This window comes from Pseudoalteromonas aliena, assembly GCF_038155085.1.
GTDB lineage: Bacteria > Pseudomonadota > Gammaproteobacteria > Enterobacterales > Alteromonadaceae > Pseudoalteromonas > Pseudoalteromonas aliena_A.
On record NZ_JBAKAU010000025.1, the window covers coordinates 1 to 47,379 of the forward strand.

Genomic DNA, 47,379 nt, shown 5'->3' on the forward strand with positions numbered 1-47,379 from the left:
CGGGGGACCTGCGGATTAACAGTCCGTCGCTCTAACCAACTGAGCTAAGGGGGAATCGTTTATGGTTGAAAAACTTGGCTCCCCCTCCCCGACTCGAACGGGGGACCTGCGGATTAACAGTCCGTCGCTCTAACCAACTGAGCTAAGGGGGAATCGTTTATGGTTGAAAAACTTGGCTCCCCCTCCCCGACTCGAACGGGGGACCTGCGGATTAACAGTCCGTCGCTCTAACCAACTGAGCTAAGGGGGAATCGTTTATGGTTGAAAAACTTGGCTCCCCCTCCCCGACTCGAACGGGGGACCTGCGGATTAACAGTCCGTCGCTCTAACCAACTGAGCTAAGGGGGAAGCGTCTTGCCTTTCAACGGGGCGAAATATTAATGATGGAGCCGCAAAGTGTCAACATATAAAAGATATAAATTTAAAAAAGAGGTTTATTCGTTGTTTTTATGTTCGATCTGCGTGTTTTATAGCTTTATTTACAGTTATTTTTTTATGGATTTTATAACATCTACACGTTTTTATTCGCGTTTTGATGTTTTGGTTTATTAAATTAGTTAAATTAAACACGTAATTAAAGTGGCTTATATATGAAAAACAAATCAAAAACATAAAAACGCATTTTTGCTTTCAGATATTTTTATTTTTTATTTACTCTTACTAATTTTATTTTCTAAATCTATTTAAAGGCACATAGCTACAAAAAGATTGTTTGCTATGAGTAGTAACTTTAATTTTATTTATAAATAGAGAAGCAGCTAGTGTCGCTCAAAAATAGTACATTCAATAACTTGGCTTTTTTTTAGTGTTTTCACATAGGCTAGCGAAACGCTCCGCTGAGAAGAAAACCAGTGGGTGATTGTTTTTAGGTCGAGTCGCTAAAAATGTTATAAAACGAAAGTACGTAGTATGTAATAACTGATTGAAAATTACAGCTCTCTAAAAGCCTTTATAAATGCGGCTTTGAATGAGTTATCCACGGTTTCTGTGGATAACTCTGTTTATGAAACTTTAAGAACAGCATCGGCACCAATGTTTCCGAGTGCTACAACGATTTCAAGCTTTTAAATCATTATTTTTTAATTTATTAAAAACAGTACGTTGTGATTTGCAAACCAAAAGACGTAACTCGATGAAGGAATTTTTTCGTAACAATTAGTCAACTCCATACTTTGTGCAAAAAAACGCCAGATGTGACGGGTGATTTGTAATAAAAGTTATAAAAATGTAGTTTAATTGTTTTTTGGTGCACTTAGGCTCTATTTTGACAAAAAGATATAAAAGTTAAGCTTTACTATTTTTTAGCATCTTTACTTTTTTGATTATATCAATTGTATTGATAAATCCGTGGCTTGAACTGCTTTGATGCTTTAAAATGGTTATTCAGTAAAAGAGGCCTATTTATTTCATGCGCGCAATTTCAAAAAACCAGACTCGCCCAGATTTACTAAATGACCCCATATTGCCTACATTAAAGACCATGACCATTCCGATGATATTCGGCATGATTACGTTAATGATGTTCAATATTGTAGATACATTCTTTATTAGCTTGCTCGGTACTGAGCCACTTGCTGCGGTTAGCTTTACATTCCCGGTTACTTTCACCGTAATTAGCTTAGCAATAGGGTTAGGAATTGGCACTTCGGCAGTGATTGCTAAAGCACTAGGTAGTAATAAAATAGATGAAGCACGGTTTGATGCCAGTATATCTTTAATGGCTGGTGTGGTTTTGGTTCTTGTGTTGTCATCGATTGGGTACGTACTTATTGACCCAATATTTACTTTACTTGGCGCAGGTTCGCAGGTACTGCCGCTTATTCATGAATACATGAATATTTGGTTTATAGGTAGTGTGTTTTTAATTACCCCAATGATCGGAAACTCAGTGTTACGTGCCAGTGGTGATACAAAAACACCGAGTATTGTAATGGGTGGAGCAGGGCTTATAAATGCGGTGCTTGATCCTATACTTATATTTGGTTTTGGTCCTGTTCCGGCACTGGGTATTGAAGGCGCGGCCATTGCAAGTGTGGTTGCATGGTCGGTGGCTGTGGTTATTATTTTATACATTTTAGCCATTAAAAAACGTTTGCTTAGCTTAAAAGCAGGCAACCAAACGGTTATTGGTGCTATTCGTAAAATTTTGAAAATAGGCTTACCGGCTGCGGGCGCCAATATGCTAACACCTGTTGCAATGGCAGTGATGACCGCTATGGTTGCATACCATGGTCCAGAAGCCGTCGCTGCATTTGGAGTAGGAAGCCGGATAGAATCTATTGCGAGTATATTGGTGCTTGCGTTATCTATGACATTACCGCCATTTGTTAGCCAAAACTTTGGAGCGGGCAAATTGTGCCGGGTTAAAGAAGCCTACACAGGCACATTAAAATTTGTGCTGGTATGGCAATTTGCCATTTATGTATTACTAATTGCATTTTCAGGCGTTATAAGCCAGCTATTTGGTAAGGAACAAGCCGTTATAGATGTAATTAAACTATTTATTTATACAATCCCGCTAAGTTATGGCTTACAAGGGGTGATCATATTATCTAATTCATCGTTTAATGCATTACACAAGCCAATGAATGCGTTGGTACTAAGTGTTATTCGTTTATTTATATTTTATGTACCATTTGCTTATGTAGGCAACGAAATAGCCGGATTATTGGGGCTATTTATTGGCGCTGCATTAGGTAATTTATTTACAGCAATGGTCGCGTATAAATGGTTTATGAAAGAACTAGAAACGCTGAGCGGCAAATCGTTACAGGAGTGCAACAATTGAGCGATCATTTTCAACTAGTATCACAGTTTAAGCCCGCAGGTGATCAACCTACGGCTATCAAACAACTTGAAGAAGGTTTAGAAGCAGGGCTTGCGCATCAAACACTATTAGGCGCTACAGGTACTGGTAAAACGTTTACTATGGCCAATATTATTAGCGATTTAAATCGCCCAACAATAATAATGGCACATAACAAAACACTGGCTGCGCAGCTTTACGGAGAAATGAAAGAGTTTTTTCCTAATAACGCGGTTGAGTACTTTGTATCGTATTACGATTACTACCAGCCAGAGGCATATGTTGTTTCAAGCGATACGTTTATAGAAAAAGATGCATCAATCAATGAGCACATAGAGCAAATGCGTTTAAGTGCCACTAAAGCACTGCTTGAACGACGCGATACTATTATTGTTGCCTCGGTTTCGGCTATTTATGGCTTGGGCGATCCGCAGTCATACATGAAAATGATGCTGCTTTTAAAAGTGGGTGAAAAAGTAGACCAACGCGATATGCTCCGCCGCCTTGCAGAAATTCAGTATACCCGTAACGATATAGATTTTGGCCGTGGTACTTACCGAGTACGCGGTGAAGTCGTTGATATATTCCCCGCTGAATCAGATACATTTGCTGTACGGGTAGAAATGTTTGATGACGAAATAGAGCGCCTAAGTATTTTTGACCCTCTTACAGGCGCAATTGAAAAACACATAGTACGCGCTACTATTTACCCAAAAACACACTACGTGACCCCGCGGGATAAAATTCTTGGCGCCATAGAAAAAATAAAAGAAGAGCTAAAAGAGCGACGTGCACAGTTACTTAGTGTAAATAAATTAGTAGAAGAGCAGCGCGTAGCGCAGCGCACTCAATATGATATAGAAATGATGACCGAGCTTGGTTATTGCTCAGGTATAGAAAACTACAGCCGCTACTTATCAGGGCGCACACCGGGCGATCCGCCGCCAACACTACTTGATTACCTGCCTGATGATGCATTAATGATTATTGATGAATCACACGTTACCGTATCGCAAATTGGTGCCATGTATAAAGGCGATAGAAGCCGTAAAGAAAACTTGGTTGAATATGGCTTTAGAATGCCATCGGCTATGGATAACCGCCCACTAAGGTTTGAAGAGTTTGAAGCTATAGCACCGCAAACTATTTATGTATCGGCAACGCCTGGCGACTTTGAGCTTGAGCGCAGCGCAGGCGAAGTAGCAGAGCAAGTTATTCGTCCAACTGGATTATTAGACCCATTGATAGAAGTACGCCCTGTAGGCGATCAGGTTGATGATTTACTCTCAGAAATATACAAAAGTGTAGAAAAAGGTGAGCGCGTACTGGTAACAACACTTACCAAGCGTATGTCTGAGGATTTAACCGACTACTTAAGCGAGCATAATGTAAAAGTACGTTACCTTCATTCAGACATAGACACCGTTGAGCGCGTAGAAATAATACGCGATTTACGAGCGGGTGTGTTTGATGTGTTAGTAGGCATTAACTTATTACGAGAAGGCCTAGATATGCCAGAAGTAGCCTTAGTTGCCATACTTGATGCAGATAAAGAAGGCTTTTTACGCTCAGCGCGCTCACTTATTCAAACCATTGGCCGTGCTGCTCGTCACTTAGATGGACGTGCAATTTTATATGGCGATAAAGTAACTAAATCTATGGCCAAAGCCATTGAGGAAACAGAGCGTAGACGCGAAATACAGCACGCTTACAATATCGAGCACGGAATTGAGCCTCAAGCACTTATTAAAAAAATCACCGATATTATGGATGTTGGCGAGGAGGCTGAGCCTAAAGACAACCTTAAACTTATTCGTAAAGAGTCTAAGAAGGTACTTAGCGCGAAAGAAATTGCCGTACAAATTAAGCAGCTTGAAACCAAAATGCATGCCTATGCAAGCGATTTAGAATTTGAAAAAGCGGGCTCTGTTCGCGATGAAATACACGAACTACAACAACAGTTGATTAATTAAAAATGACAGCAAACTTTACTCCCCTTATCACAGCGCTTGAAGATGCGCCTATTTTAAATAATGAACTGTGTCGTGTTTTTCACGGGCGAGGTCACAGCGTAGAAGCGCTAAGCCATATTAATTTAGACTTTTACCCGCCTAGTTTATTTTTAGTATCGTACGACGAAATAGACGAAGTCACATTAAACCAGCTCACCAATACACTTTGGCAGTGGGCACAGCAGCATCAACCTGAGCTTATTACATCGCTTGTATATCAACAGCGAGCTGGCGTGCAAAGCCAAAATACGGTGGTTTATGGGCAATTGCCTAATCAGCATGTTGTAAGTGAAAACGGCATTAAGTTTTTAGTTGATTTACAAAGCCGTCAAAATACCGGGATATTTCCTGATATGCGCAGCGGCCGTGAATTTGTTGCTGCCAATAGTAAGCATGCAAAAGTACTTAATTTGTTTTCGTATACATGTGGGTTTTCGCTTGCGGCTATGCAAGGCGGGGCAGATCATGTGATGAACATGGATATGAGCAAAGGTGTACTTAAAGTCGGTAAGCAAAACCATCAATTAAATGGTTTTGAGCGCGGCGTTAGTTTTTTACCTCATGATATTTTAAAATCTTTTGGCAAATTAAAAAAAGCAGCCCCGTTTGATTTAATTATTGTTGATCCGCCAAGCTTTCAAAAAGGCAGCTTTATTCTTACTAAAGATTATCAAAAAGTATTGCGCAGATTACCTGAGCTACTTTGCGATACAACTCAACTTTTATTGTGCGCTAATAGCCCTGAACTTAGCGAAGAAGACTTTAAAGCATTAATAAACGAGCACACTCAAGGCGCAATAGAATTTGTAGAGCGCCTTGCCCCGACAGCACGTTTTATTGAAGTTGATAGCAATAAAAGCTTAAAAGCACTGATATACAAAACGTCACAATCAGCTGATTAAATGAAGCTCAGCAAACGCCTAACTGCCATTGATACTTTAATTTCGCAGCATCACGATATTATTTGGGATTGCTGCTGCGATCATGGTTATTTAGGCATGGCGTTATTAAAACGTGCAGCGGCAAAACAAGTCATATTTGTTGATATAGTCGCCACTTTAATGGACGATTTAAGTGCGCAATTATCATCTATTAATAAATTACAAAAAACCTGTGATAAAAAACCGCAGTGGCAGGTCTTATGTCAGGATGTAGGCAAAATTGAAATTGCCAAAAATAAAAGCCAAGTAGTTGTAATAGCAGGTGTTGGCGGTGAGTTGTTATTACGTTTAATGCAGCAAATTATTGCTAATAATGCGTTAGGTAATCTTGAGCATGTGCGCTTTATTTTATGCCCTGTGCATCATACTTATAAATTGCGAGTGGGTTTAAAAGTACTTGGTTTAGGCCTTATAAGTGAGCAAATAGTTTACGATAATAAGCGCTTTTACGAGGTTATTGAAGTTAGCGTTAATAGCCATAACGAAATTAGCAATACAGGGCAAAGCATGTGGCAACTTAATCATGCACAGCACCAAGCTTACAAGCAGCAACTAATAAATCATTATAATAAAATGCTTAATAAAGATGCAGTTTATTATCAAAAAGTTATAACAGACTATCAAAGGCTCAGTGATAGTTAAAAAAGCCTTAAAGTGGGGCGTACATGTGATCTAATTACGACATTGACGACGTAATATGTTCATAGTTTATATCGCAATGCGCGAGTTTATTTGGTTTATTTATGTCAGATAACAAGAGTCACATTAATCACTTACTCAGTGATGAGCAAAAATGGCAACACAGTTATGAGCAACCTATTTCATATGCTCCTTTAGTGCAATTAGCTAATAGTAATTGGATAGTACCCCAGCATTTTTTACGCTACAAGCATACGCTTAAAAGCGTAAATGAAGTACTTGAAAACATTGATTTTTCGGCTCACTTTAGAGTGCTTGCTGCACAAAAAGATGAACAAATTTATCTACAAGTGGCAGTGCTAAGCCCTGACAATTACAAAACAAGTAGCTACCCAGGTGATAGTAAATCTAAAAAACTATTATTTGGTAGACGCTGGCTTGTTGAAGAAAACTTACCTACTTCTGAGCTAATACAAACTGCTTTTTTAGCGCTTAAAATAGCGCGTGAGCACGAAGTAAGAGAGCTTTTTCAGTTAACGCAACACGATGCAACGAGTACACCTTTTAATAATCATCACGATTTACCTGTTATGGCGCAAAATCCAGAGCTTGTGAAAGGAAGCTGTTCAAACACATCGGTTAATGAGTTACTAAAACGTATTGTGTTTGCAGGTACAAACGTTACATTACAAGGTCATCAGCAAATAGCAGAGCAACACCTATACGCCGTTGAACTATTATGTAACGACTGCCAATTAAGTGAATTTAATAATAAAACGATTTCGTTTTTAACGGCTGACTCGTCAACTAATAGCTTTTTACATGGGTTTATTGCAGCCCTTGTTGCGACAAGCAATGAATACGTAAATGAGCAATTTAAATACAAAGGCTTTGCCCGATTTAGCAAACATGTAAATGTTGAGCAAATAGGTGAGCTTAGCATTGCTATGCGCTCGCCAAAGACCGTTGCACTGTGTTCGATGGGTAAGCAACATGCTAATCAGTTAAATTTTGAGATAGACAGCTCTCGTGCGCCACAAGGCTGCGGGCAAGCTATAGATGGCTTTTTAGCTGCTCATGGTATAGAGCAGCCAGAAAACGCCCATTTATATAGTTTTTAAAGGCGGTTAATCTCTTCTTTAGTGGTGTAGCTTGAGTCTGTTACTATGGCCTCAAGCGTTTGCACACGCTCTTTTAAAGCAACCATTTGTGCGCTTACTTCGGCAAGCTGTTTGTTTGCGTCTTGATTGTTATCTTGCATTTTATGCTTAAACTCTAAATGTTTTTTATACATATCGTAAATAACCCCAGAGCCAACCGAAATAAGCACAATAAGTACTATCATAGTAGTGCCTGACATAACCACTTCCTTTTATATTCATCGCTTTAGTTGTGTAAAGTATAACCGCATTTTAGAGTGGTTAAACCTGACAATTGTAACTTTATTTGTCTGAGCGTATCACCCCGTGTTCATCATTTATACACTTAAGCTGTTGTTAAATGGTTAAAGAGTCACCATTAAAGTAATTAACTTGAACGGTGAATAATAAATCTATTTCGAACAGTTATCTTAAGCGCTAATTGCATGGAGTTTACTTGCAATAGGCTAGTTATTGACGCGTAGATTCGCCTTGTTTTCACTGAAAACCTTTTAGCCTGCGTTAAGGTTAATTACATTTTTATAAATAATACAGTGAGTTGCTATGTTAAATAATAAAATCCCTCCGGTTATTGTTGTACTATTTTTTGCAGGCATTATGGCGTTAATTGCGCACTATAGTGTTATTGATTTTACAGCGTTTATTACCTATTTAGCAGCAAGCCTGCTAATCATTGGCTGTGTTTTTTGTATTGCAGGGGTGGTGAGTTTTAAACTTGCGCGCACTACGGTAAACCCCAATAAGCCTGAGCAAGCATCAAAACTCGTAACCAGTGGTATTTATAAAATTTCACGCAACCCTATGTATGTTGGCTTTGCGTTTATTTTAGCAGGGTGGGGTATATGGCTGAGTTCGCTGTGGGCGCTTTTATGTATTATTGGCTTTGTCGTGTATTTAACGCTTTTTCAAATAATTCCCGAGGAGCGGGCGCTTACTAAATTATTTGGTGCAGAATTTACTGAATATAAAAACAAAGTTAAACGTTGGCTTTAACTTTTAGCAATAACAAAAAAGGCTTTCGTGATGATAGCCTTTTTTCGTTTAGCGCTAAAGTGTTAATAAATTAGCGTTATTCGTATTCAAGTGGGTCGATAACGTTATTCAGTTTAAAAGCTTCTAAACGTTCTTGGCAAGCGCCACATTTACCACAGGCTTTTTCACGGCCGTTATAACATGTCCATGTTTGGCTGTAGTCTAAGCCCATTTTTATACCGTCAGTTAAAATATCAATTTTGGTATTATTTAAGTACGGGCTAAAAATCTCCACTGCATCGTAGTTTGCAATACGACATACATCATCCATTTTTTGCACAAATTCAGGACGGCAATCGGGGTAAATAGCATGATCACCAGAATGAGCACCATAATAAACCTGGCTTGCTTTTAGTGATACCGCGTAACCAACTGCAAGCGAGAGCAAAATCATATTACGATTTGGCACAATCGTGCTCTTCATGCTCTCTTCTTCGTAATGGCCTTCAGGGACTTCAATATCATCAGTCAATGATGAGCCACCGATAAGTTGGTTAATTGCCGAAATATCCACAATTTTATGCGGAACGTTAAGCTTTTCACATACTTGCGCAGCCACTTTAAGCTCTTTTACATGACGCTGACCATAGTCAAATGAAAGGGCATATACATCATGGCCTTGTTGCAGGGCTTTATTTAATACGGTAAATGAGTCCATACCGCCGGAATAAATAACAACTACTTTTTGCGTCATATCTGTTTTGCTCTTAGTTTTAATAGAGGTTTATATCAGGGCGCGATATACTACACGGCCGCAGCTTAAATAACAATTTTTGCACAGCGCTTTTTCGTCTTTAATAGTAGCAATTTGGCTACTAGGTAGTAAGTGAGATCTCTTTTGTACAAAATTAATGAAGTGTTTGAAACCATTCAAGGTGAAGCAAGTTTTACTGGCACACCCTCAATATTTTTGCGCCTGCAAGGCTGCCCTGTAGGCTGTTCTTGGTGCGACACTAAGCAAACGTGGGATGTTGATAATGTATATAAAGTATCGCTGGATGAAACCGTAGAAAAAAAAGCCGACTCAGATCACTGGGCCGATGCCAGCGCAGAGCAAGTGCTCGAACTATTTAAATCACGTGGTTATACCGCAAAGCATGTTGTAATTACCGGCGGCGAGCCATGCATGTTCGATTTAAACCCAGTATGTAACTTATTACACGAGCACGGTTTTAGCACACAAATAGAAACCAGCGGCACGTTTGAAATACTCGCCCCAGAGCAAACCTGGGTCACGGTATCGCCAAAAATCAATATGCGGGGCGGTTATGAAGTACTTACCAGCGCCATGAAGCGCGCAAACGAAATAAAGCACCCAATAGCCATGCAAAAGCACGTAGAAGAGCTAGAAGCGTTATTTGCTAAAACAGGTGTTAATCCAAAGCTTGTTTACTTACAGCCAATTAGCCAAAAAGTATCAGCAACCAAACTTGCAATCGACACCTGTATTGCCAAAAACTGGCGCCTATCAATACAAGTACATAAGTATTTAGGAATTAGTTAAAGCGTAGCTTAAAGTTATAGTACGTATGTTGGGTAGAGCGAAGCTAAACCCAACAAATCTCCAATTCCACACCGTTTTACAACAACGCTCTATAATATTTAAATACGTAGGTCGTGTACTTAGCTCGGATAAGCGAAGCACCATCCGACAACCCTAAAACTCATATCTTCTTCGCTAATAGCCATAACTAGTTTACTATGCGCGACTTAAAAATATTCTATTACTTACCACTAGGCTTATATGTCCGCAAACGCGCTTTACACCGACCTTTCTGATTACTACGACTTAATGTGTGCAGATATTAATTATCAAGCCCAAAGTAATTCTATTCACAGGTTGCACCAAATTTTTGGTAATGGCGCAAACACCCATCTCGATTTAGCGTGTGGCACCGGCCCGCATGTACGCCACTTTATTGATAACGGCTATAAAAGTAGTGGGCTTGATTTAAACCAGCCAATGCTAGATAAAGCAAAAACTCGCTGCCCAGAAGCGCAATTTTCATTGCAAAACATGAGTGAATTTAAGGTAACCGAGCACTTGGATTTAATTACCTGCTTTTTGTATTCAATCCATTACTGCGACGGCATTAATAAGTTAAAAGAATGCCTTGCCAGTGTACACAGCGCATTAAACGTGGGTGGAATATTTTGCTTTAACACAGTTGATAAAAACAAAATCGACAGCGATTCATTTGTAGAGCACACAGCAACAAGCGAAAATAGCTTCTTCACATTTCGCTCTGGCTGGCACTACAGTGGCAGTGGTAGCAAACAGTTATTAAAACTCAGCATAGAAAAGACCACCGCAGATAAAACACTCGTATGGCACGACGAGCACCCAATGGTTGCTTTTAGTTATACCGAGCTTAAAGAAGCCTTAAAGCCGTACTTCGAAATCCACATATTTGAACATGACTACGACAAAATAACCCCATGGGCAGAGCGCTCAGGCAACGCCATTTTTGTCTGCGTAAAAATTTAAGTTAAACACTCATAAAGAAGAGATAAAAGTTTGGGTAGAGCGTAGCTAAACCCAACGAGCTCCAACGAACCTCCAATACCCACGGCCCAATAACCCCGCATTATATATTTGAAAACGTAGGTCGGATAAACGAAGCGCCATCCGACAATGTGGTTTCTGCGATAGAAATAATCATATTTATTAATTCAACATATTAACTAACCAGTTTATAGTTAAAAAAATATATTATTTATGTGGGATAAGTAAGAAATGTCAGTTGAGCTAGTTAAAGAGCAAATTCTAAGGTTCCTTTCTACTAACACTCCAGAAGTTTTAGCCATTAAAGGTGGTTGGGGAGTTGGAAAAACTTATAGCTGGCAACAGTATATCAAAGAATTTAAAACTGACTGTGTTTTACAATCATATTCCTATGTTTCGTTGTTCGGAATTAACTCTATCGATGAGCTAAAACAAGCGACCTTCTTAAATACTATTGACACTAAAAGAATTGGGGAAGCACCTAATATTAAAGGTTACTCTAAAAAGATCGCAGATTTGATAAAAGATACAAAAATTCCATACGTTAGTAAGTACGTGGGTGGTATTGGGAGTCTTATTAACTCAGTTTCCCAGTTAGCAATGAGTAACACTATAATTTGCTTTGATGACTTAGAACGCCATAGTCAGGGAATTACGATTAAAGATTTTATGGGGTTAGTCTCTTATTTAAAGGAGCAAAAAAGATGTAAAGTAGTTTTGCTCCTTAATGAAGATGCAGGGGATAGTACATTCGAAGATTACAGGAAGTACAAAGAGAAAATTGTAGACAAACAACTACATTTTGAGCCAACCGCCGAGCAGTGTTTCGATATAATGTTTACTGAAAATTTCGAGCTTAGAAATTATGTTCGTGACCGTTGCATTGAGTTAAATATTAAAAATAAAAGAGTGATTAAAAAGATAGTAGAGCACACAAAAGAGCTTTTAGTTCTGGTAAATGACTTTGATGAAAGTATCAAGAAGCAAATTATTCACTCTACTATAGTTCTTTGTTGGTCTTATTACTGCCATGGCTCTGATGAGGAACGCATTCCTGAGTTCTCCTTTGTAAACCGAAAGGGGATCAGAGATAAAAATGAAAGCATTGGCTGGACTAAAGAAAAAACAGCTAAATGGAATGTTTTTTTGAGTGCTTACAGGTATCAATACACGGATGAAATAGATTTAGCTGTGGCAAGAGGCATTGAGCAAGGCTTTGTAGACAAGGATAAGTTAATTTCTTTTTGTAAAGTGAAGCAAAAAGAGGTTGAAGTTGAAAAAGCTAGTGTTAAGTGGGATAAGGCTTGGAAGCTTTTCCACAATTCTTTTGATAATAATGAAAAAGATATTGCTTTAGCATTTGAAGAAGGAATGCGAGACATAGCCGCTAGCACTTCAGCTTCACAGTATAGCTCTGGTCTAAAAGTACTGCGTACGATTGGTGAAGATGATAAAGCCGACGAATTGATAGACTTATTTATTGATGTAAGAGGTGATGAACCCGAAGCATTCGATCCTGATAATATATTTCGCTTTGAAATAAAAGATGAGCTGTTCCTAGATAAATTGCGAGAAGCTCACCTAAAGCTTAAACCTGAACCGACGGTAGAAGACATATTAGAACTGAGGCGTGGTTCAAAATCCTACAATACGTCTGAAGTTAAGACTCTCTCGAAGCTAGATGTGGAAGAGATTTATGATTTATTTATGGGTTTTAAAGGTGAAGAGCTAACGAGTAATATTCGAGTATTCATTTTACTTGCTGGTAGCAGTAAAGAATTAAATGATAAGGTTAACGAAGCTCTAGCTAAAATTGCAAATATAAGTGAATTAAACAAGTATAGGATGGAAAAATTTAGAGTTTAATTTTTCAATGATTAATAAATTTATTTATAGGCTTTAAATCACAATCAATACTCACAAGGAAGAACACTTGCATATCCAAATTGCAGAACACATTAAATTAGCTCTTTTAGTGGAAAGCGATGCTGCGGATATTTTGAAGACTGTTAATTTAAGTCGGGCAAGTTTAGGAAAGTTTTTGCCTTGGGTAGAAGGGGTAAGCAATATTGAATCAGCTAAAAAGTACATACTCGACAGAGTAAACAGCGGGCTTGATGGTTCGCTGTGGTTTACAATTTATTATAAAGGTAATCTGAGTGGTATTTTTGCAGTTAAGTCTATTTGTCCTGAGTTGAATGTAGCGGAGCTTGGTTACTGGTTAAGTAGTGATGCACAAGGAAATGGTATTATCAGTCAAGTAATTACAAGAGTGCCAATCATACTCAAAAATACAAGCGCTAAAATAATTGAGTTTAGATGCTTAGAACAAAATGTAGCTAGCATTAAAATTGCTTTAAAATCAGGTGCAAGTTTAGTTGGTGCTATTCCAAACTTTGTATCGGTTGGTAATACACTACAACAACTTAATATATATCAAGTGGCTTTATAAATAACCCTGAATACCAGGCTCCCCAGTAATAACTTTGTCTATTTAATTACTTTTTTATCAATTTTTTCCCGCAATTATAACAATTGTTAGTTGGGAGCTTATAGCTAGAAATAGAGCACAAATGTATAGGCATAAAAAAAGCGTTGCTCTTGAGCAACGCTTTTCTGTAATTTGTCTAATAGCTGGTAGCTAATTTACCCAACCACTAGCTTATTTTGCTGTGAGCTTATTCTGCCGCTAAGTAATCCAACACCACTTGATGATGATCTTTGGTTTTAAACTTATCAAATAAGTGTTTAATTTTACCGTCTTGGCCTACTAAAAATGTAAGGCGGTGAATACCATCGTATTCTTTACCCATAAACTTTTTGTAGCCCCATACACCAAATGCTTCTGCAATGGCGTGGTCTTCATCGGCTAATAAATCGAAATTAAGCTCTTTTTTAGTTTCAAAGTTTTTAAGGCGCTTAATTGGATCTGGGCTAATACCTACAACGCGGGTGTTAAATTTAGCAAGCTGTGCTTGCTCATCGCGTAGGTTTTCGGCTTGTACAGTACAGCCCGGCGTTGACGCTCTAGGGTAAAAGTACACAAGCACCTGCTGCTCTTTTAAGAGCTCGCTTAATGTTATTGTTTCGTCGTTTTGGTTTTGTAGGCTAAAAGCGGGTGCTGTATCGCCGGCTTGCAAAGGGCTAATAATGTTCATGCTAGTATCCTTAACGAATTCGTTTATAAATATAATCTACGTTTAGTGTATGAGAAAGGTTTTCAAAACTTACTTTAAACTGGTCAATGTCGACATCTACAGGAATATTAAACTCAATTTCACAGCGCATTTTGGTCTGTTCTTGTTCATCGAATGTGTCTGACTTAAGCGAGCAAATACTAATATTGTTGTCGGCAAAGTAGCGAGTTACTTTACTTAGAGTGCCTGGGGTGTCTATACCTGTATATTCGAGCGTGTAACCGGCGCAAAATTCGCTTTGTGTATGGCTTGCAGTTCGCTTCATCATTGTTAGCAAACCGAGCTCCATGGCTTTAGTTGGCAGTATGTGCTCTATGCGGCTTATTGCCGACATATCGCCACTAAGTAGCATTATAAAGGTAAATTCGCAGCCTAAAATAGCAATGCGGCTGTCAATTATGTTGCAGTGGCAATCGCTAACCAGTTGGGTTAGTTCACTTACAATACCGGGTCTGTCTTCGCCAATCGCTGTTAAAACAATTTGATGATTTGAAAATGCAGTCATGAGTTCAAATACCTTGTTACTTGGATTATATCAACCGAGTTGGCAACACCAAAAATACACACGAGAAGTTGCACGGCGGCGAAGTTTAACACAAAAACGCCTCTAAACTACAGTGTGGGCTAATTAAGCGCTTTTAAAGTGCGGTGTTTCTTGTTTTTACTGGCACGGGAAAGTACCATAGCTAAAATTTGCTTATTTGCACTTAGTTTTATTGCTAAGTTGAGGTGCTGAACTTTATTGCATTTAGGCAGCCAAATAATAAATGTAAAGTTAATATTGATTTTACACTGAACCAAATCGGCATAACCCACTCATATATTTGTTAAAACAATTAAAGGGTATGCTAAGGAGAAATATCTGTGCAGTATTGGATCCCAAAAGCACTTGCAGTAAGTGTATTGGTAAGTTTATCAGGGTGTAGTGTATTTATTAATGAAGCACATGACGAGCGTAATTACCGTACGTATGAGCCTGTAAAAGCACCAGCGTCGTTATCACAACCAGCTCAAGACCCAGTTTATAAAATGGATGTAGGTCAGTACGACAATAATCCTGAAGCTACAAACTATCGTCCACCAGCACAAGTATTAACTATCGCTAAAGGCAGTTGGGTAGAAGAGGGTGATAAAGAAGCGCGTATTTATTTTGATAAAAACGATGGCATTGCTGATTTAGATGAGTTTCTTTGGGACACAATTCAATCGGTACTTACTGAGAATAACGCGGGCACAATTAAAGAAGATAAGCTTTTAGGGACAATTGAAACCGATTGGTACTCAATTATCAAAACAGAAGAAAGTTTTTGGTGGTGGGGCGATGAAGTAAACGATGACTTAGAAAAGTTTAGATTCACTATTGAAGAAAAATCACATCAGCGTACTGCGTCATTACGTGTAGAGCTGATTGATTTTAAGGGCGATAATGAGCTAACTGATTTATTAAAACAGCAGCTAGAAGTTCGTGCGCTTAATCAAGTAGTGAGCGAGTTTGATTACCGTTATCGTCAACTTGAAGTTGATATGCGTAAACGCCAAGGTATTATTTCTCTTGAAATGGGCTTTGATAATAAGGGAAATGCAGCACTCGTTACTGAGCAGTCTTATGATGCAGTATTTGATCGTTTTTCAGGGTTTTTAGAGCGTTTATCTTTCACAATTGTTGAAATTAACCAAGAAACGGGATTAATTACCGCTGATTATACTAAACCAGAATCAAGCGTATGGGATTCTATTTGGGGCGATGAAGTTGCTCAATTGCCTATCGATGAAGGCCAATACCAAATTTTAGTAAGTAAAACTAAAGAAGGCGGTACTAGCTTAACGTGGATGGATGACAAAGGCGAAACGCTTGAGCCAGGTACTATGAATGGTTTACAGCAAGCATTAGAAGCAGCACTCATTCAGCGCGGCATTAAAATTTAAATAATAATAAATTTTTTCTACAAAAAGAGCGCTAAGCTCTTTTTGTAGTTTTATAGGTTAAAAAATATGTCTCAGTTACCTCATCGTTCACACTATACGTGGAGCACTTGGTTTACTTTTTTAGTTCCCTCGTTAATAGGTGTGTTTTTATTTATGACACCCATTAGCACTTCGCAAGGGATGACGATTCCTATTGCCGTTATGGCAAAAACGGTTCAAGCAATGATGCTTGGCTCTGCTCAAGCAATTATTACCCTCATTATTTGTATTACAGGGGTTATTTCTGTAATCACAAAAGTTTTTAAACCCGCCGCTATATGTAACTCACCATTATTAAAACACTTATTTGATGTTAGTTGGATATGGTTAGCTGTGCGCTTATTTGGTATGGCGTTTGTATTAATGACGCATTTAAGCCTAGGCAGCGAGATGATTACCTCGGCCAATACTGGCGCGCTGGTATTAAATGACTTACTGCCTGTGTTGTTTTCGGTATTTATTTTAGCGGGCTTATTACTGCCGCTATTAATTAACTTTGGTCTATTAGAGCTTGCTGGTACTTTGATGACTAAAGTGATGCGACCTGTATTTGGTGTACCAGGTAGAAGCGCAGTTGACTGTACTGCATCATGGTTAGGTGATGGCAGTGTAGGTATTTTGATGACTGCAAGGCAGTACGATCAAAAGCATTATACACAACGTGAAGCCGCGATTATTGGTACTACGTTTTCAGCGGTGTCTATAACATTTAGTTTGGTGGTGCTAGGTCAAGTTAAACTTGAATACCTATTCGCCCCGTTTTATGCAACAGTATGTTTAGCTGGTATTGTGGCTGCTATTATTGTGCCGCGACTACCACCACTGTGCTTTAAAAAAGATTTACTGATTGATGGCAGCGAACCAGATAGAGATGCTGAAACAATCCCTGATCATAAAAGCTTATTTGGTCACTCCCTAGATGTTGCATTGGCTAAAGCCGATAACTCAACCGGTGTTAAAGGTACTATAAAAGAGGGCGTACACAACGCGCTTGATATGGTGTTTGGTGTATTGCCAGTGGTTATGGCGGTAGGTACATTTGCACTAATTATTGCAGAGCACACACCTATATTTCAGTATTTAGGTATGCCGTTTGTGCCATTTTTAGAGTTACTCCAAGTACCTGAGGCTGCTATCGCTTCACAGACAGTTATGGTTGGCTTTGCCGATATGTTTATTCCGTCAATATTGGCAGCAGGTACTATTGAAAGTGATATAACACGCTTTATTATTGCCGCAATGAGTGTAACTCAGCTTATTTATATGTCTGAAGTTGGTGCACTTTTACTTGGTAGTAAAATACCAGTAAATATTTTAGAGTTGTTTATTATATTTATTTTGCGAACGCTAATTACTTTACCTGTTATTGCGTTGATGGCGCATTGGTTAGTAGGCTAAATTAACGCAGAATATAATTAAGTGAATTAGTATTACTGAAAAAGCCTTGATTAATCAGGGCTTTTTTGTGTCTGTTGTATTTTTAATATTGGCGTTGGGCTTTTTAAACTCCGTTTTTGCAGAGAGTTTAATCAGCGCAATATTACCAATGATAATGGCAAAAACAACGGCGACAATAATTACAATATGCCAAGTTTGCATCGCAGTATCACTTAATTTTTAGTACCTTTAAGTGTGACTGTTTTACGCTAAAACAGCAATTAAATTACTCAAACATAATCAATAACGTTAAAAACGTCTAGCTACTGAAAGCGTTAAAAAGTTAAGCCCTGGGTTTGGCTCTTTAAAGCCTGCGTTTGAATAGTGAATTACTCTTAGGGCAACGTTAGTATGGCCAAAGTCGGCAACGAGCCCTATGCGGTCTTCAAATTGGTAGTGAGTGCTAATGTTTTTACCGGCAAACTGCGTCTCATCAATCAGTGATACACCAATTCCAGCCTCTACATAAAATGGGGTGTTGTTAAAACTAAAAGCAGGGAATTGTAACACTGGCGACATAGCGAGCACTATATTGGATTGTGTTTTATTGCCGTGGCGGTATTCCCACATGTTTACGCTGGTTTCAAAGTAAAAGCGTGCATCACCAACAAGGTTTTGCATTCTAGGTGCATGATACTGATAAGCAAGCTTAACGCCGTTTACGTTACCTTCGCCTTTGAGAAGGTCAACGGCATAACCGTGGTCCGATTGAGCAAAAGCAAGCTTGCCAAAAAATGAAACTACTAATACAAAAGAGATAATAAGTGTTTTAAGTGACGTTTTCATAGGAGCCAAATGTTTGTTTGATTCAAGTTGATAACTAAATGATAAGGGCGGCCTGTTAACAATTACAATGAGGACATAATGCCGGTTGTATATAAGCTGTTAATGGAGGTTTATAACCAATTGAATCTATTGTGGTTATTTTATTGGTGCCATTTGGGCATTAATAAGTTGCTTATTTGTGCCTTTTTTATTGCGTATGGTTCGCGTAAATTACAGCCATCTTAATCACACAGACATATACAATCATGAAACTCTTTAAACTATTCGTTTTAGCCACTACTTTTTTTAGTAGTTCGTTATTTGCACAAACTCAGCAATCACCAGATCTGTTACTTGAATCGGTAGCCGACAAGCTTTTTTCAGATATTGGTCAAGTAAACTCAAAAGGTACAGCCAGCAAAGATGAGATGGCTGCCATTGTTGAAAAGCATTTAATGCCACATATCGATGTTAAGTTTGTGTCGTTTAAATTATTAGGTAAGCATATTAAAGGCATTGAGCGCGAGCAAGCCGTTCAATTTATAGATGCAGTCGAGCATTACTTAACAGGCACATACGCTGGCGCACTAATGAAGTACACGGGCCAAAAAGTAGTATTTGAGCGTAATAACGCAAAAAGTGACTCTGAGTACGCAACAGTGAATACGCAAATTATTGAGCCAAATGCACCGACCATCGATTTAAGTTTTAAACTTCGCTTAGGTAAAAATAACGAGTGGAAAGTGTATGATATTGTTGCAGAAGGTATTTCATTGTTGAGTGCTAAGCAAAAGGAGATTATTCAACGTATTTCTGAAGTAGGCTTAGAGCAAGTTATTAGTGAATTAAAAAGCAAATAAGCTGTTTGTCTGGCTCTGATTAAGCCCAGCTCCAACCTCAAAAACGGCCAGTTATTTAAGTAGTTGGCCGTTTTTATATTTTCTTAATATTCATCTACTTTAAACTCGCAGCCAAATCAGGGTGTGCTAGAATATCCGTACTTTGATTAAGCGTGGTGTCAGCTAGAAACTGATATAACGTATCACCCTCAAACCACACTGGAGTTGTGTTGTTTTAATGGAAAATGTACTGATTTGGCCTAAGGAATACCCATTACTTATTAAAGGACTTGTAGAGCAAAACGGTGCCTTTATTTTAGATGCTTTGGAAGCTTGGCCTGCTTGTCGTTCTACAAATGAAGATGATGGTGTGTGTACAACTGTGTTACCACCTGTTTATTATTTGGCATGGCTAACCCCCTTGGAACCATTTGAAGAATGTTATTTTCAACATATTTCTGAATATGATGAAGACGCGCAAGCTTATATTAGTGCGGTTAAAAGCCATTTTTATGATAATGAATACACACCTGAGAGTTTAGTGCTGATGTTGTGTCAACGTCTTGAAAAATATGCAAGTGTTTCAGCGCAAAATGCAATAGACACACCTCTATCGTTAGTTGATTTATTATTTAGTAAACGTTACTTCACTTTAATTGAGCATGTGTTAAATCATGATAGTAAACTCAGTGCTAATGATGCACTAGCACTTTGGAAAGAGGTTGATTTTAGAGAGCGCCTAAGTGCGTTTATTCCAGGGTCTATTGCTGATTTAGATAAACTTTCAGAGCTTGCCAGCGAAAAAGTAGCATCTGGTAAAGACTACTTTACCTTGCTTACACAAGTATCTCCTGATGTTGACTCAGTGGTGTTACTTGAAAAAGCCTTGCTTACTCATTTACGCAAAAAAACAGCTAAACAAACAATGGCTATGCGTTTTATTGAACAGGGTGCTACAGGGGTGCTCGCTGATGAAAACAATAAAACAGCTTTTATGTGGGCCGCCGAAAAAGGTTTTGTAAATGTTGTTGAAACACTACTAGCAAAACAAGATAAAAAGGCGACAGATAATCTGGGTAATACGGCATTACATTACGCTGTTTTTGCTAAAAACGAATCTTTAATGGTACTGCTAATTAAAGCTGGATACGATTTTAGAGCGCGAAATAAGGAAGGATTAAGTTGTTACCGCCTTGCTGTAAGTATAAAAGCAAATAGTTTAGTTAAATGTTTGGAACGCGACTTTGGGATTAAAGAACTTTCGCCAGAAGGTCAGTTTGATCGTATTAAAAAAGTACATGTTTTGCATGCTATTGTTACTTTGCTATTTCCGTTACAGTTATTTTTCTTTTTTGACGAAACAATTTCGATTAAAAGCGAGCTAACATTAGGCTTAACTATGACTGCAGTAATTTGTTTTTTCTTTGCTGCAAGCTTAAAGCGCTGTGCCTTGTACCCTCATATTAAACACCCATGGGGGTTGTTTGTTTTGAGAGTTTTTTCGTTGTTGAGTTTGGTTGCTCAAATCGGATTGGCGAGTATTGTGGCAGTTGCAGCATTGAGCGAGTTGGTATAGTCACTTTTAAACCCCCCAGTAATTGGAATATTCAACTATTGGGGGCACTTCATAAAGCAATTTTTAAGCACGTTTTTGTATATAGTGTTTATGGTTAAGTATTATTTAACGTGCTCATTTGCAGCTTTTTCTTCTGCAAGTTCTTCTTTAAGCTTACGTATTTTCAAGCCAAGCTCTTGTCCGCGGTGCCTTGCATAGTAAGTACAGCCAATAAACATAGATGATGCAAATACCAGTTCTAACAACACCCACATTAACTCATCTGGCGCTGCCCACAGCATGGTAAGCCCGTGAATAAAATAAAGCATTACAATAAAGTTAGCCCACGCATAGGTGTAAGTGTTGTCTTTAATTATGCCTCTTAGTGGCAGTAGTAACGGAATAATGGGTAAAAATAAAGACACTAAGCTCGCATTACCGTTTAGTGGAGGTACAAAATACATCCACAATGGAATTAGAGCAAGTAAACCTACATAGCCAAATAGTGCGGCACGTTGAAATTTTACCGTAATCGGCTTTTTAGCTGGATTGTCAGCTGTATTCATTTAAGTTTTCTCGCAATGTGAGTAAGGCGTTTACCAACGCTTTGGCATATTTTAATTTCGTCTTTGCTTAGCTGTGCACAGTTAGCGCTGCCAGCGACGTGTGTTGCACCGTATGGTGTTCCACCGGTTTTTGTTGCAAGTAGTTCGGGAACATCGTATGGCACGCCCAGAAGCATCATGCCGTGGTGTAATAATGGCAGAGATAAGTTAAGTAGGGTTGCTTCATTTCCACCATGCATACTACTTGATGATGAAAATACACACGCTGGTTTATCGATTAATTGGCCTTTTAGCCACAGGTCGCTGGTGGTTTCCCAAAAGCTTTTTGCCTGAGAGGCCATCATACCAAATCGGGTTGGTGTACCAAATGCTAAACCATCGCAATTTATTAAATCATCTTTGGTGATCACAATGTCGTGCGCATTTTTAGCTACAAAGGTGCGAAGTAGTGCACTAGCACCTTGTTGCTCTATCGACTCAGCTATCTCGTGAGCCATTGCTTCAACTGAGCCATGGCTTGAGTGATAAAGCACCACTATGGTTGTACTCATTATAAAACGCTTAGTACGTTTTCTGGTGGACGGCCAATCGCTGCTTGATTGTTATTAACTACGATAGGGCGTTCAATCAATTTTGGGTATTTAACCATGGCGTTAATAAGTTCACTCTCATTTTTTTCATCTTTCAAATTAAGCGCTTTGTAGTCATCTTCTTTTGTGCGCATCATTTCACGTACGGATGAAAAACCAAGTTGGATTACAAGCGTTGTAATTTGCTCGTGGGTAAGAGGTGTTTTTAAATACTCTACAACACTTGGCTCTATCGCTTTACTTTGCAGTAGCGCTAGTGTTTCGCGTGATTTAGAACAACGTGGGTTGTGGTAAATAGTAACAGACATAAAATGATTCCAAAGTGTGAATTGCGTCTATTTTAAGGTAAGCGCTTGCAGACTTAAAGTCTTGCAAGCTCTTTTTGTAAAAGTCGATATTGGGTAAGTAATGCTTTTAGGCGCTGTTGCTTTACAAGTTCGGTAGGCTCTACAAAGTTAAGTGCTTTTTGTACTTCGTCTGCAGCTTTTAAATAAGCACCGTATTGAGCCAATACATCAGCGTTTGCTTCGTGATATGAGGCTAACTTATCTTGTTTTTTATACGCGTCAGCAAGAAGTTGTTTGCCTAAGTTATGATCTGGCTTTTCGAGTAGAAAACTCTTCAAAATATTTTCGGCTAGTTCATATTTATCAGCTTCTAGTGCTGCGTTGGCATAGTTGAGCGTAATTACCTGATTATTAGGGCGATACTGATTTAAATCAGCTAAAAACTTTACGGCTTCATCTGCCTTTTTTTGCGCGATGAGTAAATCGGTATGGGTATCTATATAAAATAAATTCTTAGGATCATTTTTTAACAGCTCATCTAATATTGGTGCTGCTTCATCAAGTTTTTTTTGATCAAGTAAGCTAATAGCTAAACCGTATTTTAGAGCGGTATTATCGTAGCTATTTTCGCGAAGTAGTTTTCTAAATAGATCTTCGGCATTTTCTGGTTTGTTGTCGTAGCGCGCAAGTACACGACTTTTAGCTAAATTAAACTCAAGGCTTGGGCTTATATGACGTACAGGAAATTGCTCAGCACGTAGACGCACATCTGAAACGCGGCTTTCAGGTAGTGGGTGAGTAAGTAAAAACGCAGGTGGCTTATACTTATAACGAATTTGCGCGGCAAGTTTAGTTAAAAAATCGCTCGATGCTCGTGCATCAAACCCAGCATTATTAAGGGTTTGCATACCAATACGGTCAGCTTCTTGTTCGGCTGAACGACTATGTGTTAGTTGGCTAAAAGCAGATTGAGTTTGGCTGGCTGAGATAATTGCGATACCGGCATCAGGTGCTACAACTGTTGCTAAAATACCGGCAATCATACCTGCAATAGTTAGTGCGCTGTTATCTTGTTGCTGCTGTATTCTTCGCGCTAAATGGCGCTGTGTAACGTGAGCAATTTCATGGCCTAATACTGAGGCAAACTGACTCTCGTTATCGGCTTGAGCTATCAACCCTGTATGCACGCCTACATGCCCTCCGTAAAAAGCGAAGGCATTTATTTCTGAGTTATTTATCCAAAAAAATGAAAACGGAAAGCGCACGTCATTAGCATTAGCAACAAGTTTGCGGCCAATAGTCGTGAGGTATTCATCTAGCACAGGGTCGTTTATAACTGGCGATGAACCTCGTATTTGCATCATCATTACTTCGCCAATGGCTTGTTCTTTTTCAAGAGGAAGCGCTTGTAATGCAGACGTTCCTAAATCAGGAAGTGTAAAGTTAGTTTGCGCCTTTAAAGGTTCGCTCACTAATAAGCTAAATGTTAGTGCTGCACTGCATAAAGTAATAAACGCTGATTTTAGCTGCATTTTATTCCTTGTTTAATGGTTCGCCAATGGCAATATCTATTTCGTCACTGTTTGTACGATTATTCTTTCGTACAATTGGTGGGGTTATCTTATTGTGACTCTATCGGGCTTTACAACGTTCAATTATGGTTGTAAAAATTTTTCCCTAAAACTAAACTGCCACGGTTTTATTAGATTTAAACATTTATAATATAAAAATAAATATGTTGGTGATTGGATTCCTACTTAGTCGCGTTTCATTATACGTGTCAGGCATTAATTAATCCTTACGGCTAATATTTATTTAAGGATAAACTATTGCATGAATTGTTTTAAGAGAAAGTTAGCACTGTTCACGCTTTATAAATATATTGACCGTAGATATGCGGCTTATTATTCATTTACCAAGCAGGTAAAGTATTTATGTTAGAGCGTGACTTAAAAGAGTTTAAATGCCCGCAACAGTTTGTGCAGTTTAAACTAGCACTTAGAAGCGCGCAGTCATCAAAACAGCATATTATTTTTAGTGTAAATAAAGGCGAAAGTACAAACGACATTGAACGTTTTTTGCAAAAACATGCTTATAGTTATAATTTTGATAAACAGCGAGGGTTATTATTAGTGGAGCCATTACATGTTTGAATACGTAAAAGCTTGGTACGAAAGGAAGTTTTCAGATCCTCATTCGGTTACCCTATTATTTTTATTACTGGCTTCTATTGCCCTATTTTATTTTTTTGGCTCTTTAATAGTTCCGGTACTTGTAGCATTGGTTATCGCCTATTTACTTGATTGGCCAGTTGTACATTTAGAGCGTTTTGGCTTAAAGCGATTTACGGCGACAATTGTTGTAATGCTTATTTTTACAGGAGTCATGTTGACACTTATTTTAGTTATCGGTCCTGTGCTTTGGAAACAAACTAGTAATTTAGTACAAGAAACTCCGCATATGGTTGAGCAGGGGAAGTCTTATTTAATGGCTTTGCCCGAGCAATACCCTAGTTTAATTAATACTGAGCAAGTATTGGCAATCGTTGCAACTGTTGAGGCTAAAGTGATTGAGTTTGGACAAGCGGTATTATCGTTTTCACTTACGTCTCTAAAAGATGTTGTTGCTTGGCTTATATATTTGGTACTTGTTCCTTTGCTTGTTTTTTTTATGCTTAAAGACAAGTCAGAGCTAACCGGAAGTGTTGCTAAGCTTATTCCTCAGCAACGTCGTTTGATTCTGCAGGTGTGGAATGAAATGAATCAACAAATTATGAATTACATTCGCGGTAAAGTATTTGAAATTTTAATTGTTGGTGGTGTGTCTTTCATTGCATTTACTGTTTTAGATTTACGATACGCAGCTTTACTTGGTGTGCTTGTTGGCTTTTCGGTATTAATTCCATTTATTGGCGCAGCACTCGTAACGATTCCGGTAGCGGCAGTTGCGCTGTTTCAGTTTGGACTAGAAACACAGTTTTGGACTATTTTAATTATTTACGGGATTATTCAAGCGCTTGACGGTAATGTACTTGTGCCGCTACTGTTTTCAGAAGCTGTTGATTTAAACCCTGTATTTATAATTGTCGCAGTACTATTCTTTGGTGGGTTATGGGGGTTTTGGGGAGTATTCTTTGCAATTCCACTGGCATCACTTGTAAAAGCGCTAATCAATGCGTGGTCATCAACTCATGAAGAAATAGCTAAAGAGCGCATAGAGTAGATTTTTAGTATAAAAAAGAATAGTAAACGTACCTATAGTGCCAATTGATTATTACTCATTACCTATAAATTTATGTACTATTGGTAATAAGGTATATTTTTTAGTAATAAGGTGCGTTTTTTAATGTCTGATTTTTTATTGCACGATGAGCCAGTACAACAAGTTTACCTTGATGCAAATGCAACCACTCCTGTGTTGCCTTGTATTGCTGATGTTGTTTCTCATACCATGCAAATTTGTTTTGGTAATCCTTCAAGCCCCCATATTACAGGCATTCAAGCCAAGCATTTATTAGAACAAACACGTCAAAAAGCACGCACTGTTATTGGCGCGACTAAAGGCGATATTTTATTTACGTCTGGCGCCACAGAAGGCATTCAAACTGCGGTGGTTTCTACGCTTATTAATGCAAAAAAACACTCTGTTAAAAACCCCGTATTGTTATATGGCGCTACTGAGCATAAAGCGGTGCCAAATACACTTAAACACTGGAATAGCGTACTTGATGTTAACGCTGAGGTGCTTGCTATTCCGGTTGATAGTAACGGTATTTTAGATTTAGATTTTATCGCAGCGCATATTAATAATGCTTTGATGATTTGCACTATGGCCGTTAATAACGAAACCGGTGTATATCAAGACTTACCTGCTATTGAGCAGATAATCCGTAGTCGCAATAAAAATGTATCGTGGATGGTGGATTGCGTGCAAGCGCTTGGTAAACAAGCGCTTGCACTAAGTGACACAACAATAGATTACGCACCTTTTTCGGGGCATAAGCTCTATGCACCTAAAGGTATTGGCTTTTTATATATACGTAATGACAGTGCGTACACACCTTTTATAGCGGGTGGCGGTCAAGAAAGTGGAATGCGATCAGGTACCGAAAACTTACCAGGTATTGCAGGACTAAATAAGCTATTTAGTATGTTGCTTGATAAATCAGACGATACATTTAAACCAATTAGCATACTTAACTCTTATCGAAGCCAGTTACAAAACGCGATAAAAGATACTTTTGGCGATATTACATTCAATCATGATTTTGCTTATAGCGTGCCTACAACACTTAACTTTGCTGTTAACGATTTAACGAGCAAAGAAGTGATTGATTTATTTGATGCGGCGGGCATTCGCGTAAGTGGTGGCTCGGCTTGTAGTACTGGTGCATCAACAAGTTTTGTTTTAGATGCAATGTGTGCAAGTAAGTGGCAAAGTGAAAATGCAATCAGGCTCTCGTTTGGGCCTGCGGCAACACAGCAAGATATTGATGATGCTTGTGTGCGTATTCGCGCTCTTAAAGCAATACTTCAGGCTAACTGTTTAATCGTATCTGATAGCACTACACCACAACAAGAAGTGTGCGCACTTGGCCTTACTCAATTTAGACACCAAGGGGCATGTAGTTGGCTTTATGTGAGCGATGATAAACACGCTGTAATCATCGATCCTATTATTGAGCTTATTCCGCGCTTTGAAAAAATAGCTAATACACAAGACTTAAATATATCAGCAGTGCTAAATACTCATCTGCACCAAGACCGGGAGTCAGCGACTAATTTACTGACCAGTGTTCTTGCAGCGCGTGTTGCAAAGGGCGAGGTTGATTCGTTAGGTTGGCCAGTAGATACACCAAGTATTAACTTGGCAAATGACGTACTTGAAAAAGTAGCTACACCTGGGCACAGTAAAGATAGCGTAAGTTATTTATTAAAAAACAATAATGGCGAAACTCTTTACTGTTTTTGTGGTGATTTAATTCTCCCTGCAGGGCTGGGCAATACATCGCTTATAGGTGGGAATGCAAAAGCAATGGCACACTCTATTTTAGCAATGAGCGAGCAGCTTAATAGCACCAGCATTATTTGCTCAGGACACGACTACCAACAATGTTTTGCCATGAACTGGGCTGTGCAACAAAGCCAAACGCCACTGCTCAACGCGCTAGTAAACGGTCGTATTTCGGTTGATGAATTTGCAGTGCAAAAGCAGCAGTACGATGCTTCAAAAAAAGTAAATAACACGCAACTGTGTGGCTACGTAAATGCGCTACCTGAGGTTGATACACCGCAATTAAATTTTGATGATGCTAAAGCAATATTAAACACTAGCGATGCATATTTAATAGATACTCGGGAGCCGTATGAGCATGGAGCAAATAATGTTGCTCAGTTATTTAATACGCCAGATGAAAAAACGTTAAATATACCGCTTAGCAGGATGGCAAATGCGGTATTTGAAGGGCAGTTAAGTAAAGGTAATAAATACATTTTATTATGTCGAAGCGGTAATCGTTCAAAAATTGCAGCGACTAACTTAATGCAGTTAGGATACAAAGCTGTTTATAATCTAAGTGGTGGGCTAGCGCTTAGTAATTGAGCAAAGATTGTAATTTATACAAAATCGGCTTTAGAGCCGATTTTTTATTTTTAAGTTTTATTTCCTCAAAAGGTAAACACACTCTAGTAATTAGTGAATAATTATAAAAGTAGTTAACGGTACTTATGAAAATTCACCAATATTTCATTTTTAAGGGGTAATCTTAGCCTGTACCTTTAAAATTGCGGATAAATTAATTTATAAATTTTTTATGATACCGGTGTCAAAAGCTAAAAATTGCGTTATCATCTGCATCTAAAATTATAAAAACAGCATTTTTTTTGCATTTTTAATTATATTATTGACGCTTATATTTAATATAAAAAATGATATTAAGAGTTTTTCTTTTATAAAATTTTTTAAATCAGTTGATTAAAAGAACTAGAGGGTACCTTATGTCTGACCGAACGCAATTAGCTAGTTGGCAAGCATTGGAGCAAAATGCTGTCAAGATGAAAAAAACATATCTTAAAACGTTATTTGCACAAGATGAAACACGGTTTTCTCGGTTTTCGACTCAGATCCCTGGCTTATTATTTGATTATTCAAAGCAGCTTATAGATAACGAAGTTTTTACTAATTTAATATCGCTTGCTAAAGAATGTGACATTGCCTCTTGGCGCGACAAAATGTTTAGCGGTGAAAAAATAAATATCACTGAGAATCGCTCAGTATTGCACACCGCCCTTCGTAATCGTTTACATGCTCCTTTAGTTATAGATGGAGAAAATGTAACAGAAGCTGTAGATAATGAATTAGCCAAAATTAAAGTATTCGTTGAAAAAGTACGTAGTGGTAAATGGTTAGGGTATACAGGTAAAACAGTAAAAGATGTAGTAAGTATAGGTGTCGGTGGTTCTAATCTTGGCCCACAAATGGCAACTGAGGCATTAAAAGTAACTGCTGATGATACATTAAATGTTCATTATGTCTCTAATGTTGACGGTGTGCAAATTGCATCTGTATTAAAAACGCTTGACCCTGAAACAACATTATTTGTTATTTCATCAAAAACATTTACTACATCAGAAACCATGACGAACGCTAAAACAGCGGTAGATTGGTTTTTACAAACGGCAAAAGATGAAAAAGCTATTGCTAAGCATTTTGTTGCGGTGAGTACGAATTTAGAAAAAACGGCAGCTTTTGGTATCGCTGATGAAAACGTATTCACTATGTGGGATTGGGTTGGTGGTCGCTTTTCACTTTGGAGTGCGATAGGCTTACCAATTGCTTTATATTTAGGGTACGACGCCTTTGAAACTATATTAGAAGGTGCGTTTGAAGTAGACGAGCACTTTAAATCAGCTCCTTTTGAGCAAAATATACCATTAATTATGGCATTGCTTAGTGTATGGAATACGAGCTTGTTAGGCTACAAAGCACAGGCTATATTACCGTACGACCAAGCGCTGCATATGTTGCCTGCTTATTTACAGCAAGGTGAAATGGAGAGTAACGGTAAACATGTTAACTTTGCTGGAGAAACTGTGCCTTATACAACGGTGCCAATTATTTGGGGCATGACAGGTATTAATGGTCAGCATGCGTTTTATCAGTGTTTACATCAAGGCAATGTAATTGTACCAGCAGATTTTATTGCATCAGTTAAACCGCAAGTTAATGTTGATAAGCATCACGATATTTTATTATCAAACTTCTTTGCACAAACAGAAGCGATGATGAGTGGTGTAGATGCAGCGCAAGTTACTGCTGATTTAACCGCTAAGGGTAAATCGCCAGCAGAAATTGATGAGTTATTAAATCATAAAATTCATCAAGGCAATCGTCCTACAACATCTATGCTATTAGATACTGTAGATGCTAAAACAGTAGGTCGTTTAATTGCACTGTATGAGCATAAAATATTTTGCCAAGGCATTATTTTAGAAATATGTTCGTTTGATCAGTGGGGTGTAGAGCTTGGTAAAGGCTTAGCATCTAAAATTGAGAGTGAACTGACCGATGAAAGTGTGAAACACGCTCATGATAGTTCTACAAACGGCTTAATGGCGTACTACAAGAAAAATCGTACGCAGTAATATTTTCGCTTACGTAAGTAAGTAAACCGAGTACCTTTGAACGGGTAGCGCTGGAGTTCTTAGGGTCTGTATTTTTGTGAGAGGAGATACAGGGCCCCTAAGGCTCATTTAATAAGCGTAATGATAAAAAATAATAATAAATCATCGATACAGAACAATTCAGCAGGCTTTTATTGAGAATAGCTATAAAAGTCATCTAACCTAGCAATAAATAGGCATACCTAGGCATTTACAAATAAGTGTACTAGGTATCATAACGTAGAGAGTAACTATGCTTAATCCTTTTGATATTATAATTTTTGGGGGCGGTGGTGATCTTGCGTTACGCAAATTGCTACCTGCAATGTACAGAGCATATCAAGAAGGTAATTTACCTGAAGGCTCACGTATCCTACCAACAGTACGCGAAGAATCAAAACGTGCTGAATACGTAGAAACAGCGCATAAAGCATTACAAGAATTTTTAAGCAAAGGTGAATTTAACGCTAAAGACTGGAAAGCGTTTTCTACTTTTTTAGTACCTGTAGTTAGTAATGTTACAGAAGCAGACGATAATTGGGATGTGCTAAAAGGCATTTTAGATGAGCACGAAAGCACTAAATCTCGCGTGTTTTACCTATCACTTCCTCCTGCGGTTTATGGCACATGTTGTGAAATATTATCGACTAAAGGCCTAATTACTCCTACATCGCGTGTAGTTGTTGAAAAGCCAATTGGTTATTGTGGTGAATCTGCTGAGGCAATTAACTCTAAAATTGCAGAGTTTTTTAAAGAAGAACAAATTTTCCGTATTGACCATTACTTAGGTAAAGAAACAGTACAAAACTTAATGGCGCTGCGCTTTTCAAACTCATTGTTTGAAAATATGTGGGATGCTAAATCTATCGACAATATTCAAATTAGCTTGTCAGAAACTGTTGGCCTTGAAAGCCGCGCTGGTTTTTATGATAAAGCCGGTGCACTTCGTGACATGGTTCAAAACCACTTATTACAACTACTTTGTTTAGTTGCAATGGAGTCGCCTAATAAGCTTAACGCTAATAGTATTCGTAACGAAAAATTAAAAGTATTAGAAGCACTTAGGCCATTAGTCGATGGTGATGTTGATGACAATATTGTTCGTGGTCAATATGTACCGGGTGACTTAAACGGTAAAATTGTACCGGGTTACTTAGAAGAGCTAAATGAAGGTTCTAGTAAAACAGAAACGTTTGTAGCTATTCGCGCGCATATTGATAATTGGCGCTGGGCAGGAGTTCCATTTTACCTTCGTACAGGTAAACGTATGGCTAAGCGCTGTGCAGAAATTGTGGTTGAATACAAAAAAGTATCTCATAATATTTACGAAGATAACGTAGGTAACATTGAACCTAACCGTCTTGTTATTCGTTTGCAGCCAGAGGAAACGATTCAATTAACGCTTATGTCAAAGCGTCTTGATAACCTTGAAATGCAACTTGAACCTGTAACAATGAATATTGAGCTTTCTCAAGCTTATAGCAATGGTTTCCATTCGGATGCATACAAACGTTTAATGCTTGATGCAGCTGCAAATAATCCATCATTATTTATCCACCGTGATGAAGTTCGTCAAGCATGGAAATGGATCGATCCAATCATTGATAGATGGCAAGAAAAAGGTAAGCCCGCGCTTTATCGTGCTGGTAGTTGGGGGCCAGAAGATGCTGATGAATTGTTAGCAGAGAATGCTCATGTCTGGTTTAATACAGGCGATAAGGCATAAACATGGTAACATTAGTTGAAAAGTTTTTTGATGATAAAGACGCGTTAACCGCAGAGTTATCTGCAACGCTTGAGCAATCATTACGTGATGGTATTAAAAATGATGGCCGTGCTGTGTTAATGGTGTCGGGCGGCTCGTCTCCAGCGGCTGCTTATAAGCATTTATCAACGCTTGACTTAGATTGGCAACATGTCGATGTTGCAATGGTTGATGAACGTTGGGTAGACTCAAGCCACGAAAAAAGTAATGAAGCATTCATTAGAAGTACGTTATTACAAAACCATGGTAGTGCTGCTAACTTTATTACTATGAAGAACACCGCCGCAACGGCCCAGCAGGGCGCACAAGAGTGCGAAGCAGCTTATAACGAACTAAAAAGTCCATGTGATGTGACTATTCTAGGTATGGGCCCAGATGGCCATACAGCGTCGTTATTCCCAAATGCAGACGGTTTAGAGCACGGTTTGACAACCACTCAATCAGTGTGTGCTATTAATGCAATACAAAGTGACGTTACAGGTAGTATTACTGAGAGAATGACACTTACGTTAAATGCCATTGCGCAATCTAAAGTGGTTAAGCTTTTAATTAGCGGTGAAGAAAAACTCGCTGTTTATAAGCAAGCAAAAGCGGGCGGAGATGTGAATGACATGCCACTTCGTGCTGTGCTTAGCCATCCAAGTATTAATATTGAGGTATATTGGGCTCCTTAATTTAGGTGCTAAATTAACTTTTGAAGGCCTCTTATATAAGCGGCCTTTTTTATTTGTTCAATTTTAAGTCTAAATGCGGTTAAAACGCATTTTAACTGTTAATAACTTGTTTTGATTTGTCTTAAAAATAGCCATTAAATGTATTGTTTTTGCACAGAGATTATGAGTTTGAGCTGTATGTTTTTTAGCAACATTCAGATTTAGTTAAATTTTATTTTTTCATGGTTGTTGTCATAAAAGTTTCCCTTCCTTTTTTGGCTCAAAACCTTTAGCCTAAAGGCATTAACAATGAAATATATAAATTAAAATAAACGGAGCAGTAACATGGCGGAGCAACAAGTACAGCCTTTACACAACGAAAAACATGCCAACACTAAAATTCAAAACGGCATCAATGTAGAATTCATGAAAACTCAACATTTAGTGCCAGTGGTTGCACATGAGTTTGCACGTGTAGCAAACGAGTTTCCAATGTCGTTCGTTAAAAACAACGAAACAGGCACTTTTCAAGCAGTTGCTATGTTTGGCCTAGAGCCAGGCGAAAACCTTTTTGTAGAAGATGGTAAATGGACTGCAGCATTTGCACCTATGGCAACGACTCGTTACCCACTGGGCTTAGTTAAACACCCAGATCAAGATCAATACGGTATCGTAATTGACGAAGCAAGTGCGCTTGTTGGTGAAGACGAAGGTAATGCATTATTTGAAAACGGCGAAGAAACAGATTACCTAAAACGTCGTAAAGAAGCGCTTGTATCTTTCATTGAGTTTTCTCAAGTAACTGAAGCGTTCACTAAATTTCTTGCTGATAAAGAGCTACTAATTGCGCAAACGCTAACAGTAGACATTAAAGGTGAGAAAAAAGACATCAACGGTATTTACCTTATCGATGAGAAAAAGCTAAACGAGTTAAGCGATGCTGATTTTTTAGAGCTTCGTAAACGTGGTTACTTAGCACCAATTTATTCTTTCTTAACGTCTACTCACCAAGTAGCACGTTTAGCGCGTTTAAAAGCTAAACAAGCTTAATTACAAACACGCAAAATTTTAAAAAGCGCCTTAAGGCGCTTTTTTTATGTCATTCAGCTTGCTTTAGTTGAAATCACTCTTACAACCATTCACAGTAGATTTAACCACTAATATTAAAAGAGCCCACCATGAAGAAAACATTATTATTATCAATTGTTGCTATTGCATGCTTGACGTTAAGTAATAGCGCACTAAGCGAGCAAGCTCCATTTGCCATTGCGATTCATGGTGGTGCGGGCACAATTGAAAAAGAAAAATTTACTCCTGATCAAGAAAAAGCCTACCGAGCTAAATTGACCGAAGCAGTAGAAGCAGGTTACTTCGTGCTTGAAAAAGGCGGTGAGAGTTTAGATGCTATAATCACTGCGATACAAGTACTCGAGCAATCACCTTATTTTAACGCCGGGCGCGGCGCTGTTTATACTTACGATGGGAGTCACGAACTTGATGCATCCATAATGGATGGTCGAAACCGTGAAGCAGGTGCTGTTGCAGGTGTAAAGCATATTGAGAGCCCAATTAATTTAGCGCGTTTGGTAATGGATAACTCTGTACACGTAATGCTTAGTGGACAAGGCGCTGAGGAGTTTGCTAAAGAGCAAGGTGTTGAGCTGATCGAAAATAATTTATTTGATACCGAGCCTCGTTACAAAGCGCTTTTAAAAGCAAAACAAAAATTAGATAAAGCCAAAGCAACCAGTAAAGAGTACCAAGCCGCGCACAAAGCATTACCTAACTCTTACAAAATGGGCACGGTTGGCGCAGTAGCGCTTGATAAAAATGGTAATTTAGCGGCAGGTACATCAACAGGTGGTATGACTGCAAAACGTTATGGCCGTGTGGGAGATGCACCGGTAATTGGGGCCGGAACATTTGCTGAGAATGATTCGTGCGCGGTATCGGCAACCGGGCACGGTGAATACTTTATTCGCTATAACGTAGCGAGCGATATATGTGCGCGAGTTAAGTATCAAGGTAAAACCATTGCTGAGGCAGGGGATGAAGTTATAAACGGTGTGCTTAAGCCTATTGGTGGCACTGGTGGCGTAATTGTTATTGATACTAAGGGTAATATTAGCTTACCGTTTAATACCTCTGGCATGTATCGGGCAAGTAAATCGAATACGCAAGCGACCTACGTGGGCATTTTTAGTGACGAATAAGCCAAAGTCATTTAATTAATCTTAACCGTGGTTTAAAGCGCTCTAAAATATCGAAATATAGTGATATTTTTACTTAATGTGGTTTTTATTGAAAATAACTGTTTGAGGTAAATTTATTATTCACAGGTTAGGTTAATAGCAGCGTTTATATAACAAACAACCTCATATATAACAAACAACCCCGCGTTATGCATTTTGTAGGATTAACCCCAGCCGTTTAATTTGATACAATTACGGCTCTTTAACTAATTTTATAAGGTATGCGGGTGGTAAACCTAGGTCAGTTGTTTGGCGAGCTAAAAACGTGCTTAAAAAAAGATCAATTCATTTTCAAAAAACGCTTACATGGCGTAAAAAAAATAACAGATGAAAACAAGCATGCCAACGCGCTTGAAAAAATAGCGGCTGATATAACCCGTAGCCAAGAATTACGCGATAAACGCTTAGCGGGCCTCCCTAAAGTGACTTACCCTGAGCAATTGCCAGTAAGTCAAAAAAAGGATGTAATTAAAGACGCCATTGCAAATAACCAAGTGGTTATTATTGCCGGTGAGACGGGCTCAGGTAAAACAACGCAAATACCTAAAATGTGTTTAGAGCTTGGTCGTGGGGTTGATGGTTTAATTGGTCATACGCAACCACGCCGATTAGCAGCGCGTACGGTGGCTAATCGTATTGCTGAAGAAATGAAATGCGAACTTGGTCAGCAAGTTGGCTTTAAAATTCGTTTTAGCGATCAGGTATCTAATAATACGTATATTAAATTAATGACCGACGGTATTTTGCTGGCTGAAATTCAGCAAGACCGTTTTTTAAATCAATACGACACTATTATTATTGATGAAGCGCATGAGCGTAGTTTAAACATCGACTTTATTCTAGGTTACTTAAAAAACCTACTTCCAAAACGCCCTGATTTAAAAATAATAATTACCTCAGCGACTATTGATCCAGAGCGCTTTTCAAAGCACTTTGATGATGCACCCATTATAGAAGTATCGGGTCGTACTTTCCCTGTTGATGTGCGCTACAACCCTATTACCGATATTAATAAAGATGATATGGAAGCGGAGGGCGATCAGCTACAAGGTATTTTTGATGCCGTTGATGAGCTGTGCGCTGAAGGCCCTGGCGATATTCTTATATTTTTAAATGGTGAGCGTGAAATACGCGATACCGCAGATGCACTTAGTAAGCGTAATTTAAAACACACCGATGTATTGCCACTTTATTCGCGTTTATCTAACGCAGAGCAAAACCGTATATTTGCGCCGCATTCTCGTCGTCATATTATTTTATCGACTAACGTAGCCGAAACGTCACTCACCGTCCCGGGTATTCGTTATGTAATAGACCCAGGTACTGCGCGTATAAGTCGCTACAGTTATCGTACAAAAGTACAGCGCTTGCCAATAGAGCCTATATCACAAGCAAGTGCTAATCAGCGTATGGGTCGCTGTGGACGTGTTGAAGCGGGTATTTGTATTAGGTTGTACTCTGAGGATGATTTTTTATCGCGCTCAGAGTTTACCGACCCTGAAATACTGCGTACTAATCTTGCGTCTGTTATTTTGCAAATGTTGGCACTCGGGCTTGGTGATATGGCGCAATTTCCGTTTGTACAAGCGCCAGATAGCCGCAACATTAATGATGGCCTAACATTGCTTGAAGAGCTACAAGCGGTCAAACCAGCTAAACGCGATAGTAAAACCAGCCTAACTCAATCAGGCAGGGAGCTTAGTCGATTACCCGTTGATCCACGTTTAGCAAAAATGGTACTAACAGCTCACAAACTTGGCGCATTGCGTGAAGTGATTATTATTGTAGCGGCGCTTTCTATTCAAGACCCACGTGAACGCCCACAAGACAAACGTGCAGCCGCTAATGAAAAACACGGTCGTTTTGATGACCCAGATTCAGATTTTATTGCTTTTTTAAACTTATGGAATTACTTAGAAGAGCAGCAAAGCGAACTGACTAATAGCCAATTTAGAAAGCTGTGTCAAAAAGACTTTTTGGCCTATATGCGTCTGCGTGAATGGCAAGATATTGTTTATCAAATAAGTACTGTGTGTAACGAAATGGGCATGAAAGCAACCAGCCAAGCGGCTGATGGCGAACTTGTGCACAAGGCGTTATTAAGCGGAATGCTAAGCCATATTGGCTTTAAAGATGAAAAACAAATATACAAAGGCGCACGTAATAGTCAGTTTCATATTTTTCCGGGTTCAGGTTTATTTAAAAAGAGCCCTAAATGGATCATGTCAGCAGAGCTGGTAGAAACCAGTAAATTATATGCCCGCACAAATGCAAAAATAGACATTAACTGGGTAGAACCATTAGCACAGCACTTAGTTAAACGTAGTTACACAGAGCCTCATTGGGAGAAAAAGCCAGGTGCGGTAATCGCGTTTGAACAGCAAACTTTATACGGCTTACTTGTTGTAAATAAACGCCGCTGTGTTTATAGCAACATAGACCCTAAAGTGAGTCGAGAGCTTTTTGTGCGCACTGCATTAGTTGAGCAAGAATTGGGCTTAAACGAGGGCTTTTTAGCCTTTAACCGTGAGCTAATAGAAGATATTCAAGTTCTGGAAAATAAGTCACGTCGTCGTGATATTTTAGTTGATGAGCAAACGTTATTTGAGTTTTACGATAAAAAAATACCCAAAGAAATTAATAACCGCGCTGCATTTTTAAAATGGTATAAAACACAAAAACAACAAAATAAGCATTACTTACACATGACTCGTGAAGAGCTAATGCAGCATGGTGCAAGTAATATAACCGAGTTTGACTACCCAGATACATGGCAGCAAGACAATATTATATTGCCGCTTGCTTATCATTTCGACCCAGGCCAAGCAGTTGATGGCGTTGCGGTACAAATACCAGTAGCGCTTTTAAATCAAGTACAAGAAAGTGGTTTTGACTGGCACATACCAGCATTTAGGCATGAGCTAATAAGTGGGCTTATAAAGTCATTGCCTAAATCGCTGCGTCGTAATTTTGTGCCAGCACCAAACTATGCTGATGCAGTGCTGGCAGCGATTGAGCCAATGCAAGGTAGCTTAATTGATGCTTTAGCCACGCGTTTATTAAGAATGACAGGTGTGAGAGTTGATCCAGAGGCATGGGATTTAAGTGCATTAGCCCCGCATTTACGATTACAGTTTGAAGTACGTGATGAGAGCGATAAGTTACTTGCACGAGGACTTGATTTAGCCAAGCTCAAAGCAGAGCTGCAAGGTGAAGTCACCGAAACACTGTCTAAAGTAGCCGATAAAGGCATTGAAAAGTCAGACTTAACACAATGGGATTTTGGTGAGTTACCCGCTTCATACGTTAAAAAGCAAGGTCAATATGAGATAAAAGCATACCCTGCGCTGGTGGATAAAAAATCAGCCGCTGCAGTGGAGCTTTTTGATAGCGAAGCAAAAGCGCAGCAAGCACATCAACAAGGTTTGCGCCGTTTAGTACTATTAAATGTGCCATCGCCAATTAAGTACTTACAACAAAACTTACCGAATAAGGCAAAGCTGGGTTTGTACTTTAACCCATTTGGTAAAATAGCTGATTTAATTGATGACTGTATTGCCGCTGGTGTTGATAGTTTATTAGTAAAACACGGTGATATACGCGACGAAAAAGCATTTGAAACAGTAAAAGAGCAAATTCGCGGTGAGCTGGGTGATGCAGTGGTATCGATTGCAACGCAAGTTGAGCAAGTATTAAGTATTGCTCATGCGCTGCACAAAAAGATGAAAGGGCGCGTAGATTTAACTATGATAACCGCGCACGGCGATATAAAGTCACAGCTTGAGTCACTTATATTTAAAGGTTTTGTGAGCGCGCATGGCGCAGATAAAATAGCGGATTTAATTCGTTATTTAAAAGCGATTCAAAAACGTTTAGAAAAGCTGCCAGTGGATCCAAATCGTGATAGGTTATGCGTACTTGAGCTAGATAAAGTTGCGCAAGAGTATAAAAAAGTAGTTAATAAAACGCCTAAAGGGTTGCCTATACCACAAGAAGTAATCGCTATTTTTTGGATGCAACAGGAGCTTAGAGTGTCGCTATTTGCTCAAACACTAGGAACGCCTTACCCAATTTCGGCCAAGCGGGTTCTTAATGCGATAAAAGAGATAGAATAAAACTTGCATTTTCTATTAAGCTTAGTACCTTAATAGAAGGATTTATTTTTGTTTTGAAAAGGAAGCGACATAGCTATGTCCTCATCGATTGAACATAAAACAAAGCGACTTTTAGTGGTAGATGACGAGTATTTTAATTTTGAAATGCTTAAAGCCGCACTAGCGTCGAAATTTGACGTTAGTTACGCAGATTCAGGGCAAAGCTGCCTTGCGTCAGCAATTGCGAGTCCGCCAGATATAGTGTTGCTTGATGTTTGTATGCCAGGTCTTGATGGTTATGATACATGCCGAATGCTAAAGCACACACCTGAAACAAAAAATATTCCTGTTGTTATGGTATCGGGCCTAGAGTCCCCATCTGAAAAGCAAGCAGGATTTGAGGCTGGCTGCGATGCATACGTCGTTAAGCCATTTTCTATGGGTGCTTTATTAGAGCAAATTAATACGGTTGTTTTGAGGTAACTTATGTTTTTTGATGATAAGCGAAATTTCAGGCGTATGCAGGTAAATACAACTGCAAGTTTAACGACTATAGAGCCTATCGCGGGTTTGAATTATACAGCAGAGTGTGTTGATTTGAGTGCGACCGGGTTATCACTGCATTTAGATGACTTGCTTGAATTAGACACTCTCTTATCTGTTGATATAGCATCCACGCACCCAAATATCGCGCCGCTAAAAGCAACTGCGAAAGTGGTACGTGCCAGCAAAGAAGATGATGGCACGGTAACAGCAGGACTTGAAATCATTGAGTTTAACTAAATCGAATTCAGTAAAACTCAATAGTAGATATTAAAAAACCTTACAGATTAAGCCTTTTAAGTAAAAGCCTTCAGGGTAGCTGCCAGCAATTGGATGATCGGCTGCCTGGTTTAATCGCTCCATTATCAGTAGGTCTTTACCTGCATCAAGTGCTGCATCGGCTACTACTTTTTGAAACAAGTTTTGTTCCATTAAACCTGAGCATGAGAATGTTAATAGTGTTCCGCCTGGTTTTAGTATTTGCATGGCAATCATGTTGATATCTTTATAGCCACGACACGCGCCCGTCAGCTGCGCTTTATTATCAGCAAATTTTGGTGGATCCATTACGATGGTATCAAACTGTTTACCTTCGTCGCGGTATTGACGTAGTAATTTAAATACATCCTGCTTAACAAAGCTCACTTTGCTTAAATCTAAGTTATTATGCTCAACATTACGTTTTGCTGTATCTAAAGCGGATTGTGATACATCTACGTTAGTTACATGCTCACATCCACCACGCAGGGCGTATAACGAAAATGTTCCGGTGTAACTAAAGCAGTTAAGGACTGTTTTATCTTTTGAGAAGCGCTCAAGTGCTGCACGGCTGTCACGTTGATCTAAGTAAAATCCTGTTTTGTGACCTTCAATTATATCGACTTCGATTTTTAAGCCATTTTCTTCAATAAGTACAGGCTCTTTTGGTTCGTTGCCCCAAAGAGCGCCTTTTATTGGTTCTAAGCCTTCTTTAGAACGTACATCTACGTCTGAGCGCTCGTATATGCTAGAACCTGGGAAAATAGACATCAACGCGCCAACAATCTCGCCTTTATGGCGCTCGGCACCCGCACTTAGTAGCTGGCACACTAGTACATTACCAAATTTATCGATTGTAACGCCTGGTAAGTAATCAGACTCAGCTGCACATAATCTAAAGCCTGTTAATCCGCCTTCTTCTATTACTTGGCTCCGTGCTTCTAATGAGCGGCGTAAACGGCGTTCAAAAAAGCTTTGATCGATGATTTCTTTTTCGTCAAAGCTCCAAACACGTGCACGAATTTGTGAATGAGGGCTATAAGCAGCAGTTGCTAAAAACTTACCATCGCTATCGTGAATCGTTACTATATCGCCTAATCCAGGTTTACCTTTAATTTTTTTGATGGCTTTTGAAAATAACCAAGGGTGTTTTCTTTTTAATGATTTATCGCGACCAGCTTGTAGGTAAACGGCAGATGACATATGGCTTCTCAGTAGTAATAAATAAGCGCTGTATTTTAGTCAAGCAGGGAGCAACATACAATGAATGTTTTGCAAGGGGGGCATAAAGCACGGTAAAGTACGGATAATTCATTGATTAATTAGCTTTTTGGAACCTAACATTGTCTAACGCCGTTTTAAGCCCCGATTTAGAAATACTTAATTCACAATGTAGAGAATTTATAACCTCTTTAGTGCATGCCGATGTTGCTCACGATATTACGCATATAGAGCGAGTGGTGCGCGTTGCAATACAGCTATGTAATTCAGAGCAGGCAAACATGTCAGTAGTATTACCTGCAGCGTGGATGCACGACTGTGTGGCGGTGGCTAAAAATCATCCCGACCGCGCAAAGGCCTCTACTATGGCTGCTGATAAAGCATTAGAATTCTTAAAATCGATTAATTATGATGAATCACTCTTTGATGAGATTCATCATGCAATTGCAGCACATAGCTTCAGCGCAAATATAAAAATTAAAACAGTTGAAGCGCAAATAGTACAAGATGCCGACAGAATGGATGCATTGGGCGCTATTGGCGTTAGCCGATGCATGAAAGTTGGTGGCTCAATTTCTCGGTTATTATATAACCCAAATGACCCTTTTTGTGTTGAACGTGAGGCTGATGATAAAACATACACGCTTGATCATTTTTTCATAAAGTTATTACATATTGCCGATAGTATGAATACCCCATCAGCTAAAGCAGAGGCGAATAGACGAACAAGGTATATGCATGAGTTTTTAGAGCAATTAAAGTCAGAAATTGGTGAGTAACGTGAATAATACAAGCATACCGAAATTATCTGGCATAGATCATTGCCATTTAAATGTTGATAACTTAGCTAATGCCGTTAAGTGGTATGAGCGGGTTTTAGGTTTTAGCGTAGTACCTGAGCTTGCCTTTTGGAATGAGCATGGGCGAGGCCCTTTAACGCTTGAAGATGCTTGTTCAACCACTCGTTTAGCACTTTTTGAAGGAGAGGGGCGCAGTAAAGGGATTGCATTTTTAGCCACCGGGGATCAATTTATACAGTGGCTCAATCATTTTGAGGGTTTAAATATAAAAGTAGTTTTAGCAGATCATGGTGTAACGTTTTCTATGTACTTTAAAGATGAAAGCGGCAATAGCCATGAAATTACGTCACATGACTATCGTTATATAAAATCTTATTACCCAAATGCTGAGCTTGGCTCCCACAACGCTAAAAGAGTTTAACTTTCTTGATTTGCATTTTTTATAGCAAGAATATCATCTAAGTTTTTTAAAAATAGCTCTATCAGAGCAGGATCGAAATGAGTTCCGGCTTGCTCTTTCATGTGCTGAACCGTTTTTTCTACGCTCCATGCTTCTTTATAAGGACGCTTTGAAGTAAGAGCATCAAAAACATCAGCAATGGCGACAATTCTTCCTTCAACTGATATATCTTCACCCTTTATACCGTTTGGATAACCTGAGCCGTCCCATTTTTCGTGATGTTCAATTGCAAGTGTGTATGCAAGTTGTAATAAAGGCGATGATGAGTTTGTTAGTATTTGACCACCAATTAAAGCATGCTTTTTCATGTGCTCAAATTCTTCGCTGGTTAAGCGCCCTGGTTTTAATAAAATAGCATCAGGGATACCTATTTTCCCTACATCATGCATTGGTGCCGCTTGGCGTAATAACTCCGCTTTGTGTTCTGGCATACCAATTGCTAACGCAAGTATTTTACTATATTGGCTCATACGGACTATGTGCTCGCCAGTATCAGTATCTTTATACTCAGCGGCGCGACCAAGGCGCTGTACCAAATCAACATGTGCTTGTTTTAATTGCTCAGCTTGCACCAATGATAAATGAGTTTTAACTCTTGCTCTGACAATTGCAGGACTGATTGGTTTTGTAATGTAGTCAACAGCTCCAAGCTCAAAGCCTTTATATTCATCACTTTCATCACCTAGAGCGGTCACAAAAATAATAGGGATATGTGATGTTTTAGGATTAGCCTTGATTGTTTGACATACTTCAAAACCATTCATATCAGGCATCATAATATCGAGTAAAATTAGTTTTGGTAGCTCCTTTTCAAGCAATGCCAGTGCAGCACTGCCAGATTTAGCAAATGACATTCGATACTGGTTACCTAGTACTTCGCGCATTACTTTTAGGTTTGCTGGTTCATCGTCAACAATTAATATCCTTGGCCTATCTGTTGTAAAATCCATTAATTAATACTCATGTGTCATTTGTTTAAGTAAAATTTCTAGTTTGATTTGCGCATTGTCAAAATCAAATTCATCAAACGCCTCTACTATTTCAGTAACTTTATTATTTAATTTAGCAGGAGCGTTACGTTGTAGTTTGGTAAGTAGATCATCGTTTAGCTCTGCATTTTGTGCATCTTTGTATAATACTTCGCACAAAGCTGTAACTTCAGTAAAGGAAAGTGTATCTTCACTTATATTATTATCTAATCCATTAGGATTATCACACACATTAGTAGCTAGTAATTGTGAAATAGTAACGAGCTCATCTTTAATTTCTCTTAATATGCTGTTTGCATGCTCAGCACTTTGTTTTTGTTCTAAATTACTTAATAGTTTCATTAATGTAATTAAGCCTAAATTTCCAGCTACACCTTTGAGCGTATGTATTAGGTTCGTTATATCTTCAATATTTGATAGTTTTTCATTGAATAGCATTTCAAAGCGTTTATTACTGTCATTAATAAATTTCGTAATTTCAGTAAGCTGCTTGCACTTAGATCCCCAAAGCGCTGAACCTTTATCGAAATCAATGTGTAGAGCTTGCGGGTCGCTTTGTAATATCACCATTTCTTTAGCTAAACCTAGGCCTAATACTTGTGCTATTTCTTGGTTCAACTGATTAATATCAACAGGCTTATTTGTGAAACCATTCATACCTGCTTTTTTAGCCGTTAGTTTATCTTGTTGTAATACACTGGCAGTGAGGGCAATAATAGGTGTATATTTTAGTTGCCTTTGGTTTTCTATTTCTCTAATTCTATGTGTTGCTTGTATGCCGTCACACTCGGGCATGTGTATGTCCATTAAAATGACATCAAAGTCTTGCTCTTTAAATATTTTAATTGCTTCTAGACCATTAGATGTAGTGGCTACTTCATGGTGATCACGAGAAAGTAAAATTGAAAGCAATTCTGTATTTTGTTCAATATCGTCAACTACAAGAACCCTAAGTGGAGGGAGTTGGGTATGAAGCCCATCAAAATGATCTATTTTAGTTTCATCGCCAATAGCCAGTGGTAATGAAAAATAGAAGCAAGTTCCTTTACCTAACTCACTAACTAAGTTTATATGACCTCCCATTAGCTCAACTAGTTGTTTACTAATAGTAGTACCAAGCCCTGTTCCACCAAATCGACGTGTAGTGGTTCCATCTGCTTGTTCAAAAGGCTGAAATACGGCTTGTATTCGATCTTTTGCAATGCCGATACCTGTGTCTTGCACTTCAAAAAATAGATGTTGATTTTGTGTAGTGCCGACTGTAACTGTCACAGAGCCTTTTTCGGTAAATTTTATTGCATTACCGATTAAGTTAGTCAGGACCTGTCTGAGTCGATCTGGATCACCATAATAGGTCGTACTAACCGATTCTTTAATATGAAGTGTTAAGTTTAAATCTTTCTTTTTAGCCTCAAGCCAAAAAGTAGAGATAATACTGTCTATAACTGGTTTTAGACTAAAGTGAACAGGTTCGATAGTGAGCTTACCGCGTTCTAGTTTTGCAGAATCGAGAATTTCATTTAACAATCTTAGCAATGAACGAGCGGCATTATTTACGGTAACTAAATGTTTTTGCTGTTCTTGATCTAATGGGGTGTCCATTAATAAATCACTAAAACCTATTATAGAATTCATAGGTGTACGAATTTCATGGCTCATATTAGCCATAAAAGATTGCTTAGCGTGAGCAGCTTCCTCAGCTTGTAACTTGGCCTTTTTTAATTTTTCTTCGTACTCTTTACGTTCGGTAATATCAACTAAGACTCCATCGATCCACTCAGGGACGTTATTTGTATCATAACTAAAGCTCCCTTTATCTAACAGCCATAGAATATTACCATTTCGATGGCGAATTCTGTACTCGACAGAGTAATTTTGCTTTTCTTTAACTGCTTTTGCTATGGTTTCAAGAATTGGTTGTTGATCGACTTTTAAAACCAAGTCATTAAACTCAATAGTATGTTCGGTAAATTCACTTGGTGTATAACCGAGTAATTCACTGACGCTTGTGCTTATAAATAGCATGCTCCAATTGGAGTCTAGTTTGCACCTAAAAGCGACACCAGGCATATTATCTATCAATGAACGATATTCTTTTTCTTTTTCCAAAAGGCTTCTCTGTAAAGCACGTTGTTCTGTTAAGTCTGTTATAAACCCCACATACAAAGGATTATTATCTGGCTGTTTTACTTCACCTATACCTAAACGAATTGGGAATATGTGTCCATCTTTATGCTTGGCAAATACATCACGGTTAATACCGATAACTTTCCCTAAATCAATGTTACTTGCATTTGATAAATATTCGTCGTGGTGGGCTGCTATCGAGTCATCCATTAGTACTTTTACATTTTTCCCTTGAACTTGGCTCTCATCCCAGCCAAATATTTTACTAGCCGATTCATTAAAACTTAAGATTATGCCTGTATGATCAATGGTTACAATACCGTCTATTGCAGTACCTAAAATTGCATTTAAACGAGACTCATCAGCAGACTTTTCTTCAAGTAACATTCTGTAACGCACCATGCCATTTAAAACCCCTACGACACTTGTAATAGCAATTGTTGCTGTTGCTACAGCGATAGCTACAAAGGTTAGGCCTGTATTAGCATTAATATCGTCATAAATAAGTGGTGATGTTGCAACAAACCGTGTTGCAGCCATTCCCATATAATGCATACCACTTACAGCTAAACCTAAAATTGTTGCACTAATAAAATTGTTTTGCAGTGATGTTAATGATGGAAGAAGTCGTTCAAGGTTGAGACGGCTATATAAAGCAATAAATGAAAGCCCAACTGCAACAAGAATTGATAAACCAAATGTTAGTGGATCGTATCGAAGTAGGGGGGCAAGTTCCATAGCCGCCATACCACTATAATGCATGGTGCCGATACCTAAACCAAGCAGTACAGAACAAATTAATAGTATTTTTAAGTTTCCATTACTATTTACAAGCATTGATACAGCATACTGACAAGCAAATAATGCAGGTAAAAAAGAAATAAGTGTAATAGTCGGATCGTAATTTATATTAGTACAAAGTGAAAATGCGAGCATACCGATAAAATGCATACTCCAAATACCTACTGAAAAAACAGTAGCAGCGGTCATATTTGCTAGACGTTGATAGCTTGGGAAATGAGTTTTTTTCGCAATATCTATAAGTTTAGCTGTAAAAAAAGCTGCAAAGATAGCAATTAGAACAGACATTGAAACTAAAATGGGATCGTAAGCGCCGTTAATTATTAAGCTCGGATCTTGGTTTGTAATAAAAAAAGCTGATAACATAAGGGCTCAAAATGTAGTCTTTATTTTATGAGTTTAATCTAATTTATTAATAAATAAACTGTTAATTCAATGAAGCTTATAAAACAACGTTTTAATAACTCCATATTATCTTTTATTTATCAATTATTAGGTCTTTGATTGGTGTTTACTTATATCTAACAGCGTTTTTTATGATATAAAAACGCTTAAATGATATATGTGCCAGTGTGAGAGATACCCAAGTTGTATAAAATGGGGGATTGGTGCGTTTTTGCTAGTTAATTGTATATTTAACTACTTAACTCTATTTTTTGCGTGTTAACAGTAGCCATTTGAAATTATGTATGAGAAGTAAAGTGTTTGATTATCAATTAAAAAAAAGCACAAGACGTAAAACAGTTGCTATTAAAGTACACAATAAAAAAGTAACTGTTTATGCCCCATACTTTGTTACTGAAAAACAAATTGAAGAGTGGCTTCGCGGCAAACAACAGTGGGTAGAATCCCAATTAACTAAACAACTTACCTTAATTGATAGTAAGCAATATCCATTTAAAGATAAAAGAATAACTATTTTCCATGAACCTGTTCATTTAAGTTTTGAGCAAGGAGATGAGTCTAAAATTGTAGAAAAAGATAGTTTATTGTTGATCACACACTCTTCACGCGTAAAAAATAATTTACAAAAGTATCAGCAATTACTCGAGAATTATTTAAAAAAGCAACTTACGGCATACATAGAAATGCGTTTGACGCATTTCTGTGCCCTGATGGGTGAAGCACTACCAAATGACTTAAAAATAGCTGTCTACAAGCGAAAGTGGGGCAGTTGTAATAGCAAGCGAGAGCTCACTTTTAATTTGCATCTTATCAGTGCTCCTTATCACGCTATAGATTATGTGATCGTTCATGAGCTTGCTCACTTAAAATATCTAAATCACAGTAAAGCTTTTTGGCAACGAGTTGAAAGATTTTTCCCTGATTACAAAGCATCTTCTAATTGGTTAAAACAAAATGGTATGAATCTACCATGGGTGTTTTGATGTTACTGAATATAGGAATATAGGAATATAGGAATATAGGAATATAGGAATATAGGAATATAGGAATATA

The 47,379-nt window shown here is 38.4% G+C and carries 41 protein-coding genes and 3 tRNA genes; 28 read left to right on the top strand and 16 right to left on the bottom strand.

Going from position 1 to position 47,379, the window contains the following annotated elements; genetic code table 11:
• Positions 1 to 75: 75 nt before the first annotated feature.
• The 3 genes from V6260_RS16895 to V6260_RS16905 form a co-directional block, all read right to left on the bottom strand.
• Positions 76 to 152 (bottom strand) — tRNA-Asn (locus tag V6260_RS16895).
• Between the two features lie 21 nt (positions 153 to 173).
• A tRNA-Asn gene (locus V6260_RS16900) sits at positions 174 to 250 on the bottom strand.
• Between the two features lie 21 nt (positions 251 to 271).
• A tRNA-Asn gene (locus V6260_RS16905) sits at positions 272 to 348 on the bottom strand.
• A 1,060-nt stretch (positions 349 to 1,408) separates the two neighbouring features.
• Between V6260_RS16905 and V6260_RS16910 the strand changes: the two genes are divergently transcribed.
• The 5 genes from V6260_RS16910 (at position 1,409) to V6260_RS16930 (ending at position 7,519) form a co-directional block, all read left to right on the top strand.
• Complete coding sequence (locus V6260_RS16910; RefSeq protein WP_341595289.1) at positions 1,409 to 2,788, top strand: MATE family efflux transporter; 1,380 nt, start codon at positions 1,409 to 1,411, stop codon at positions 2,786 to 2,788.
• Positions 2,785 to 4,779 (top strand): excinuclease ABC subunit UvrB, encoded by a 1,995-nt coding sequence (gene uvrB, locus V6260_RS16915; protein WP_341595291.1) that lies wholly within the window; start codon positions 2,785 to 2,787, stop codon positions 4,777 to 4,779. The genes V6260_RS16910 and uvrB overlap by 4 nt, the downstream gene beginning before the upstream one ends.
• A 2-nt stretch (positions 4,780 to 4,781) precedes the next feature.
• Positions 4,782 to 5,720 (top strand): class I SAM-dependent methyltransferase, encoded by a 939-nt coding sequence (locus V6260_RS16920; RefSeq protein WP_341595293.1) that lies wholly within the window; start codon positions 4,782 to 4,784, stop codon positions 5,718 to 5,720.
• Positions 5,721 to 6,401, top strand: a complete 681-nt coding sequence (locus tag V6260_RS16925; RefSeq protein ID WP_341595295.1) for a tRNA (adenine(22)-N(1))-methyltransferase — start codon at positions 5,721 to 5,723, stop codon at positions 6,399 to 6,401.
• A 101-nt stretch (positions 6,402 to 6,502) separates the two neighbouring features.
• Positions 6,503 to 7,519 (top strand): hypothetical protein, encoded by a 1,017-nt coding sequence (locus tag V6260_RS16930; protein WP_341595297.1) that lies wholly within the window; start codon positions 6,503 to 6,505, stop codon positions 7,517 to 7,519.
• Here the strand turns inward: V6260_RS16930 and V6260_RS16935 are convergent.
• Positions 7,516 to 7,758 (bottom strand): hypothetical protein, encoded by a 243-nt coding sequence (locus tag V6260_RS16935; protein WP_341595298.1) that lies wholly within the window; start codon positions 7,756 to 7,758, stop codon positions 7,516 to 7,518. The genes V6260_RS16930 and V6260_RS16935 overlap by 4 nt on opposite strands.
• A 343-nt stretch (positions 7,759 to 8,101) precedes the next feature.
• Between V6260_RS16935 and V6260_RS16940 the strand changes: the two genes are divergently transcribed.
• Positions 8,102 to 8,551 carry an isoprenylcysteine carboxylmethyltransferase family protein gene (locus V6260_RS16940; protein ID WP_341595301.1) on the top strand — a complete coding sequence of 150 codons (450 nt, stop codon included), beginning with the start codon at positions 8,102 to 8,104 and terminating at the stop codon, positions 8,549 to 8,551.
• Positions 8,552 to 8,627: 76 nt separating this feature from the next.
• Here V6260_RS16940 and queC read toward each other — a convergent pair whose 3' ends face one another.
• Positions 8,628 to 9,284, bottom strand: coding sequence for a 7-cyano-7-deazaguanine synthase QueC (gene queC / locus V6260_RS16945; RefSeq protein WP_341595303.1), 657 nt, complete (start codon positions 9,282 to 9,284; stop codon positions 8,628 to 8,630).
• 144 nt (positions 9,285 to 9,428) lie between these two features.
• On the opposite strand from queC, the gene queE reads away from it, so the two are divergent.
• The 4 genes from queE (at position 9,429) to V6260_RS16965 (ending at position 13,548) form a co-directional block, all read left to right on the top strand.
• Positions 9,429 to 10,094 carry a 7-carboxy-7-deazaguanine synthase QueE gene (gene queE / locus V6260_RS16950; protein ID WP_341595352.1) on the top strand — a complete coding sequence of 222 codons (666 nt, stop codon included), beginning with the start codon at positions 9,429 to 9,431 and terminating at the stop codon, positions 10,092 to 10,094.
• Positions 10,095 to 10,334: 240 nt separating this feature from the next.
• Entirely contained in the window at positions 10,335 to 11,078 is a 744-nt protein-coding gene (locus V6260_RS16955; protein ID WP_024604945.1) for a class I SAM-dependent DNA methyltransferase, read from the top strand.
• Positions 11,079 to 11,327: 249 nt separating this feature from the next.
• Entirely contained in the window at positions 11,328 to 12,962 is a 1,635-nt protein-coding gene (locus V6260_RS16960; RefSeq protein ID WP_341595308.1) for a hypothetical protein, read from the top strand.
• Positions 12,963 to 13,029: 67 nt separating this feature from the next.
• Positions 13,030 to 13,548, top strand: a complete 519-nt coding sequence (locus V6260_RS16965; RefSeq protein ID WP_341595310.1) for a GNAT family protein — start codon at positions 13,030 to 13,032, stop codon at positions 13,546 to 13,548.
• 226 nt (positions 13,549 to 13,774) lie between these two features.
• Here V6260_RS16965 and bcp read toward each other — a convergent pair whose 3' ends face one another.
• On the bottom strand, positions 13,775 to 14,254 hold the full coding sequence (gene bcp, locus V6260_RS16970; RefSeq protein WP_341595312.1) for a thioredoxin-dependent thiol peroxidase: 480 nt from the start codon (positions 14,252 to 14,254) through the stop codon (positions 13,775 to 13,777).
• Between the two features lie 10 nt (positions 14,255 to 14,264).
• Positions 14,265 to 14,798: a glycine cleavage system protein R gene (locus V6260_RS16975; protein WP_341595315.1), complete on the bottom strand. Its 534-nt coding sequence runs from the start codon at positions 14,796 to 14,798 to the stop codon at positions 14,265 to 14,267.
• Between the two features lie 359 nt (positions 14,799 to 15,157).
• On the opposite strand from V6260_RS16975, the gene bamC reads away from it, so the two are divergent.
• Both bamC and V6260_RS16985 read left to right on the top strand, forming a co-directional pair.
• On the top strand, positions 15,158 to 16,219 hold the full coding sequence (bamC, locus tag V6260_RS16980) for an outer membrane protein assembly factor BamC (protein WP_341595318.1): 1,062 nt from the start codon (positions 15,158 to 15,160) through the stop codon (positions 16,217 to 16,219).
• A 66-nt stretch (positions 16,220 to 16,285) separates the two neighbouring features.
• Positions 16,286 to 17,656, top strand: a complete 1,371-nt coding sequence (locus tag V6260_RS16985) for a YjiH family protein (protein WP_341595320.1) — start codon at positions 16,286 to 16,288, stop codon at positions 17,654 to 17,656.
• 54 nt (positions 17,657 to 17,710) lie between these two features.
• On the opposite strand, the gene V6260_RS16990 is transcribed toward V6260_RS16985, so the two are convergent.
• Both V6260_RS16990 and V6260_RS16995 read right to left on the bottom strand, forming a co-directional pair.
• Positions 17,711 to 17,857 carry a DUF2897 family protein gene (locus tag V6260_RS16990; RefSeq protein ID WP_149602397.1) on the bottom strand — a complete coding sequence of 49 codons (147 nt, stop codon included), beginning with the start codon at positions 17,855 to 17,857 and terminating at the stop codon, positions 17,711 to 17,713.
• Between the two features lie 87 nt (positions 17,858 to 17,944).
• A complete protein-coding gene (locus V6260_RS16995) occupies positions 17,945 to 18,481 on the bottom strand; it encodes an acyloxyacyl hydrolase (protein WP_341595324.1) in 537 nt (178 codons plus the stop codon).
• 245 nt (positions 18,482 to 18,726) lie between these two features.
• Here V6260_RS16995 and V6260_RS17000 point away from each other — a divergent pair, with 245 nt between their 5' ends.
• Entirely contained in the window at positions 18,727 to 19,320 is a 594-nt protein-coding gene (locus V6260_RS17000; RefSeq protein ID WP_341595326.1) for an ABC transporter substrate-binding protein, read from the top strand.
• 217 nt (positions 19,321 to 19,537) lie between these two features.
• Positions 19,538 to 20,875 carry an ankyrin repeat domain-containing protein gene (locus tag V6260_RS17005; protein WP_341595328.1) on the top strand — a complete coding sequence of 446 codons (1,338 nt, stop codon included), beginning with the start codon at positions 19,538 to 19,540 and terminating at the stop codon, positions 20,873 to 20,875.
• A 101-nt stretch (positions 20,876 to 20,976) separates the two neighbouring features.
• On the opposite strand, the gene V6260_RS17010 is transcribed toward V6260_RS17005, so the two are convergent.
• The 4 genes from V6260_RS17010 to V6260_RS17025 are packed head-to-tail and all read right to left on the bottom strand — an operon-like array spanning position 20,977 to position 23,829.
• Positions 20,977 to 21,420 carry a DUF2069 domain-containing protein gene (locus V6260_RS17010; protein ID WP_341595330.1) on the bottom strand — a complete coding sequence of 148 codons (444 nt, stop codon included), beginning with the start codon at positions 21,418 to 21,420 and terminating at the stop codon, positions 20,977 to 20,979.
• The gene (wrbA, locus tag V6260_RS17015; protein ID WP_341595332.1) at positions 21,417 to 21,971 is read right to left on the bottom strand and encodes an NAD(P)H:quinone oxidoreductase; all 555 of its coding nucleotides are present in this window, start codon (positions 21,969 to 21,971) and stop codon (positions 21,417 to 21,419) included. Before wrbA ends, V6260_RS17010 begins: the two co-directional genes overlap by 4 nt.
• On the bottom strand, positions 21,971 to 22,318 hold the full coding sequence (arsC, locus tag V6260_RS17020; RefSeq protein ID WP_341595333.1) for an arsenate reductase (glutaredoxin): 348 nt from the start codon (positions 22,316 to 22,318) through the stop codon (positions 21,971 to 21,973). The genes wrbA and arsC overlap by 1 nt, the downstream gene beginning before the upstream one ends.
• A gap of 53 nt (positions 22,319 to 22,371) precedes the next feature.
• Complete coding sequence (locus tag V6260_RS17025; RefSeq protein ID WP_341595335.1) at positions 22,372 to 23,829, bottom strand: M48 family metalloprotease; 1,458 nt, start codon at positions 23,827 to 23,829, stop codon at positions 22,372 to 22,374.
• A gap of 402 nt (positions 23,830 to 24,231) precedes the next feature.
• Here V6260_RS17025 and V6260_RS17030 point away from each other — a divergent pair, with 402 nt between their 5' ends.
• The 11 genes from V6260_RS17030 to V6260_RS17080 all read left to right on the top strand — a co-directional run bounded on the left by V6260_RS17030 (position 24,232) and on the right by V6260_RS17080 (position 39,505).
• On the top strand, positions 24,232 to 24,450 hold the full coding sequence (locus V6260_RS17030) for a hypothetical protein (RefSeq protein ID WP_341595336.1): 219 nt from the start codon (positions 24,232 to 24,234) through the stop codon (positions 24,448 to 24,450).
• Positions 24,443 to 25,519 carry an AI-2E family transporter gene (locus V6260_RS17035; protein ID WP_341595337.1) on the top strand — a complete coding sequence of 359 codons (1,077 nt, stop codon included), beginning with the start codon at positions 24,443 to 24,445 and terminating at the stop codon, positions 25,517 to 25,519. The genes V6260_RS17030 and V6260_RS17035 overlap by 8 nt, the downstream gene beginning before the upstream one ends.
• 123 nt (positions 25,520 to 25,642) lie before the next feature.
• Positions 25,643 to 27,898 carry an aminotransferase class V-fold PLP-dependent enzyme gene (locus tag V6260_RS17040; protein WP_341595338.1) on the top strand — a complete coding sequence of 752 codons (2,256 nt, stop codon included), beginning with the start codon at positions 25,643 to 25,645 and terminating at the stop codon, positions 27,896 to 27,898.
• A 395-nt stretch (positions 27,899 to 28,293) separates the two neighbouring features.
• Entirely contained in the window at positions 28,294 to 29,940 is a 1,647-nt protein-coding gene (pgi, locus tag V6260_RS17045; RefSeq protein WP_341595339.1) for a glucose-6-phosphate isomerase, read from the top strand.
• Between the two features lie 271 nt (positions 29,941 to 30,211).
• A complete protein-coding gene (gene zwf, locus V6260_RS17050) occupies positions 30,212 to 31,684 on the top strand; it encodes a glucose-6-phosphate dehydrogenase (protein ID WP_341595340.1) in 1,473 nt (490 codons plus the stop codon).
• A gap of 2 nt (positions 31,685 to 31,686) precedes the next feature.
• Positions 31,687 to 32,397 (top strand): 6-phosphogluconolactonase, encoded by a 711-nt coding sequence (gene pgl / locus V6260_RS17055; RefSeq protein ID WP_341595341.1) that lies wholly within the window; start codon positions 31,687 to 31,689, stop codon positions 32,395 to 32,397.
• A gap of 324 nt (positions 32,398 to 32,721) precedes the next feature.
• The gene (locus tag V6260_RS17060) at positions 32,722 to 33,426 is read left to right on the top strand and encodes a SapC family protein (protein WP_341595342.1); all 705 of its coding nucleotides are present in this window, start codon (positions 32,722 to 32,724) and stop codon (positions 33,424 to 33,426) included.
• Positions 33,427 to 33,554: 128 nt separating this feature from the next.
• On the top strand, positions 33,555 to 34,589 hold the full coding sequence (locus V6260_RS17065) for an isoaspartyl peptidase/L-asparaginase (RefSeq protein WP_341595343.1): 1,035 nt from the start codon (positions 33,555 to 33,557) through the stop codon (positions 34,587 to 34,589).
• A gap of 266 nt (positions 34,590 to 34,855) precedes the next feature.
• Complete coding sequence (gene hrpA, locus V6260_RS17070; RefSeq protein WP_341595344.1) at positions 34,856 to 38,743, top strand: ATP-dependent RNA helicase HrpA; 3,888 nt, start codon at positions 34,856 to 34,858, stop codon at positions 38,741 to 38,743.
• 75 nt (positions 38,744 to 38,818) lie between these two features.
• The gene (locus V6260_RS17075; RefSeq protein WP_341595345.1) at positions 38,819 to 39,205 is read left to right on the top strand and encodes a response regulator; all 387 of its coding nucleotides are present in this window, start codon (positions 38,819 to 38,821) and stop codon (positions 39,203 to 39,205) included.
• Between the two features lie 3 nt (positions 39,206 to 39,208).
• Entirely contained in the window at positions 39,209 to 39,505 is a 297-nt protein-coding gene (locus V6260_RS17080; RefSeq protein WP_341595346.1) for a PilZ domain-containing protein, read from the top strand.
• A 30-nt stretch (positions 39,506 to 39,535) separates the two neighbouring features.
• On the opposite strand, the gene V6260_RS17085 is transcribed toward V6260_RS17080, so the two are convergent.
• Entirely contained in the window at positions 39,536 to 40,726 is a 1,191-nt protein-coding gene (locus tag V6260_RS17085; protein ID WP_341595347.1) for a class I SAM-dependent methyltransferase, read from the bottom strand.
• A gap of 140 nt (positions 40,727 to 40,866) precedes the next feature.
• Here V6260_RS17085 and V6260_RS17090 point away from each other — a divergent pair, with 140 nt between their 5' ends.
• Positions 40,867 to 41,523 (top strand): HD domain-containing protein, encoded by a 657-nt coding sequence (locus tag V6260_RS17090; protein WP_002961440.1) that lies wholly within the window; start codon positions 40,867 to 40,869, stop codon positions 41,521 to 41,523.
• Between the two features lies 1 nt (position 41,524).
• On the top strand, positions 41,525 to 41,965 hold the full coding sequence (locus V6260_RS17095; protein WP_341595348.1) for a VOC family protein: 441 nt from the start codon (positions 41,525 to 41,527) through the stop codon (positions 41,963 to 41,965).
• On the opposite strand, the gene V6260_RS17100 is transcribed toward V6260_RS17095, so the two are convergent.
• A complete protein-coding gene (locus V6260_RS17100; protein ID WP_341595349.1) occupies positions 41,962 to 42,954 on the bottom strand; it encodes a two-component system response regulator in 993 nt (330 codons plus the stop codon). The two genes, V6260_RS17095 and V6260_RS17100, sit on opposite strands and share 4 nt — an antisense overlap.
• A gap of 3 nt (positions 42,955 to 42,957) precedes the next feature.
• Entirely contained in the window at positions 42,958 to 46,287 is a 3,330-nt protein-coding gene (locus V6260_RS17105) for an MHYT domain-containing protein (protein ID WP_341595350.1), read from the bottom strand.
• A 323-nt stretch (positions 46,288 to 46,610) separates the two neighbouring features.
• Here V6260_RS17105 and V6260_RS17110 point away from each other — a divergent pair, with 323 nt between their 5' ends.
• Positions 46,611 to 47,309 carry a SprT family zinc-dependent metalloprotease gene (locus V6260_RS17110; protein ID WP_341595351.1) on the top strand — a complete coding sequence of 233 codons (699 nt, stop codon included), beginning with the start codon at positions 46,611 to 46,613 and terminating at the stop codon, positions 47,307 to 47,309.
• The last annotated feature ends 70 nt before the right edge of the window (positions 47,310 to 47,379 follow it).

Bases quoted from the DNA above. Each gene is read 5' to 3' on its own strand.
- V6260_RS17030 (WP_341595336.1), top strand. From the start codon at position 24,232: ATGTTAGAGCGTGACTTAAAAGAGTTTAAATGCCCGCAACAGTTTGTG.
- V6260_RS17100 (WP_341595349.1), bottom strand. From the start codon at position 42,954: ATGGATTTTACAACAGATAGGCCAAGGATATTAATTGTTGACGATGAA.
- V6260_RS17085 (WP_341595347.1), bottom strand. From the start codon at position 40,726: ATGTCATCTGCCGTTTACCTACAAGCTGGTCGCGATAAATCATTAAAA.
- queC (WP_341595303.1), bottom strand. From the start codon at position 9,284: ATGACGCAAAAAGTAGTTGTTATTTATTCCGGCGGTATGGACTCATTT.
- V6260_RS17010 (WP_341595330.1), bottom strand. From the start codon at position 21,420: ATGAATACAGCTGACAATCCAGCTAAAAAGCCGATTACGGTAAAATTT.
- V6260_RS17025 (WP_341595335.1), bottom strand. From the start codon at position 23,829: ATGCAGCTAAAATCAGCGTTTATTACTTTATGCAGTGCAGCACTAACA.
- pgi (WP_341595339.1), top strand. From the start codon at position 28,294: ATGTCTGACCGAACGCAATTAGCTAGTTGGCAAGCATTGGAGCAAAAT.
- V6260_RS16975 (WP_341595315.1), bottom strand. From the start codon at position 14,798: ATGACTGCATTTTCAAATCATCAAATTGTTTTAACAGCGATTGGCGAA.
- V6260_RS16940 (WP_341595301.1), top strand. From the start codon at position 8,102: ATGTTAAATAATAAAATCCCTCCGGTTATTGTTGTACTATTTTTTGCA.
- V6260_RS17110 (WP_341595351.1), top strand. From the start codon at position 46,611: ATGAGAAGTAAAGTGTTTGATTATCAATTAAAAAAAAGCACAAGACGT.
- pgl (WP_341595341.1), top strand. From the start codon at position 31,687: ATGGTAACATTAGTTGAAAAGTTTTTTGATGATAAAGACGCGTTAACC.
- zwf (WP_341595340.1), top strand. From the start codon at position 30,212: ATGCTTAATCCTTTTGATATTATAATTTTTGGGGGCGGTGGTGATCTT.
- V6260_RS17035 (WP_341595337.1), top strand. From the start codon at position 24,443: ATGTTTGAATACGTAAAAGCTTGGTACGAAAGGAAGTTTTCAGATCCT.
- V6260_RS17005 (WP_341595328.1), top strand. From the start codon at position 19,538: ATGGAAAATGTACTGATTTGGCCTAAGGAATACCCATTACTTATTAAA.
- V6260_RS17075 (WP_341595345.1), top strand. From the start codon at position 38,819: ATGTCCTCATCGATTGAACATAAAACAAAGCGACTTTTAGTGGTAGAT.
- V6260_RS17080 (WP_341595346.1), top strand. From the start codon at position 39,209: ATGTTTTTTGATGATAAGCGAAATTTCAGGCGTATGCAGGTAAATACA.
- V6260_RS17060 (WP_341595342.1), top strand. From the start codon at position 32,722: ATGGCGGAGCAACAAGTACAGCCTTTACACAACGAAAAACATGCCAAC.
- V6260_RS16985 (WP_341595320.1), top strand. From the start codon at position 16,286: ATGTCTCAGTTACCTCATCGTTCACACTATACGTGGAGCACTTGGTTT.
- V6260_RS16925 (WP_341595295.1), top strand. From the start codon at position 5,721: ATGAAGCTCAGCAAACGCCTAACTGCCATTGATACTTTAATTTCGCAG.
- V6260_RS17105 (WP_341595350.1), bottom strand. From the start codon at position 46,287: ATGTTATCAGCTTTTTTTATTACAAACCAAGATCCGAGCTTAATAATT.
- bcp (WP_341595312.1), bottom strand. From the start codon at position 14,254: ATGAACATTATTAGCCCTTTGCAAGCCGGCGATACAGCACCCGCTTTT.
- V6260_RS16920 (WP_341595293.1), top strand. From the start codon at position 4,782: ATGACAGCAAACTTTACTCCCCTTATCACAGCGCTTGAAGATGCGCCT.
- V6260_RS17000 (WP_341595326.1), top strand. From the start codon at position 18,727: ATGAAACTCTTTAAACTATTCGTTTTAGCCACTACTTTTTTTAGTAGT.
- V6260_RS16990 (WP_149602397.1), bottom strand. From the start codon at position 17,857: ATGCAAACTTGGCATATTGTAATTATTGTCGCCGTTGTTTTTGCCATT.
- arsC (WP_341595333.1), bottom strand. From the start codon at position 22,318: ATGTCTGTTACTATTTACCACAACCCACGTTGTTCTAAATCACGCGAA.
- V6260_RS16935 (WP_341595298.1), bottom strand. From the start codon at position 7,758: ATGTCAGGCACTACTATGATAGTACTTATTGTGCTTATTTCGGTTGGC.
- V6260_RS16930 (WP_341595297.1), top strand. From the start codon at position 6,503: ATGTCAGATAACAAGAGTCACATTAATCACTTACTCAGTGATGAGCAA.
- V6260_RS16995 (WP_341595324.1), bottom strand. From the start codon at position 18,481: ATGAAAACGTCACTTAAAACACTTATTATCTCTTTTGTATTAGTAGTT.
- wrbA (WP_341595332.1), bottom strand. From the start codon at position 21,971: ATGAGTACAACCATAGTGGTGCTTTATCACTCAAGCCATGGCTCAGTT.
- V6260_RS16955 (WP_024604945.1), top strand. From the start codon at position 10,335: ATGTCCGCAAACGCGCTTTACACCGACCTTTCTGATTACTACGACTTA.
- V6260_RS16910 (WP_341595289.1), top strand. From the start codon at position 1,409: ATGCGCGCAATTTCAAAAAACCAGACTCGCCCAGATTTACTAAATGAC.
- V6260_RS17040 (WP_341595338.1), top strand. From the start codon at position 25,643: ATGTCTGATTTTTTATTGCACGATGAGCCAGTACAACAAGTTTACCTT.
- V6260_RS16960 (WP_341595308.1), top strand. From the start codon at position 11,328: ATGTCAGTTGAGCTAGTTAAAGAGCAAATTCTAAGGTTCCTTTCTACT.
- V6260_RS17065 (WP_341595343.1), top strand. From the start codon at position 33,555: ATGAAGAAAACATTATTATTATCAATTGTTGCTATTGCATGCTTGACG.